Genomic DNA, 56,414 nt, shown 5'->3' with positions numbered 1-56,414 from the left:
CCGGCTCCAGCGTGACCGAGGCGCCATCCTTCGACAGTGCGATCACGCGACCCTTCTCTTCGATGGCTTCCCAGCCGAAGCGGGTCAGGCCTTTCAGCAATGCTTCGATGCCGCGGTCGCCATCGAAGGTCGGCGGCCGCAGGTCGTCCAGGCGGAAGCCGAACTTCTCGTGCTCGGTGCCGATGCGCCAGTCCTGCGCGGGCTTCTCGCCCGAGGCGATGTATTCCACCAACTGGGTGCGGTCGGTGATCAGCGTGTCGGCGACGTGGCTGGGACTGGACAAGGGCGGGACTCGCAAGGGGGACGCGACGCCGGCGTGCCAGCGTGGCAGGGCCGGCACTATAACGTGGCCGCCCGCACGCCAGCATCGCCACGACAACGCCGCAGCATCCCATCCATGGACGCGATGGGGCGGATCGACGCCCGACCTTGCCGGGCGTACGCTGCGCGCATGACGCACCCCGCCCGCGACACCGCACCGCGCCATCGCGAACGCCATCGCACCGACCGTGTCGGCTGGCTGCGCGCGGCCGTGCTGGGCGCCAATGACGGCATCGTCTCGGTCGCCGGCCTGGTGGTCGGTGTCGCCGCCAGCGGGGCCAGCGCGTCGACCATCCTCGTGACCGGCGTGGCCGGCCTGGTCGCGGGTGCCATGTCGATGGCGGCCGGCGAATATGTTTCGGTGCAGTCGCAGGCCGACGCAGAAGCCGCCGCGCTCGCCGTCGAAACCCGCGAGCTGCGCGAGATGCCGGACGGCGAACTGGCGGAGCTGGCGCAGATCTACGTCAAGCGGGGTCTGGATCCGGTGCTGGCGCGGCAGGTCGCCCAGCAGCTGACCGCGCATGACGCGCTGGCGTCGCACATGCGCGACGAACTCGGCATCACCGAGGCGCTGCGTGCACGTCCGGTGCAGGCAGCGCTGGCGTCGGCCGCTGCCTTCACGGTCGGTGCCCTGCTGCCGATCGCCACGACGCTGCTGGCGCCACCGGACAGGGTCGCGCTGGTCACTACCGTGGCGACCCTGGCGGGCTTGCTGGTGTCAGGCGGATTGGCCGCCAGGGTCGGCGGTGCCCCGGTTCTTCGCGGCGCGTGGCGGGTCGGCTTCTGGGGCGCGATGGCGATGGCGGCTGCCGCGGCCGTGGGCCGCCTCTTCCACGTCAGCGTCTGAGTCCCGGCTCAGGGCTCAGGACAGCTCCAGCCAGTTGCCCACGATCATGCGGGCCTCGTCCACGCCCTGCTTCGACTCGGCGGAAAACGTCTGCACGCTGACCGTATCGCCGAAGGCGGAGAACAGCTCCTTCTTCACCGCCTGCAGGGCATTGCCCTGCTGGCCGCGACCGAGCTTGTCCGCCTTGGTCAGCAACGCATGCGCCGGCAGGCCGCGCTGCACGGCGTAGCCCAGCATCTGCCGGTCGTACTCCTTCAGCGGATGGCGGATGTCCATCACCACCACCAGGCCTTTCAGCGCGTCGCGGGTGCGGAAGTAGCGATCGATGAAGGCCTGCCAGTGCGCCTGCAGGTCCTGCGGCACCTTCGCATACCCGTACCCGGGCAAGTCGACCAGATAGCGGTCCGGCTGGACCTGGAAGAACACCAGCTGCTGGGTGCGGCCGGGCGTCTTGGACACGCGGGCCAACCGGTTGTGGTTGACCAGTGCGTTGAGGGCGCTGGACTTGCCGGCATTGGAACGGCCGGCGAAGGCCACTTCGAAGCCGCCATCCTCCGGCAACTGGCGCGGGGTATGGGCGGAGAGCAGGTAAGTGGCGGAATTCAGGGGGTTCGACATGGCGATAGGATCGCACGGTGGCGGGCGGGATACCGTTTGAATTGACCGCGAGCAGCCGCCGCGACGATAATTCGGGGGTTTCGCGGCCTCTTCGGGCGCCGCCTCAGTCAAGGGTTTCGGAGCTTCAGCATGCGCCACGCTCGCGTTATGGGACTTGCCGGACTGGCCGTGTTGGCCGTGGGCGCAGTCGCTTTTGCACAGACCACGGTCGTTCCCGTGCCCGACAATGCGCCGGTCGAGACCGCCCCGCTGGAGGTCAATCTCGCCAAGACCACCTGGGGCGATGCCAAGGCCGGCCAGACCAAGGCCGCCGCCTGCGCCGCCTGCCACGGCGTCGACGGCAACCCCAGCGATCCGCAGTACCCGCGCATCGCGGGCCAGAGCGAGCGCTACGTCGCCCAGCAACTGGCGCTGTTCGCCTCGGGCGAGCGCAACACGGGCATGGCGGCGGTGATGGCCCCGTTCGCCCAGGCCCTGAGTGCGCAGGACATGCGCGACGTGGGCGCGTACTTCGCCACCCAGAAGTCGGGCGCCGGCCTGGCCGACGACAGCGTCGTCGCCGACGGCGCCTACAAGGGCATGAAGTTCTATGAGGTGGGCCAGCAGCTGTACCGCAGCGGTGACGCCAAGCGCGGCGTGCCGGCCTGCATGGCGTGCCATGGCCCGACCGGCGCCGGCAACCCGGGCCCGGCCTATCCGCACATCGGCGGCCAGATGCAGGACTACACCGTGCGTCGCCTGACCGAATACAAGGCCGGCACGACCACGCTGAAGGACGCCGCCCACTTCAACATCATGGCGCAGGTCGCCGGCCCGTTGACCGAGCAGGAAATCCAGGCGCTCGCCAGCTACCTGCAGGGCCTACATGCCCGCGCCGACGACATGGCGGCCGCGAAAGCCGGCGGCAAGTAACGACACGGCCGCACGCCGCTCCGCGCGGCTGCCGGTTCAAGCTCCTGTTCATCGCGCCGGCCCCACCATGGCCGGCGTTTCTTTTTTCGCGGACCCGTCGACCGGGCGCCGCCCCTAGAGGAAGAGTCCGATGGCGTCGCGCCTGCTGCCCGTGCTGATCACCCTGCTGGCCCTGTTGCCGGTCACCACGCGCGCCGCCCCCGCGGCCCCCGCGCCGCTGGTCGAAGGCCAGGACTACGAGGTGATCGCCGAGGGCCAGCCGTTCGCGCCGGTGAAGGGCAAGATCGAGGTGGCCGAAGTCTTCGGCTACACCTGCATCCATTGCGCCCATCTGGAACCCACGCTGGTGGCGTGGAAGAAGACCCTGCCGCGCGATGTGCAGCTGACCCCCGTTCCAGCCGCCTTCGGTGGCTACTGGATTCCCTACGCCCGCGCCTTCTTCGCCGCCCAGCAACTGGGCGTGCAGCCGCGGACCCATCAGGCGGTGTTCGACGCCCTGCACAAGACCGGCGCGCTGCCGATCCAGAATGCCTCCGTCGACGAGATCGCCAACTTCTATGCCAGCCAGGGCGTCGATCGCGCGAAGTTCGTCGCCGCCCTGCGAGGACCGGCCGTCGACGCGCAGTTGGCCAAGGCCCGCGACTGGGTGGCCGGCGCCGGCGTGGAGGGCACGCCGACGCTCATCGTCAACGGCAGGTACCGCGTGACCGGCGGGCGCACTTACAGCGACATGCTGAAGATCGCCGACCGCCTGGTGGCCCGCGAGCGCGCGCGCAAGTGATGATTCCGTCATGGCGACCGCTGCGGGCGCCATGCAGAATGCGATGTCCCCGGCCCGGCCGGCACCTTCTTTCCTGTGATCCCCTGGAGTTCGCGCGATGAAATCCCGCCACGCCCTGATGCTGTCCCTGCTGCTGCCCGTGCTGGCGGCTTGTGGTCCGAAGCCCTCCACTGATACGACACCGACGCCCGAGGCAACCGCCGCCGCGACCGATGCGACGGTGACGGCGCCCGCCGCCGAAGCACCGGCGACGCCGGCCGATGCGACCACCACCCCCGCCGACGGCACCGCTACCGCGACTGCCGCCAGTGCCAACCCGATCGTTCCGCCGCAGGGCCCGGCGCCGGTCGCAGGCAAGGATTACGTCGAGATCCCGAACGGCCAGCCCTACGCCCCGCTCAACGGCCAGGTCGAGGTGGTCGAGGTCTTCGGCTACGTCTGCCCGGCCTGCGCGCGCTTTGCGCCGGAAGTGTCGGCATGGAAGAAGAAGCAGCCGGCCGACGTGCGCGTGACCTACGTGCCGGTGGTGTTCGGCCCGGTCTGGGCTCCCTATGGCAAGGCGTTCTACGCAGCCCAGGCGAAGGGCCTGGTCGACAAGACCCACGATGCGGTGTTCAGCGCCATCCACCTGCAGCGCACGCTGCCGGGCGAAGGCAAGCCGCCGGCGGATCCGGCCCAGATCGCGCAGTGGTACGCCCAGTACGGCGTCGACGCGAAGGAGTTCGTGTCGCTGATGAACAGCTTCGGGACCAATGCCCAGATCGGCCGCGGCATGCAGTTCGCCAAGAACAGCGGCGTGGAAGGCACGCCGACCATCATCGTCAACGGCAAGTACCGCATCACCGGCGGCCAGACCTACGCCGACGTGCTGCGCATCGCCGATCACCTGGTCGCGATGGAGCGCGCGCGGCGCTGAGTGGCGCGGAAGCCCCCACTTCCATGACCGACTCCTCTTCCACGCGGCGGCTGCGCGTGCTGAGCGCCAACATCCAGGCAGGTTCCAGCACGCGCCGCTACAGCGACTACGTCACCCGCAGCTGGTCGCATGCGCTGCCGGCGGGCAACAAGCGCGGCAGCCTGGATGCCATCGCCCAGCTGGCCGGCGAACACGACATCGTCGGCCTGCAGGAAGCCGACCCGGGCAGCCTGCGCTCGGGCTTCACCAACCAGACGCATTACCTCGCCGAGCGCGCCGGTTTCGACTTCTGGACGCACCAGCCCAACCGCAACGTCGCGCGCGTGGCCGGCAGCGCGAACGGCCTGCTCAGCAAGCTGGAGCCGGTGGAAGTGACCGACCACAGCCTCCCCGGCCGCATCGGCGGCCGCGGCGTGCTGATGGCGCGTTTCGGCGACGGCGACGAAGGCCTGACCGTGGCGGTGGCGCACCTGTCGCTGGGCGCCAATTCGCGCAGGTCGCAGCTGGCCTTCATCGGCGAGCTGCTGTCGGACCACCCGCACGCCGTGCTGATGGGCGACTTCAACTGCGTTCCCGACACGCCGGAGATGGAGCTGCTCTACAAGCGCACGCGCCTGCGTCCGCCGGCGTTCTGCGTTCCCACGTTCCCCAGCTGGCGCCCGCTGCGCGCGATCGACCATATCCTGCTCAGCGAAGGCCTGCGCGGCGACAACGCACGCGCCATGCCTGCCGCCAACTCGGACCACCTGGCGCTGGCGATGGATATCCACGTGCCGGACAGCGCGTTGCGCTGAGCGCATCCCCTCCCCTCACGACGATGCGATGCGCTCGGTGAAGGCGGCCACGTCCATCGGCCGCCCGAACAGGTAGCCCTGGAACAGCACACAGCCCTGCCCGCCCAGCAGGGCGAACTGGTCGTCGTGCTCGATGCCTTCGGCGATCACGTCGATGCCCAGGTCGCGGCCCAGCTGCAGCAGGTTGCGGGTGATCGTGGCCGCGTGGGCGTCGCGCACGACGTCGCGGGTGAAGGCGCGGTCGATCTTCATTTCGGCGAACGGCAGGTCCCGCAGGTACGACAGGGAGGCGTATCCCGCGCCGAAGTCGTCGAGCGACAGGCGCACGCCCATCGCGTGCAGCGCGCGCATCTTTCCCACTGCGTCTTCCATGTCGTGCACCAGCACGCTCTCGGTCAGTTCCAGCGTCAGCGCATCCGCCTCGATGCCGCTGCGCGCCATCACGTCGTCCACATGCTGCACGAAGTCCGGCTGACGCAACTGCAACGCACTGATGTTCACGGACAATCGCACGTGGCGCAGGGCAGGGGTCGCCTGCCAGACCGCCAACTGCCGGCATGCCTCCTGCAGCACCCAGTGCCCGAGCGGCAGGATGAAGCCGCTGTCTTCGGCGGCCTGCATGAAGTCGGCCGGACGGATCAGGCCGCGACGCGGATCGTGCCAGCGCAGCAACGCCTCGGCGCCGACGATGCGCCCTGCCGCGTCCACCTGTGGCTGGTAGAGCAGCACGAAGCGACGCTGCGACAGTGCATCGCGCAGCGCGCGGTGGAGCGCGCGGTGCTCGGCGATGTCCGAATCGGCCAGGCGCACCACGATCAGCAGGCTGGCCACCGCAGTGGCGAGATTGATCCAGATGCCGACGCGCCGCACGTCCTCGGCGATCGCGAGCGACGAAGGCGTCGTCACGGGCGCAGCCGCGAAGACGACGAACAGCGCCAGCAGCGCCACCACCAGTCCGTAACGCAGCCAGGGCTTCTCGTCGCGGAACACATGGTGGCCGCACAACGCCAGTACCAGCAGGAACACGTGGCTGGTCCTGGGCGTCTGCGCGGTGGGCACGTCGAGGTACACGGAGAAGAAGCACAGCACGCCTGTGAGGCCAACGAACGCCACCCACGACGCCGCACGCGGGCGATGCCGGCGCGCCATGACGATCACGCCGGCGCCCAGTGCTGCCATCGCCAGCTCCATCGCCGCCACCGCCCATTCCCCGCGCCAGGCGAAGAACACCCCCCAACCCAGTCCCACCAGCACCATGATGGAGCCGGTCGCGAGCAGAAGATGGAAGGCGCGGCGACGCCGCCGGTGATCCATCCTCGCCGGCCACGCCACGGCACGTGCATTGTCGACCGGCGCATCCATTCGATCAGTACCCCCCGCCTGTCGCCATCCTACTCCTGCGGCGGCGGACAGCACGGCGAGCGGACGGGCGGAGTCTTCCGCCGTTGCTGGGGGTGCGCCCCGGCCTTATGCGTGGGGACGCCGCACCCAGGGCGCCAGCGCGCGCAGCCAGCGCGGCCGCCATGCGAGCGTCATCGCCACGCCCGCGGCGGCGACGGTGAGCCCCATCACCCACACCAGACTGGCCATGGTGGCATGGTCGACCGCCAGGCAGAGCCCCAGCGCCACGGCCACGGCGACCGCGCCGGCGATCTTCAGTGCGCGCCGCGTCGACCCGGCAGGCACCGCGCTCCAGACCTGCTGCGCATGCACCGGCATGGACAGGGCGAGCCATCCCATGCCGGCCGCGCTGGCCACCAGCGCCGCCAGCAGGAGCAGGGCTGCGGTCACGGGCTCAGGCATGCGTCGTCTCCATGCCCCGATGCGCTGCAGGCAGCGACGCACGCTGCTTCAGCAGGCGCGCGGTGAACGCCGCGATCGCGACGGTCGCCAGCAATGCCAGGTCGACGCCCGCTACCGGCCAGTAGCCCGCGAGAATCGTGCGCACCAGATGGTCGCCCGTGGTGGCCCAGTTCAACAGCATGGCCGCCAGCGCGAGCAGCGCGATCATGCCGCACTGCTCGCGCCACGCCGGGTTCGGCAGGCCACGGGCCACCGGCGCACTGCGCCAGGCCGCGTGCAGCATCGCCAGTGACCACGTGCCCCAGAAGGCGTAGCGCTCCCAGTCGCCGCGTGCGGGCAGCCCTTCGGGCAACAGGCGGTTGGCGACCAGGATGCCCAGCGCCGCCAGCACCATGCCGGTGACGGTGGTCACCGCCAGCGCATCCACCACGCGCGCGCCCTGCTGTCCCTGCCTCGCGTGCTGCCGCTTGCGTTTTTCGACGAAGAACAGGAAGCCGGTGGCGATGCATACCGCGCCGAGCAGGCCGCCCAGCACGTACATCCAGCGCAGCAGCCAGTGGCGGAAGTGCTGCAGGTGCAGGCCGGTGAGGAATTCGGCGACGCGGCCCGCCGCGCTCGGCGGCGGATCCTCGCGGATAAGTTCGCCGGTGGACGCCTTGTAGTGGATGCTATCGCCGACCAGCGCGATGCGGTCGGTGCCTGCGCGGTACACGCTGACGTAGCCGTTCGCATCGCCGACATGCTGCAGCACCAGGAAGCCGACATCGCCGGCCTTGTCCTGCGCCTGCCAGCGCCGCTGCGCGTCCGCCACCATCGCATCGACATCGGCGAGCCCGGCGGGTACGCCCGCACGCAGGTGCGGCAGGCCGGTCTCGCGCGCTTCCACCGCCGCATGCAGGTCGTGCAGGTCGTGCAGCTGCGTGTGACCGACCGGGAAGTAGTACGTTGCCGCGAAGATCAGCAGGCCCGTGAAGGCGAAGAAGAAGTGGAACGGCAACGCCACCACGCCGGTCAGATTGTGCAGGTCCAGCACGCTGCGCAGACCGCCCTTGCCGGGCCGGAAGGTGAAGAACTCGCGGAAGATCTTGCGGTGCATGACCACGCCGGTGACCAGCGCCACCAGCATCATCAGGGCGGAGAAGCCGACGATCCAGATGCCCAGGTTCTTCCAGTCCAGGGTCAGGCCGTAGTGCATCGGATAGAAGAACCCGCTGCCGACCTTCAGTCGGTCGTTCGGCAGCGGCGTGCCGTCGCGCGGGTCGATGGTGGCGTCGGCCCAGATGGCTTCCTCCGGATCCTTCGCGTTCGGCACCTCGTAGCCGGCGAACAGCTGCAGCACCGGATCGCGGTGGGTGGTGTACGCACTCCAGCTGACCACGGTGTCGAAGCGCTCGGGCATCGGGCCGTCCACGCGCGGGCGCATCGCATCCACGGCGGCCGGCAGCGGCTGCATGCTCTCGAACGCCGAGCGCAGGATCTTTTCGTACGACGGCATCGGCTGCGGCTCGAAGCGCGTGGACGGGATCGCCCAGCGGTCGATCTCGCGGTCGAACACCGACAGCGCGCCGAAGAAGAACGCGGCCATCAGCACGAAACCGAGGACCAGGCCGAACCAGGTATGCAGCCAAGCCATCGCCTGGCGGAAGCTCTGCATCATGATGACGTCCCCGGCCTCAGACCAGCCGCGATTGCACGAACGAACCGACGGCGGCCAGCAACGCGCCACCGCCCACGAGCACCGTCCACACCACCCACAACCGGCGCGCCGCGAAGGTCCACAGGAACACCGCCAGGAACGCCAGCACGCCGAACAGGCTGGCGAGGAACTCGGCATCGTGGAAGTCCATGCCGGCGGCGAACATCAGGCTGGCGCCGGCGGCGACGATGCCCCAGGCGAAGCCGTAGCCGCCGAAGATGGCTGCCACGATGCGCGCCGCCAGATGCAGGCGTGGCGAACGGGGAGCGGTGGAATGCGGGATCGTGGACATGGTGGCGGCGGCTACCAGGGATGGACGGGGCGGGACGTCATCAGAACCGGTATTCCAGGCTCAGCGACCAGTGCCGCGGCGCACCGTAGTAGCCGATCTGGTACAGCGTATTGATGTACTTCTCGTCGGTCAGGTTGCCGACGTTGGCACGCACGGTGGCGTTCTCCAGGAAGTCCCACGCCGCGAATGCATTGAGCACCGTATAGCTGCCCTGTCGCACGGTCTGGCCGCTGTAGCTTTCCACGTTGGAGATGGCGCTCTGCCAGCGACCGCCGATGCCGAACGACACCGCCTCGTACGCAGGCAGGCGCGTGCTGAGCATCAGGTTGGCAGTACGGCGCGGCACCCAGTTGTAGGTCAGCGTGCCCTCTTCACCGTCCATCTTCAGGTGGGTGTAGCCGAAGACCAGGTCGGTGCGATCGCCGAGCCTGCCCGTGGCCTCGAACTCCCAGCCCTTCGACTCCACGTCCTTGGGCACGTAGTAGTTCATCAGGGTCTCGCTGCTGTAACCGGCGAAGGTCGCCAGTCCTTCCTGCTCGGCAGAGAAGTATGCCAGCGTGGTCAGCAGGCGCTTGTCGAACCACTCGGCCTTGACGCCCACTTCGTAGTTCACGCCCTTGGACGGCGCCAGGTAGAAGCCGTCGAAGTCGCGCTGGTCCTGCGGCTGGTAGATGTCCGAATAGCTGACGTAGCCCAGCACGTCATCGCTGAAGTCGTAGGTCAGGCCGGCGTACGGGCTGGTGTTGCTCTCGGTTTCGTCGAACGGCTCGATACCGTTGGCGCCGTCGCGGTGGTATTCGGCGTAGTTGACGCCCAGCACCGCCTTGAAGTCCTCGGTCAGCGACAGGCGGGTCGCGCCGAATGCACGACGCAGGCGCTGGTTGAAGAAGCTCGACCGTTCGCGGGCACCCCAGAGGGGTTCCGGTACGGTGTCGCCCGCGTACGGGAACCCGGGAAGCGCGCCGAACGCCGGCGAATCCGATGGCGCCGGATTGATCCAGTATGCCTGCTCGCTCTCCGCCTGACTGAGGCCGAACATCGCCTCGTGCTCGCGACCGAACAGCTGGAAGCGGCCGTTGACGCTCAGGTCCGCCAGATCCGACGTCAGCTCGTCCTGGCCCTTGTAGGCCCAGCCCAGCAGACCCGTGCCGGTGACCGGATCGAGACCCGTAAGGGAGTACGCGAAGAACAGCTCGTCGTCGTTCTCGCCCTTGCGCCGGTTGTAGGTCGCCTTCAGTCGCCAGTCTTCGCCCAGCTGGTGCGTGTATTCGACGAAGGCGGTCTGGGTGTTGGTGTCCCAGTAGGCCCAGTCCACCGTGGTCGAGGCGCCCACGTCCCACGAGGGCTGCGTGCCATCGGTGTTCACGAACGGCAGCGCGCCCCACATGTTGCCGGTGGTATCGGCCTGCTGCCACGAATAGCCGAACGCCAGCGTGCCGTTTTCGCCCACCTGGCCATCGATCACCGCGTAACCGAAGGTGCGCTCGTTCTCCAGGTCGCGCAGGTAGGAGTCGCCTTCCTCCCGCGCGAACACCACGCGACCGGCCCAGGTACCGTTCTCGTTGAACGGCATCGAATAGTCGAACTCGACACGGCGCTCGCCCCACGAACCGACCTTCACGCCGACCTGGCCTTCAGCCTCGTTGGTCGGACGCTTGCGCACATAGTTGAGGGTGCCGGCCGAATTGCCGACGCCGGTGAGCAGGCCGTTCGCGCCACGGATGACTTCCAGCTTCTCGTAGCCGAATGCGTCCATCGCACCGGTGGCGATGCCCCAGTCGTTGGGCATGCCGACGCCGTCGATCTGCGTGCTCTTGATCTCGAAGCCACGCGCCAGATAGTTGGTGCGGTTGGTTTCCCATTCCTCGACCTGGATGCCGGTGGCCAGACGCAGCGCATCGTTGAGGCTGTCGGCGCCGAACTGCGCCATCTGTTCGCTGCTGACCACGCTGATCGACTGCGGGGTCTCCTTGATGGCCAGATCCAGGTTGGTCGCGCCGTTGCTGACGCGGTTGGCACGCTGGCCGACCACCAGCACCGCGTCCAGGTCGGTGGCGCTGCTGCTGGCGGTGGACGGCGTCGCCGCTTGCGGCGAACCCATGACAACGCCGGATGCGCTCAACAGCGCGGCCGCGAGTGCCGCCGGCAGGCGCGCGCTTCGGGGTGCGGGGCCGGAACGCCGTGCAGGGCGAACCAGGGGATGGGACGAAATCGGACGAAGCATGGAGGGGCCTGGGGGAGGGGGAGGGCAGCGCCGGGAAACAGCACGGGGCCAAACCTCACCGCCGTGGCTGCCCGAGCCCTTGCCGACGCATCGGGTCGCAAGGGCCCGAAGGCTCAGGCGGTCATTAAATGCGAATGAGTCTTATTTTTCAAGCCGCAGGCATCGGCTGAGGCCGCGACCCATCGTCGCAGCCGGTGCCGAGCCGCCCGCCCGGGTGTGGATCGAGGCCGTGGCCACGACACGGAAAGGCCGGCGTTGCGCCGGCCTCTTCCATTGCACCCCCGGTTGTTTGAGGAAGGGGCGGGACAGCCCTGGCGTGGATCCGCCGACTCACCCACTCGCGATGATCGCGATCCCCATCACCACCATGAAAACCGCGAACACCCGCTTCAAGGCTTTGCCGCCGATGCGATGCGCAAGGCGCGTGCCGTACGGCGCGGCGAGTACGGACGCGATGGCGACCCCGATGGCGGCGGGAAGGTAGATGTAGCCGACCGCGTGCGCCGGCAGTGCGCCTGCGGGCGCATGCGCCGCATACCCCACCGCGCTGGCGATGCCGATGGCGACGCCGCACGCGCTGGAGGTGCCCACGGCCCGCACGGGCTGCACGCCACGCCAGACCAGCAGCGGTACCGTCATGCTGCCGCCGCCGATCCCGACGACCGCCGATACCGCGCCGATCAGGGATCCGGCCGCGCTCATCACCGGGCCGCGCGGCGCGGCCACACCACGGCCTTCCGGATGCGCGCTGCCGCCGAACATCATCTGCGCGCCGGCGATGAAGCAGTAGCCGGCGACGATCCAGCGCAGCACGTCGTCGTCCAGGTGGACCGCCAGGCCACTGCCGACCCAACCACCCAGCAACAGGCCGGGCACCATCCACGCCACCGTCGGCCACAGCACGCTGCCACGACGATGATGCGAGTACGCCGACGACGATGCAGTCAACACGATGCTCGCCAGTGAGCTCGCGAGCGCGGCATGCATCGCCGCGTCTTTCGGAATCCCGTGCAGGGGCAGGATCCACGCGAGTGCGGCGACCAGGACCAGGCCGCCCCCGATGCCGAGCAGGCCCGCGAGAATGCCGGCCAGCACGCCGAGCAACGGAAAAATCCAGACACCTTCCAATCAGCACCTCGCTGTGACGCGTTGTCTACGTGGACGTTCAGCCGGCTTGGGTATAGTCCCGGCATGATCCGATCCACGCCTTTCATCGTACTCGTTGCCATCGCCGGGCTGTGCAACGCACCCTTCTCGCGTGCGCAGTCGCTCGACGCACAACGTCCCGCGATGCGCGACGCGCTCGCTGCGGCCGAGGCCGGTCGCTTCGATGCCGGCACCGCGTCGTCGCTTACCCGCCACCCCCTCTACGGATGGCTCGAATTCGCGGCCCTGCGCCGCGATCCCGATGCGATATCCACGTCGCAGGCACAGGCCTTCCTCGCGCGCTACGAAGGCCAGGCCGTCGCCTCGCAACTCCGCAGCCTGTGGCTTGCGGCCCTGGCGCGCCGCCAGGACTGGCCCACGTTCCTGGCCGCATGGAAACCGACCGACAGCGTCGCCCTGCAGTGCGCCCACCTGCAGGCGCGCCAGGCCACCGGACGCATCGATGCTGCGTGGACCGAACAGGCGCAGGCACTCTGGCGGAAAGGCGCGAAGTCGCTTCCGGATGGGTGCGACCCCGTCTTCAACGTGCTGGCGAGCCAGGGCGCGCTGGCGCCGACGCTGCGCTGGGAGCGCATCGATGCGGCCGCGGCCGAGCGCCAGACCGGCGTGATGCGCAGCGCGGCGCGTGGCCTGCCCGGCGACGAGGCCGCACTCGCCAACGACTATGCCGCCTTCATCGATGCCGTCCATCCTCGCGCGATGAACTGGCCGAAGACCGACCGCAGCCGCCGCATGGCGGCCCACGGCCTGTCGAGACTCGCACAGAACGATCCCGACACGGCCGAGCGCATGCTGCCGCAATACGCCGACGCGCTGGGCATGGGCCCCGACGAGCGCGGGCAGGTGCTATACCAGATCGCCTTGTGGACGGTCGCATCCTACGGACCGGATTCCGCGCGCCGCTTGGGCAACGTACCCGAGTCTTCCTACGACGAGCGCCTCCACGAATGGCGTGTACGCGAGGCACTGTCGCGCGGCGACTGGCCCTCGGCGCTTGCGGCGCTGAAGAAGATGCCACCGGCGCAGCGCAGCGATTCGCGCTGGCGGTATTTCGAAGCCCGCATGAGCGAGAAGACCGGCGACCGCGCCGCCGCACAGCGTCTTTACCGGGAGACCGCGGGCAGCCCGACCTTCCATGGCTTCCTCGCCGCCGATCGGTTGGAGCAACCCTACGCGTTGTGCGCCTGGATCCCGAACGACCCCGCCACCGCCGTGCAAGCCGTGGCGCGCGACCCCGCCGTCGTTCGGGCGATGGAACTCTGGCAGTTGGAGCGTCCGGGCTGGGCGACGGCCGAATGGAACGAGGCGCTGTCCCGCTTCGACGATACCCAGCGCCGCATCGCGGTGCAGGTGGCGCAGGACAATGGCTGGTTCGACCGTGCCGTGTTCTCACTGGGCAAACAGCCCGACGAGCAGCGCCTGTACCGGCTGCGCTTCCCGCTGCACCATGAAGACACCATCAAGCGCGAAGCCGCGAAGCACGGCATCGATCCGGCCTGGGTCGCCGCGGAGATCCGTGCCGAGAGCATCTTCAACCCGAAGGCACGATCGGGCGCCAACGCCATGGGCCTGATGCAGGTGTTGCCCTCCACGGGTGCGGGCGTCGCCAAGCGCCTGGGCATTCCCTACGCGGGCGCGGCCAGCCTGTACGACGCCGACACCAACATCGCCATCGGCACCGCCTACCTGCGCGAGATGGAAGACAAGTACGCCGTGCCCTATGTCGCCATCGCCGCCTACAACGCGGGGCCGGCGCCGACGGCACGCTGGCAGTCGCAGCGGCCGGGCTTCGATCCCGACGTCTGGATCGAGACGATCAGCTACAAGGAAACGCGCGAGTACGTCGCGCGCGTGCTGGCCTTCAGCGTGATCTACGACTGGCGCCTCAACGGCAGCGCCCTGCCGGTCAGCGACCGCCTGATGGGTCGCGTGCAGGCCAAGCGCAAGGCCTTCACCTGCCCGACAGCACAGATGCCGAAGAGCTGATGACGCTGCGCCCCTGTGGGAGCGACGTCAGTCGCGACCGCGGAAACAGGACGGCACACGTCCCGCATCGGGAAGTCGCGTTGTCAGCGGATCATCGCGCACGATCATCGGGCTGATCGCCTGCACAGGTCGCGGTCGCGACTCGCGTAGCTCCTGAAGCAACCCCGCATCGCGCTCCGGATCCGGCATCATGCCGGCATGAAGACCTATCTCGTCGGCGGCGCGGTGCGCGACCGGTTGCTCGGCCTGGCGCCCGGCGACCGGGACTGGGTGGTCGTGGGTGCGACGCAGGCGCAGATGGAAGACCTCGGCTTCAAGGCGGTGGGACGGGACTTCCCTGTATTCCTGCATCCGGACACGGGCGAAGAGCATGCGCTTGCGCGCACGGAGCGCAAGAGTGGCCGCGGCTATCGCGGGTTCGTCGTCGATGCCGACCCTTCGGTAACGCTGGAAGAAGACCTGTTGCGGCGCGACTTCACCGTCAACGCCATTGCCCAGGACGACGACGGCGCGCTCGTCGATCCCTACGGCGGCGCGCGCGATATCGCGGCGCGCGTGCTGCGGCATGTGGGCCCGGCCTTCGCCGAAGATCCGCTGCGCGTGCTGCGCGCGGCCCGCTTCATGGCGCGCTTTGCATCACTGGGTTTCACGATCGCGCCTGAGACGATGGCGCTGATGCGCGCGATGGTGGCCAGCGGCGAACTGGAGGCGCTGGTGCCCGAGCGCGTGTGGCAGGAACTGCGACGTGCGCTGGCGTCCACGACGCCCTCCGCCTTCCTGTCCACGTTGCGCGCCTGCGACGCATTGGCGGTGGTGCTGCCGGAAGTGGATGCGCTGTACGGGGTGCCGCAGCGCGCGGAATACCACCCGGAGGTGGATACCGGCGTGCACCAGGAAATGGTCAGCGACATGGCGGCGGAACTCGCGCCGGGCGATGCGCGCATCGGCTTCGCCGCGCTGGTGCACGATCTGGGCAAGGCGCTGACGCCGGCCGCGGTACTGCCGAAGCACATCGGCCATGAACATGCCGGGGTGAAGCCGGTGATGGCACTGTGCGAACGACTGAAGGTGCCGGTGGACTACCGCGAACTGGCCGTGATGGTATGCCGCGAGCACCTCAACGTGCACCGCCTCGCCGAGCTGCGCGATGCCACCGTGGTGGAACTGCTCACCCGCTGCGATGCATTCCGGCGACCCGAACGCATCCCGTGGCTGGCGACCGTCTGCGAAGCGGACAAGCGTGGCCGCGGGGGACAGCGGCAGGCCGACTATCCGCAGGGGCGTGCACTGGTGCGCCTGCACCAGGCCGCATTGCGGGTCGGCGCGCGCGATGTGGTGCGCGAGGGCATGTCGGGCGTGCAGATCGGCGAAGCCCTGCAGGCGGCGCGCGTGCTGGCCATCAGGCAGCAGCGGACGGCGGACGGCTGACGGACGGTCGGCCATTCCGTCTCTCGTCCGCAGGGGAGCACGGTATCGTGTCGCCGCGGCCGGGGGAGCCGCGCCCTCCCACCATCACACGAAGGACCCGTCATGGAACGCACGCGCCTCCTGCTGTCCGTCTGTCTCGCCGGTGCCGGCCTCTGGGGCGCCGATGCACGCGCCGACGACTACGTGACCTGCGAAAGCCGCAATGATCGCTACCAGAGCTGTTCGATCACCACCGCGGGCTACGTCACGCTCGACCGGCAGCTGTCCAGTACGTCCTGCACGCAAGGCCGCACCTGGGATTACAACCGTCGGGAGATCTGGGTGGACGATGGCTGCCGGGCGACCTTCCGCGTGCACACCAGCTCGTCCGGACACCACGGCGACGACCATGACGCCAAGGTGGCGGCGGGCGTGCTGATCGGTGCGGCGATCCTCGGCGCGATCGCACACAACGCCAACAAGAAGGACGACAAGTACGACGACGACCGCTACCAGGGTGCCCGGCACAGCTCGTACGTGCCGTCGTGGATGATCGGCACGTTCGAGGGTTACAACGCGGTGTACGACCGCGACGTCACCCTCACGATCACCGCGGATGGCCGCGCCACGGCCCGCACGCGCGACCAGACGGTCGACGGCTGGATCAACGACGGCCGGCTCAACGTGGGGAATACCGCGTTCGACATCGACCCGTCGCGAGATGGCCTGGTGACCACGCAGGTCGGCGATCGCCAGAACGAAGTCCGCTACCGCCGCGTGCGCTGACAGCGCCGACGCGGCACGGACGCGCCCGCCACGCCGGCGGGCGCGTCAGCGGTCGTCATTCCACCGGCTTGCAGGTCAGCTTGTTGCCGAAGAAATCGACCGACGCTTCGCCCTGGTGCTCCCAGTACTCGATGCCGACGCGGCCGTACTTCGCACCGCTGGCGGCCGGTTGCGGGAACACGATCGCCTGGTCGTTGCCCCAGGTCATCACCGCCGCCTGCGGATCGATGTCGTTGTAGTACACCATCGTGAAAGGCAGGCGGTTGTCGCTGCATCGGTATTCCACGGTCTTCGGCACCACGACGCCGGGCGCCGCGATGGCCAGCTCGACCAGCCGCGTCCGATAGGACTCCAGCACGCACAGGCGAAGGTCATCGGCCTTCCAGCAGTCGTCGCGCCCCTTGGCCCAGCCTCGCTGCGTGGCAGGGTCCGTGTCCCTGGCATCGGCGTAACGCCTGGCCAGTTGCCGATCCAGCGCGGCGAGTTCGGCGTCGCCGCAGACCAACCGCTCGGCGGCCGCCTGCGCCTTGGCGCAATCGAACGATGGCGGTGACAATGCGGGCGCTTCGGCCGCAGGCGTGGGTGCGGGGGGTGCCACGGGCGCCGCCGCGACCGGAGGCGTGGAGGCCGGCGTTGCGGGGGGCGCGGGCGGTGCCGAGGGCTGGCAGGCCGACAGCAGCACCAGGGACAGGCAGAACAACGGCCGCTTCATGACGGTGTCCTTCGGCAAAGGCGGGACGATGCTAGCGCGTGCCGGCGAAGCCCGGCGTCAACGCGCGATCCGCAGGCGGCTGATCGTGCCGCGACCCGGGGCGGACTGGATGGACAGTGTCCACCCGAAGTGTTCGCACAGGCGCGCCAGCAGGTCCAGGCCGATGCCGCCGCCCTCGCGGCTGCCGCCCCGCGCCAGATGCGCATAGATGCGGCTGATCTCTTCCGGCGTCATGCCATGGCCGGGATCCTGCACGGTGACGGTGGCGTCCGCGTCCAGCGCCACGTGGATCTGGCCCCTGTCGCTGTTCTCGATGGCGTTGCGCAGCAGATTGCCGATCGCGGCCTGCACGATGTGCAACGGCGCGGTCACGCTGCATGGCGCGAGCGCGTCGATGACGACCGACAGGTCCTTGCCTGCCATCAGGTGGCGGTGGTCGTCGATGATGTCGGGGAGCAGCTCGTGCAACGGCACGACTTCCGTGGCGCGCGAGAGGCGTGCCGGATCCTTCGCCAGGGCCAGCAGCAAGCCGATCAGCCGTTCCACGTCGCGCGCGGTGCGGTGGATGCGTTGCACCTGCTGGCGAGCGGGCGCGGGCAGTTCCGCCTGGTCCAGCGCAAGCTCGCTGGCGCCGGCGATGACGGCGATGGGCGTGCGCAGCTCGTGGCTGGCGGTGTCGATGAAGACGCGCTCGCGCTCGACGAACGCGTCCTGGCGGCGCAGATAGTCGTTGAGCGCGTTGGTGATGACATGCAGCTCCGCACTGGCGTCCCGCGCGACCGCGATGCGCTGGCCCGCGTGGTCGGGCGACAGTGCATCGATGTCGTCGGCCAGGTCGGACAGCGGCCGCAACGAATTGCCGACGCCGCGCGCCACCATCACGCCGATCACCACCAGCACGACCAGCGCCAGCCCCAGCGAGCCGATGATCAGCGCGTCCTCGATGGCTTCGATCCCGGTGATGTCGCGCACGACGAAGTACTGCACGCCGTCCACGCGCTCGACCAGCACCACGTTTTCGCGCCCGTCGAACCAGAAGTCGTCATGGACGCCCGCAGGCAGCATCGACAGGCCCGGCGGCGGCGGACGGCCGGGCACGCGGTAGAGCTGCACGGCGTCCGTATCCTGCCAGCGATGGCGCGGATCGGCCTGCCGGCGCGCGAGGTGTTCGGCGATCTCCCGGTGGAGCAGCGACTTCCAGACCCGGTCCTCGAGGAAGTCGTCCGCGAAGACCAGCAGGATCACCGCGGCCAGCAGCACGGCGTAGCCGCCCAGCAGCCGCCGGATCTGCCCGCTCAGGCTGCGGTGGCGCTTCATGCCTCCGTCGCCCCGTGGGGCACGGCGAGCCGGTAGCCGGTGCGGGGAAGCGTATGGATCAGCTTGACCGGAAACGGACCGTCCACGCTGCGCCGGAGTTCGTAGATGTGCGAACGGAGCATGTCGCCGTCGGGCGGATCGTCGCCCCACAGGGCATGTTCCAGTTGCTGGCGGGTGACGGCCGCCGGACTCGCCTGCATCAGCGTTTCCAGCAATTTGCGGCATGCGGGGTACAGGTGCAGCGCCTGTCCGGCGCGCATGACCTCCAGCGTGGCCAGGTCGAGGGTCAGATCGTGCACCTGCAGCAGCTTGCGCCGCTGCCGGCCCTGGACGCGCGCCAGCAACGCCTCCAGGCGGACCTCCAGTTCCGGCAACGCGAATGGCTTGGTCAGGTAGTCGTCGGCCCCCGCGCGGAAACCGGAGATCTTGTCCGGCAGTTCGTCGCGCGCCGTCAGCATGATGACCGGCACGTCGGAGGCATGGTCCTCGCGCAACCGGCGCAGGACCTCCGGACCCTCCAGCCGCGGCAGCATCCAGTCCAGCACGACGGCGTCGTACGCCTGCGTGGCGGCCAGGTGCAGGCCGGTCACGCCGTCGGGCGCCGCGTCCAGGGTGTGGCCGCGCGCCTCGAAGTAGTCGAACAGGTTCGCGACCAGGTTCCGGTTGTCTTCGATCACCAGCAGCCGCATCAGCAGGATCCGCGCGAAGGGAGGAGGACCGGCAGCATCGCAGGCCGGACGTCGAAACGCCGTCGGAACTCCGACGGTTCTCTTACGCCGCATGATCCACGATCATGCGCCCGACTGCCGACCGCCGACCCCGCCGATGCGACCGACGCCGCTCCGACACGCCCCCCGCTGGCAGACCCCGTTGTTGATCGCGCTAGTGGTGTGGGCGCTGTTGGCGGGCCTGGGCCTGCGCGAACCGATGCCGGCCGACGAGCCACGCTTCGTGCTGGCGGCGCGGACGATGGTCGAGAGCGGGCAATGGCTGTTCCCGCACCGGGGCATCGAGCTGTACGCGGAAAAACCCCCGACTTTCATGTGGCTGCAGGCGGCCAGTTATCTGCTGGTGCGCGACTGGCACGTGGCCTTCCTGCTGCCCTCGCTGCTGGCGGCCTTGCTGACGCTGTGGCTGTCCGGCGACCTGGCGCGCCGGCTGTGGGGCCGCCGCGCCGTGCCGTACGCGGTGTTCGGCCTGTTCGCGTGCCTGCAGTTCGCGCTGCAGGCCAAGCGGGCGCAGATCGACATGGTGCTGGTGGGCATGACCACGCTGTCGCTGTGGGCGCTGATGCGCTACCTGCTGGAAACGCCGCGCGCGTGGCTGCTGGCGCTGGGCACCTTCGCGGCGGGGCTGGGCACGGTGACCAAGGGCGTGGGCTTCCTGCCGCTGCTGGTCTTCGTGCCCTGGCTGTGGGTGCGGTGGAGGTCGCGCCGCGCGCTGCCGCCGCATCGTGGCGTGCACACGCTGGCGGGCGTGGCGGGCTTCGTCGCCGGCGCCGGGGTGTGGCTGGTGCCGATGCTGTCGGTCGCGCTGACCTCGTCCGATCCCGCGCTGCACGCGTACGCGCGCGAAATGCTCTTCAAGCAGACCGGCACGCGCTATGCCAATGCCTGGCACCACGTGAAGCCGGCCTGGTACTACCTGCAGACGATACTGACGCTGTGGCTGCCGGGCGTCCTGCTGGCACCCTGGCTGGTGCCGGCGTGGTGGCGACGCCTGCGCCGCGTGGACCCCCGGCATGCGCTGCTGCTGGGCTGGGCGGTACTGGTGCTGGTGTTCTTCAGTGCCAGCCCGGGCAAGCGCGAGGTCTATGTCTTCCCCATGCTGCCGGCATTGGCGGTGGCGGCGTCGCCGTTGCTGGCCGGGTTGCTGCGCCGACGCGGCGTGCGGACGGTGCTGTGGTCGTACCTGGCGGTGCTCGTGGCGGTCGCCGGTGGACTGGGGCTGTGGCTGCTCACCGCGTCGCCGGCGCGCGTGCATGCGCTGGTCGATGGCCGCGGCATGGACATGGACACGGTGGCGCAGCTGGGGCGATGGCTGGCCGGTTTCGCGGCCGTGGCGGTCGTGGTGATGGTCGCGGCACGACGACGGGTGGCCGTGGCGCTGGTCGCGGTCACCGCAGCGCTGTGGACGGCGTATGGCATGGGTTTCATGCCGGCGCTCAGTCCCGACAGTTCGGCGAAGGCCCTGATGCAGCGGGTCGGTGAACGGATCGGCCCCCAGGCCGAACTGGCCATGCTGGGCTGGCGCGAACAGCACCTGCTGCAGGCCGACCGCCCGGTCGCCGACTTCGGCTTCAAGCAACCCTGGGCCGCGCAATGGCAGCACGCGCATGCGTGGTTGCTGGAAGCACCTGCGCAGCGCTGGTTGTTCCTGCGCAAGGAAGCCATCGGACCCTGCCTGGACCCGGCGAAGGTGGTGGACATCGGTGCGTCCAACCGGCGCGCATGGATTCTGGCCCCGAGCGCGGCATGGATCCCGGGCTGCGAGGTCCCGACCGACTGGTCGGCGGACGTCAGCGAAGACTGAATCGGCGGCAACCCGGGACGCTCGCACGCCCGGTTTCGTGCGCCTCTTAACGCGGCTCCGACGCGCGTCCGACCGCGCTACGACGTAACCGCCACCAGCATGCGTGCACGTTCCGCTCGCCGCCTGCCGCATGTCGTCCTTCCCGGTCCGCTCCCTCTCGCGTTCCCTCGCCAGACCGTCGTGGCGGTTGCCGTGGTCGTTGCCGGTGCTGCTGCTCGCGTGGTGGCTCGCACGCCATGTGGACCTGGCGGTGGCCCACGGGCTGTTCCACTGGGAAGGCGACGTCTGGTCGCTCAAGCGCAGCGTGCTGCTGGAAGCGGCGCTGCATCGTGGCGGCCGGCTCCTGAGCCAGGCGGCCTGGGCCGGCGTGCTCGTCGCCACGCTGCTGCACTGGCGTTCGCCGGCCTCGCAGGCGTGGACGCGGCCGGCGGCGCGCTTGCTGCTGTCGGTCTTCGCATCGGTGGCCTGCGTGGCCGCGTTGAAGGCCCTGACCCACATGGACTGTCCCTGGGACCTGGCAGGCCTGGGAGGCGACCGGGCGTTCGTGGCGTTGTTCGAAGCACGGCCCGCGACGATGCCGCCCGCCGCGTGTTTTCCCGCCGCACATGCCGCGGGCGGCTATGCCTGGGTGGCGCTGTATTTCTTCCTGTCGCAGGTGGCACCGCGCTGGCGCCGGGCCGGGCTCGCCGTCGGCCTGGTGGCCGGTGCCGTGTTCGGTGCAGCACAGCAATTGCGCGGGGCGCATTTCCTCTCGCACGACATCGCCAGCTTGGCGGTGTGCTGGACGGTGGCCTGGGGCGTGGACGCCCTGTCCGCACCGTCCCCTCGGGAGACGCAGGCATGAGCGCGTCGGTCGTCGAGCACGCGCACGCCGGCTCGCGCGGGCAACGCCTGCTTGCCCTGCTCGCCGTGCGGCCGCGACTGCACACGGAAACGCTGATCCTGTTCGCGTGCCTGTACTTCAGCCTGTTCGCCAACGCGGAATTCTGGCGCGCCGCCGCACCCCAGCCGTGGACGCACGGTATGTGGACGCTGTCGCTGTTCCTCCTGGTCACCGCCGTGCATGGCGTGTGGCTGTCGCTGCTGGTCTGGCGACATACCGCGCGCTGGGTGCTGTCGGTGCTGGTGGTGGTGGCGGCCCTGGCCGGCCACTACATGGCCAGTTACGGCATCTACATCGATGCCGACATGGTCCGCAACGTGCTGCATACCGACTGGCGCGAGGCGAGCGACCTGGCCGGCGCCGATGCCGTGCTGCCGCTGCTGGCATCCGTTCCCGCGCTGCTCGTGGTGTGGCGCGTGCGCCTGCGTCCCCGCACGTGGTCGCGCACGTTGCTGGCACGTGTGCTGTTCCTCGGTGGCATGGTGGTGGTCGGCGCGCTCGGCGTGCTGCCCTCGATCCAGCCGCTCACCGCCTTCCTGCGCAACCAGCGCGAAGTACGCTACCTGGTCACGCCCGCCAACGTGCTGGTATCGCTGGCCAAGGTGGTCAGCGAGGAGGCGCCGGGCAAGGCGCGCGTGCAGCTGCCGATCGGCGAAGACGCCATGCAGTCGCCGGCCGCCACCATGCGCCGCCCCCGCCTGGTGGTGCTGGTCGTAGGCGAGACGGCCCGCGCCGCCAACTGGGGCCTCAATGGCTACGCGCGCCAGACCACGCCGGAGCTGGCGCGGCGCGGCGTACTCAATTTCCCCCATGTCGCCGCCTGCGGCAGCAGCACCGAGGTATCGCTGCCCTGCATGTTCTCGCCATACGGGCGCGAGCATTACGACGAGAAGGAGATCCGCGGGCACCAGTCGCTGCTGCACGTGCTGCAGCGTGCGGGCGTGGCCACGCTGTGGCGGGACAACCAGTCCGGCTGCAAGGGTGTATGCAACGGGCTGCCGGTGGAAGACCTGCACGCACGCAACGACCCCGCGCTGTGCGACGGCAAGCGCTGCGAAGACGGCATCCTGCTCACCGGCCTCGCAGACGCCGCGCGCCGCAACACGGGCGATCAGGTGATCGTGCTGCACATGCTGGGCAACCACGGACCCACGTATTTCGAACGCTATCCGCCCGTCTTCAAGGTGTACCAGCCCGTCTGCGAGACCTCGGACCTGGGCCGGTGCTCGCGGGCGCAGATCGTCAATGCGTACGACAATGCGCTGCGCTACACCGACCACGTACTGGCCGGGGCCATCGATGCGCTCGCCGGCATGGAGGATTACGACACAGCCCTGCTGTACGTCTCCGACCATGGCGAGTCACTGGGCGAGAACGGGCTGTACCTGCACGGCATGCCGTATTCGATCGCCCCCCGCGAGCAGTTGCAGGTGCCGATGGTCGCCTGGTTCTCCGAAGGCTGGCGCAAGGCGACCGGTCTGGACGACACTTGCCTGCGCCGCCAGGCGGCCGGCCAGCGCAGCCATGACGACCTGTTCCACACGATGCTGGGCCTGACCGACGTGAAGACGGCCCTCTACCGGCCGGACCACGACATTTTCCTGACCTGCCGGAGTGGACGATGACCCTCCCTTCCCCAGCAAGCAGCCCCATGACGAGTCTGTCCGTCGTCATTCCCGTCTTCAACGAGCGCGGCAACATCGGGCCGCTGGTCGAGGAAGTGGTACGCCACCTGCGCGGCCACGTCGCCTTCGACATCGTGTGCGTGGACGACCAGTCCGACGACGACACCCGCGACGTGCTGACGGCCCTGAAGGCCGAGGTCCCCGAGCTGCGGGTGCTGGTGCACCATCGCCGCAGCGGGCAGAGCACGGCGATCCGTACCGGCGTGAAGCAGGCCCTGTCGCCGTGGATCGCGACGCTGGACGGCGATGGCCAGAACGACCCCGGCGACATCCCGAAGCTGCTCGCCGCGCGCGACGCCGCCGATGCACAGACCAAGCTGTTCGCCGGCTGGCGCGTCGACCGCAAGGACACCGCCAGCAAGCGCTGGGCGTCGCGCTGGGCCAACCGCATCCGCCAGCGCCTGCTGCGCGACGACACGCCGGACACCGGCTGCGGCATCAAACTGTTCGAGCGCGCCGCCTTCCTGGACCTCCCCTATTTCGACCACATGCATCGCTACCTGCCCGCGCTGATGCAGCGCGCGGGCTGGAAGACCGTCAGCGTGCCGGTCTCGCACCGGCCGCGTGGGTCGGGGCAGTCGAAGTACACCAACCTCGGGCGCGCCCTCGTGGGCGTGCGCGATCTCATGGGCGTCTCGTGGCTGATCCAGCGCAGCCACGTCACCGCGATCAGCGAGATCAACGCGGGGCGCAAGCCATGAGCGTGATGGACCAGGAACTCGTCTGGCTGGGCTGGACCGGCCTGCACATGACTCCCTGGAAGCTGATCGGCCTGACCGGCGCCGCCATGTTCGGCGCGCGCTGGGTGGTGCAGTTCGTCGCCTCGCGGCGCGCGCGCCGGCCCGTCATCCCGCGCCTGTTCTGGTACATGAGCCTGGCCGGCAGCCTGATGGCGCTGAGCTACTTCCTGTTCTCGTCCAAGCAGGATGCGGTGGGCGTGCTGCAGAACCTGCTGCCGGCGTTCACCGCCGCCTACAGCCTGTACCTGGACATCCGCAACGGACGCGAGACGCGCACGGACGGCCGCCCGGCCTGATCAGCTGCGGTTGGGCGTGAGCTTCAGTAACCGCCCGCCGGCGCCGTCCTCCAGCAACCACAGCGCGCCGTCCGGCCCCTGTTCGACCTCGCGGATGCGCCGCCCCATCGGATAGCGCCGCGCTTCGCGCGCCTGCGTGCCGGTGAATTCGATCTCGACCAGCGCCTGCGAGGCCAGGCCGCCGATGAAGCCCTTGCCGCGGAACCAGGGAAACAGGTTGCCGGTGTAGATGACGAAGCCCGCCGGCGCTATCACCGGCGACCACCAGGCCTCGGGCGCGTTCAAGTCCGGTCGCGTCACGTGGTCCGGGATCGGAGTGCCGTCGTACTGGTCGCCGTTGGACACGACGGGCCAGCCATAGTTGGCGCCGCGTTCGATCAGGTTCAGTTCGTCGCCGCCCGACGGTCCCATTTCATGCGTCCACAGCTGTCCCGACGGATCGAAGGCGATGCCGAGCAGGTTGCGGTGGCCCAGGCTCCACACCTGCGCCGCAATGCCGCCCTGCGCCGCGAACGGATTGTCCGGCGGCAGGCTGCCATCGTCGTTGAGCCGGATCAGCTTGCCGAGTGAGGACTGCAGGTCCTGTGCGGGCGTCTGCTGATCGCGCTCGCTCGAGGTGATCCACAACTTGCCGTCCGCTCCGAAAGCGAGCCGGTGTCCGTAGTGGTTCGAACCCGACACCTTCGGCAACTGGCGCCAGATCACCTGCAGGTTGGACAGGCTTCCGCCATTGCCACTGGCATCGAGCTGCAGCGTGGCGCGCGCCACGGCAGCGCCGCGCGTGCCGCCGCTGCCGGCTTCCGCATAGCTGACATAGACCAGCCGGTTGTCGGCGAAGCGGGGATGCAGCAGCACGTCGCCGAAGCCCCCCTGCCCGCCGTAGGCGACCGTCGGCACCCCGATGATCTCGCCGACCTGGCCGCTCGCGACGTTGGCCAGGCGGAGCTTCCCGGATTTCTCGGTCACCAGCAGGCGACCGTCCGGCAGGAACGTCATCGCCCAGGGCTCGTTGAACGTGGCGACCGGCGTACTGGTGAACGGCGGGTCGGGGACCTGCCGCGCGCGCGACAGTCCTGCCATGGTGCGGCCCGTGCCGGTCATCGCCGCCGCGGTCCCGGCCGGTGCCGGCGTCGCTGCCGTGCCCGCGGCGGAGCCGGTCGTGGACATGACGCGGGAGGCCACCACCGCCTTCGCGCCCTCCTCGGTGATCGACGCCCGCTGGCAGGCGGATACGCACAGGCAACAGACAAGCAGCAACGGCATCTTCATGCAGGCGGCATCCGGCGGGGCTCGTTGCCCTTGTACGCCTGCGGAGCGAAGAAAAGCGTGACGACGGCGGAGCTTCAGACCTTCACGTACCAGCCGCGGCGATCCATCGCCCACACGACCAGCCACCACACGCCGACGAACGACAGCGCGAACGCCAGCGACGGCAGGTACGGTCCGAAGCGCGGCGTCATCCAGTCGGCGAATCCGACCCGATACAGCGGCTCCATCCAGCCGAGCGCGAGCAGTACGTACGTCATCACGGCGGCGCCGACATAGGCGGCGATGGCATTCGCACCGAAGCGCCGCCCCACCGCCGGCCACCCCTGCCGGTCCACCGCCGCATGGGCGAGCGCCAGCGCAAGCGATGCGCAGCCGGCGGAGAACAGCGCAAACGACGACGTCCACAGCGCCTTGTTCAATGGGGACACACTGCTCCATGCCAGTCCGAGGGCCACGGCCGCCATGCCGGCCAGCAACAGCGTGCGCAGCGCACCGCCCCGCAACCAAGCGCCGGCCCGCACGCCGAACAGCGTGGTGGCGATGGCGGGCAACGTGCTCAGCAACCCCTCTGGATCCTGCCCGCGCGCGAGCGTCGCATCCCACTGGTACAGCCACGGTGCGAACAACGCCGTATCCAAGCGTGCCGGCAGGTTCGTGTAGGCGGCATAGCCGGACGGCGCGAGCAGCGCCCAGTAGCCGAGCAGGAACGCGCCGATCAATGCCCACTGCAGGCGAGGCTTCACGTACAGCGCGATCAGGCCGGCCGCAGCGAAACACAGGCCGATCCGCTGCAGCACGCCCCAGGGGCGGAAGTGCGGACGGTCCAGCATCACGTACGCCAGCAGGTGCAGCGCCAGGCCGAGCGCGACGATCTTCGCCGCGCGCCACAGCAGCGCGCGCACCAGCACGCCATGCGCCACGCCTGTTTCGCTACGCGGCACGATGCCCAGCGAGATCGATACGCCGACGATGAAGAGGAAGAACGGGAACACCAGGTCGGTCGGTGTCACGCCATGCCATTCCGCGTGCAGCAGCGGTGCGTAGACATGCGACCAATCGCCCGGCGTGTTGACCAGCAGCATCGCGGCGACCGTCAGGCCACGCAGCGCATCTACGGACGCGAACCGGGCCGGTGCGACGCTCATGCGCGCGGGATCAGGCGCCGCCGATCCACGTGCCGACGATCTGCAGGTCGGCGTCCAGCGCCACCAGGTCGGCGCGGTAGCCGGGCGCGATGCGGCCGTGCGTCGCTCCCAGGCCGAGGACATCGGCGGGATAGGTGGACGCCATGCGCGCTGCCTCGTCCAGCGGCAGGCCGAGCAGCCGCACGCAGTTGCGCACGGCGGTGATCATGTCCAACGCCGAACCCGCCAACGCGCCGGCGGCATTGCGCACCACGCCGTCGACGGCGGTGATGGTTTCGCCATACAGATCGAACGACGGATCGTCCGAACCGACCATCGGCATCGCATCGGTGACCAGGACCACCTTGCCGCGCGGCTTGGCCGCCAACGCGACGCGCAGGCTGGCCGGATGCACGTGCACGCCATCGACGATCACGCCACACCAGCAGCCGTCGTCCTCCAGCGCAGCACCGACCGCGCCCGGTTCGCGGCCCTGCAACGGCGACATCGCGTTGTAGAGATGGGTGAAGCCCGACACGCCCGCGTCGATGCCGGCGCGGATCTGTTCGTAGCTGCCCGCCGTGTGGCCGGCGACGACGATCGCGCCGCGCGCCACCAAGGTGCGAATGGTGTCGGTCGGCACCTGTTCGGGCGCAAGCGTCAGCAGGGTCACGCCGTTGTCGAGCGACGTCGCCATCGCGATTTCGTCCGCGCCGGGCACGCGGAACTTCGCCGCATCGTGCGTGCCCTTGCGCGCGGGCGCGATGTACGGGCCCTCCAGGTGGATGCCGAGCACGCCCGGCACGCCCTGCGCGATGGCGTCGCGTATCGCCGCGATCGCGCGCGCCATCACGTCGGCATCGTCGCTGATCAAGGTCGGCAACAGGCCGGTCGTGCCGAAGCGCCGGTGCGCCTTCGCGATCGTGCGGATCGCCTCCACACTCGTATCGTTGTTGAACAGCGCGCCACCGCCACCGTTGACCTGCGCATCGATGAAGCCGGGCAGCAACGTCGCGCCGCGAAGATCGTGCCGCACCGCATCTGAAGGGATCGCATCGTCCGCGAGCAGGTCGGCGATGCGGCCGTCCTGCATCAGTACCGCCAGGCCTTCAACGAAGCCGTCCGGCGTCAGCACGCGGGCGTTGCAGAGGGCAATGGCGGCGCTCGTCGCGTTCATACCGTTTCCGTGACCTTGTTGAGGTGCGGCGGCACATCCGGATTGTGGCCGCGACGCAGCGCGAGCGCATTGATCGCCCGGTAGAAGCTCTGGATGGTCAGCAGCGGCGCGCACGCCGGATGCGGTGCCTCGACCAGTGGCAGATCGCCCTGGCGCGATGCCACCCACACCTGCGCACCGCGGTCGCGGAATTCCTGCGCCAGCGCCAGCGTGCCGGCTTCGGTTTCGTCCGGCTGGGCGAAGCAGAGCACCGGGAAGCCCGGACCGACCAGCGCCATCGGTCCGTGTTTCACTTCCGCCGAACTGTAGGCCTCGGCGTGCAGGCCGCAGGTTTCCTTGAATTTCAATGCGGCTTCCTGCGCGGCGGCGAGGCCCAAGCCTCGTCCCAGCACGAACAGGTTGTGCGCACCCACCAATCCATCGCTCAGCGGCGACCAGTCCGCCTGCCACGCGCGACGCAGCGCGTCGGGCAGGGCATCGGCGGCGGCATGCAGCGGCGCCTCGTCCTTCCAGTACGCGGCCAGCTGCAGGATCGCCGCGAGCGAACCCAGGTAGCTCTTGGTTGCCGCCACGCTGCGCTCGGGACCGGCGCGCAGCGGCAGCACGGTGTCGGCGAGTTGCGCCAGCGGCGAGTCTTCCACGTTCACCAGTGCGACCACGCGTGCGCCGGCCTCCTTGGCCGCGCTCGCGTTGCGCAGCAGGTCCGGGCTCTTGCCCGACTGCGAGATCACCACGTACAGCGCATCGACCAGTCGCTGCTTCGCTTCGTACACCGACCCCACCGACGGCGATGCCGACGCGGTGACCACGCCCAACTGCGTCTCGAACAGGTACTTCGCGTAGGTCGCGGCATGATCGGAACTGCCGCGCGCGCAGGTCACCACGAATGGTGGAGGACTACGGCGCAGGTCGTCCGCCAGCGCTTTCACCGTCGCGGCGTTGCGCGCGTACTGGTCGGAGACGATGTCGGCGGTCTGGGCCGCCTCCTGGTGCATCAGGGTGTCGGAAGGCGCAGGCAGTAGCGTGTCGGTCATGGCGAGAGCGGTTCGGGTCGGTCGGCGCGCGGACGGACCGGCGCCGTGGAGCCCCGCACCACCAACTGCGGCACGAAGCCCTGGTTGTGCACGGGGGTGGGGTTGTCGTCATAGGCATCGGTACGCAGGCCGGCGATCAGCAGGCGTGCGGCCTGTTTTGCGATGTCCTGCGTCGCCTGCTTGGCGGTGGTCAGCGGCGGCCACGACTGCTTGGAGAACGGACTGTCTTCGAAACCGGCGATGGACAGGTCATAAGGCACGTTCATGCCGGCCGACTTCGCCGCTGCCAGGACGCCGGCCGCGATTTCGTCGTTGGAACCGAAGATCGCCGTGGGCGGTTCGCGCAGCGCCAGCAGGCGGCGCGCGCCGCGGAAACCGTCGTCGAACGTGTAATCGCCCGGCACGACGAGATGCTTGTCGAGGGTGATGCCGTAGTCCTTCAACGCTTTCTCGTAACCGGCATAGCGTTCGGTACTCGACCGGTGCGCCAGTCCGCCCCACAGGAAGCCGATGCGCTGGTGTCCGAGCTGGATCAGGTGTTCGGTGATCTCGTAGGCGGCATCGCGATCATCGACATAGACGCACGGCAGGCCGTCTTCCGGATCTTCGGTCGCGGCGATGATGCGCACCAGCTTCACCCCGCGCGCAGCCAATGCCGTCACCAGGTCGGCGCGTTCGGACATCGGCGCGGTCAGCACCAGGCCGGCCAGGCGCGAGCGCTGGACGAATTCCACTAGCTCCTCGGCCAGCAATGGCGAGGTGGAATCGACCGGATGGATCTGCAGGCCGAAGCCGGTCTCCTTGCAGGCGGCCAGCACGCCGTTCTGCACGCCGATGATGTGGTACGGGTTGGGGTTGTCGTAGACCAGCCCGATCACGAACGGCGTGCCGCTGCGCAGGTTGCGCGCGGACTGGTCCGGTTCGTAGTCCAGTTCGGCGATGGCGTGCAGCACGCGCGCGCGCGTGCCCTGCAGCACCGACGGCTCGTTGTTGATGACCCGGGACACGGTCTTCAGCGAGACCTTCGCGCGTTCGGCGACGTCCTTGATGGTGGGTCGGCGCATGGGCGTTTCCGTCATGGAGGCGAGTCCACCATGATGCCGCGTTCCGGGACGCCCGTCGCCGCCCGTTTCGCGCTGCCCACGCGGTGCCCGGCCAGCGCGTAGTAGAGGATGTACAGGTAGCCGGGAATGGCCAGTCCGGCGAACACGACCTGGAAGTCGTAGTGCTGCTTCAGCACCGCGAACAACTGCGGCAGGATCGCTCCGCCGGCGATGCCCATGATCAGCAGGGCCGATCCGGTCTCGGTATGCCGGCCCAGTCCCTTGATCGCCAACGGGAAGATCGCCGGCCACATCATCGCGTTGGCGAAGCCCAGTGCAGCGACGAAGCCCACCGACACGTAGCCGTGCGTCAGCAGCGCGCCGAGGGCGAACAGCACGCCCAGCGTGGCGGAGATGGCCAGGTAGCGTGCCTGCGACACGAAGCGCGGGATCACGGCCAATCCGACCAGGTAACCGGCCAGCATCGCGAACAGGGTGTAGGTGGTGAACAGCTTGGTCTGGTCCAGCGGCAGGCCGAAGCCCCTTCCATAGGTGCCGATCGCGTCGCCCGCCAACACCTCCACCCCCACGTAGAGGAACAGGCAGAGCACGCCCAGCCACAGGTGCGGGAAGCGCGACAGGCCACGTGCGCCATCGGCGGCATCGGCCGCGGGCGCGGCATTGACCTCGGACGGCTTCACCTCGGGCAGCGGCGAGAACAGGATGCCGATGGCGACCACGACCAGGAGGCCGGCCATCACCAGGTACGGCAGGTGGATCTTCGCTGCGAACGCGTCCAGCAGCGCCACCTTGCCGGCCGCATCGGCTGTGGCGACCTGTGCGGCCAGGTCGCCCACGCCATGCAGGACCAGCGTCCCGAGCACGAGCGGCGCCAGCATGCCGGCGATCTTGTTGCAGATGCCCATCAGCGCGATGCGCTGCGCGGCACTCTCGATGGGGCCGAGGATGCTGACGTAGGGGTTCACCGCCGTCTGCAGCAGCGCCAGGCCGCCGCCGATCACGAACAGGCCGGCCAACGCACCGGGGTACCAGCGCTGGGTGGAGAACTCGCCGAACATCGCGGCGCCAACCGCCATCACGAACAAGCTGGCCGCCAGACCCTTCTTCATGCCGGTGCGCTTGAGCAACGCCGCAGCAGGCAACGCGAGGAAGAAGTACGACAGGTAGAACACCATCAGTACGAGGAAGGCATTCACCTCGTCCAGATCGAAGGCGAGCTGCACGAAGGTGATCAGCGGGCCGTTGATCCAGGTGAAGAACCCGATGATGAAGAACAGCACGCCGACGATGGCGAGCGAACGGAGCGGGGTGGTTCCAGCGGCGGTACTCATGCAATCCCCTCGATCTGGGAGGTCGCGCCTGCGCGCGACATCGGGAACAACGTTGTCAAAGCCATCAGGCAGCCCCACGGAACTTGGAGGTCTCCAAGCGACCTGGCCTTCCTTCTGTGAGTGCACCGGCATAGTGCGCCGCAGCATAAAGTCCTGTAGGACTTAGCGCTTTTCCGCCTTTGCATGCCGCAATTGGCAACACCAATGCGCTCAATTGAATAATGAATACGAGCATTGTTGTCGGTTCCATACATCGCCTTGGCCGCCAGACGGCTATTTCATGACAGAGTCTTGACAACGTTGTCAAACACTTTCCACACTCCGGCCATATCGGGATGACGGGGTCCCGGCCGCGAACATGTGGGGAGACGTGTGGTCGCCATTGCCAATCCATTGCCGACAGATGCCAGCCGCGGGGCGCACGACGCCTTCATCGCGGCGGACGTCGGTGGCACCCACGTCCGCATCGGCCTGGTGCGCGGCAGCGGCGACGCCGGGATGCCGGTCCACGTGCTGGAGTACCGCAAGTACGCCTGCGCCGACCACGCCGGCCTGGGCGACATCGTCGAGGATTTCCTGCACCACCTGGGCCTCGACCACGGGCGCGTGACCCGTGGCGTGATCGCCAGCGCCGGCTATGCGCTGGAAGACGGCACCGTCATCACCAACAACCTGCCCTGGCGCCTTTCGCTGGCGGAACTGCGCACGCAGCTCGGCTTCGACGACGTCCGCTTGGTCAACGATTTCGAAGCCGTGGCGCATGCCGCCGCGCAGGTGGACGCCAGCCAGGTGCTGCAGCTCACCGGCCCGGCGATCGCACCGACCCGCGGCCCCACGCTGATCCTCGGCCCGGGCACCGGCCTGGGCGCGGCGGTGTGGATCCCGGTCGGCCCGCGCGCCGTGGTGCTGGCGACGGAAGCCGGCCAAGCCGCGCTCACCGCCGGCAACGCGCTCGAGATGGCGCTGCTGGCCGAGATGCTGAAGACCCGCACGCACGTGCCGGTCGAACAGGCGCTGTCCGGCCCCGGCCTGTTGAACCTGCATGCCGCGCTGTGCGCCGTCCGCGGCGCCGCGCCTTCGGCCTACACGCACCCGGGCCAGGTCACGGCCGCCGCGCTGTCGGGCGACGACCCACTGGCGCGCGAAAGCCTCGACGTGTTCTGCGGCCTGCTCGGCAGCGTCGTCGGCGACATGGCGCTGCTGTACGGCGTGCAGGGCGGCGTGTACCTCGCCGGCGGCATCCTGCCGAAGATCCGCGGATTCCTGATCCAGAGCAGTTTCGTCGCGCGATTCCTCAACAAGGGATCGATGCGCGAGGCGCTCGAACGCATCCCCGTGAAGCTGGTGGAGCACGGGCAGCTGGGCGTCATCGGCGCGGCCCGGTGGTACCTGGATCGCGACGGAGACACATGAAGGAAAGCGCCGGCACAGGCGCGGAGCAGGAAGGGGCGGGGTGCAGGGGATACGTGCAACGCCAGGCGACATCGAAGTACCAAGCACGGCGGAACAGCGCGAGCGATGGCTGCCGGAACTCTAAAAACAATGATGGGAGAGACATCATGAAGTACCGCACCTCGATCCTTTCGGCCTCGATCGCCGCCGGGCTCGCGTTCTCGATGCAGGTCCACGCGCAGGAAGCCGCACCGGCCGACACGGCCGCGACCGACCTGGACACCGTCGTGGTCACCGGCATCCGCGGCAGCATCGAGAAGGCCCTCGATGCCAAGCGCGACGCCGCCACGCACGTCGAAGTCGTCACCGCCGAAGACATCGGCAAGCTGCCGGCCAAGAACGTGGCCGACACCCTGCGCCAGCTGCCCGGCGTCAACATCGCGTCGTCCAGCGCCAGCGAAGGCGGCTTCGACGAAGCCGACCGCGTCAGCCTGCGCGGCACCAATCCCAGCCTCACCCAGACCCTCGTCAACGGGCACGGCATCGGCACCGGCGACTGGTTCGTGCTGAGCCAGGTGGGCAATGTCGGCCGCAGCGTGAGCTACTCGCTGTATCCGTCCGAAATCGTCGACCGCGTGGTGGTGCACAAGACCTCCGAAGCGAAGCTGGTCGAAGGCGGCACCGCCGGCTCGGTGAACATCATCACCCGCCGTCCGCTGCAGTTCGCCGAACCGCTGACGATCCAGGGCTCCATCGGTGCGGTCCATTCCGACCTGCCGGGCGACACCAAGCCGCAGCTCGATGCGCTGCTGAACTGGCGCAACGATGAAGGCACGGCCGGCTTCCTGGTGCAGGTGTTCAACGAACAGCGCAGCCTGCGACGTGACGGCCAGGAGGTCGTGGGCGGCTACGGCACGATCGCGGAGTTCGAGGCGGACGGCGTCACCCGCACTCCCGTCGCAACCAGCAATCCGGATCTGGTGGGCGTGCTGTATCCCAACCTGATCGGCGCCGCGCTGTTCGAGCAGGTCCGAAAGCGCCAGGGCGGTGTGGCGAACATCGAAGCCAAGGTCACTGACGACCTGACGCTGAACGTCAACGCCTTCTACTCGCGCCTGAAGGCGGATAACTACAACCGCAACTACATGATGTGGGCCAGCCAGTTCGTCAACGCGCGCGCGCCCAGCAGCTACAGCATCCAGAACGGCGTGCTGACCAGCGCCACGTACGCGCCGGATACCACCAGCACAGCCGTTACACCCTACGGCGTGTACGACATGATTTCCCGCCCCGGCGCCGAGTCCACCTCCAAGTACATCGCCCTCGATGCCGAGTGGAATGCCAGCGACGCATTGAAGTTCGTCTTCCAGCTCGGCTCCACCAAGGGCCGGGGCAGCAGCCCCACGCAGGACGTGCTGGAGACGGGCATCGCTGGCAACGCCGGCGCGAGCTGGAGCATGAACGGCGTCGGCAATCCGATCGACTGGTCGCTGGGCGGCACCAACACCGCGTCGAACCACCTGCCGCAGAGCGGCTGGATCTTCGGTGCGCAGGGCATCGACGTGCTGGACAAGGAAGACTGGGCCTCGGCGGACGGCCAGTTCTTCTTCGACAACGACACCCTGTCCTCGCTGGACTTCGGCTACCGCTACGCCACGCACGAGCGCAGCAACGACTTCTCGCTCGCGCAGGGTCCCAACTGGGCAACCAACTGGACCGACATCGCGGCGTACCCGGCGGCCGGCGGCGCGTATCCCGGCGACTTCGGCGTGGGCGGCAACGTGCCGTCGGGCATCTGGTACTACACGCCCGCCCAGCTGGCGGAGATCAACGCCCGCTTCGCCAACCGCAACAACCCGGAGCGCTTCTACTTCTCCGACGTCTACGGCGTGAAGGAAGACATCAACGCGGTGTACGCGCAGTTGAACTTCCGCGGCGACCGCTGGAGCGGCAACGCCGGCCTGCGCTACGTGCGTACGCAGACCGACGTGAACTACAACCAGGCGCTGGCGGTCAACTCGGGCATTCCGGGCGCGATCACCGGGTCGGCGTTCGGCGACTACCTGCCGGTCGTGGTGAACAACGACTACAACGAGCTGCTGCCCAGCGTGAACTTCAAGTTCGAGCTGACCGACTCCCTGGTGGCGCGCGTGTCGGGCAGCAAGACCATGACCCGCCCGGACTTCTCCGCGCTGGCCGGTTCGCTGACGCTGAACGACCTCACGCACGAAGGCAGCGGCGGCAATCCGAACCTGGACCCGCTGGTGTCGACCAACTTCGACGCGTCGCTGGAGTGGTACTTCGCTCCGCGCGCACTGCTGGCCGCCAGCGTGTTCTCCATGGACCTGGACGGTTATGTCGACTTCGGCAACGTGATCGTGCAGTACAAGGACCAGCAGGCCAGCCAGGCGGCCGGCACGGATGTCTACAGCGACTACCTGGTGTCGATCCCGGTCAACTCGAACGGCAAGGCCCGCGGCGTCGAACTGACCTACGAGCAGCCGATCGGCGACAACTTCGGCATCAACGCCAACTACACCTACGTGGATGGCGAGGCCGATGGCGGCAAGCCGCTCAACGGTACCTCCGAGAACACGTACAACCTGTCGGGCTGGTACGAGAACGACCGCTTCAACGCACGCATCAACTACAGCTACCGCAGTTCGTTCTACGCCGGCGTCAGCCGCGCCGACAACTTCTACCAGGACGACTTCGCCACGGTCTCGGCGTCGCTGGGCTTCAAGGCCACCGAGTGGCTGACCATCAGCCTCGATGGCCTGAACCTCAACAACCCGAAGCTGAAGTACTACACCGAGAACGATGCGGTGCCGGGCTACCTGCCGCATGCGTTCTACAGCAACGGCCGCCAGTACTACCTGAATTTCCGCTTCAAGTTCTAAGCCTCACGATGTAAGGGAACACTCTCCCTCTGCGGGCCCGGATCCGTCCTGGCCCGCTTTTTTTTGGGCATGCTAGGCCCGCCGCTATCGAGGACTCCGATGAACCGACGCATCGCCCATCGCGCCCTGGCCGGATTGGCCTTCATGCTGCTCGCGCTCACTGCCTGCACGCCCAGAACGGGTGACGACGCCGGCACGACGACGTTGGCGGCCGCACCGATCACGCCTTCGCTGATTCCCGCGCCGGCGGTAATGGAAACCGGCACCGGCAGCTTCACTGTCGGCACGGGCACGCGCCTGTCCGCCAGGGGTGACGTGGCGACGCGCGTCGCGCGGCAGTTCGCCGCCTACCTGCAGTCGGCGGGCGGGCCGGCACTGGCCACTACCGGGGACACAGGCAAGGGCCTGATCCAGTTCGTGCTGGCGCCGGCCGGCGCTGGCTCGGCCAATCCCGAGGCCTATACGCTCGACGTGACGCGCGACGGCATCATCGTGCAGGCGCACGACGAACGCGGCCTGTTCTACGGCGCGGTGACGCTGTGGCAACTGGTCACGCAGGGCGACAAGGGCGGGGCCACGCTGCCCGTGCTGCACATCGAGGACGCACCGCGATTCGGCTGGCGCGGCTTCATGCTGGACCCGGCCCGCCACTTCCAGCAGGTCGACGACGTCAAGAAGATCATCGACGCGATGGCGCTGCACAAGCTCAACACCCTGCACTGGCACCTGACCGACGACCAGGGCTGGCGCATCGAGATCAAGCAGTACCCGAAACTCACCGGGATCGGCGGCTGCCGCATTCCCGCCGGCGACGGCGGCAAGGATCCGAAAACCGGCGAGCCGCGCCCGTACTGCGGCTTCTACACGCAGGACCAGATCCGCGACGTGGTGAAGTACGCCGCCGAGCGCCACATCACTGTGGTGCCGGAGATCAACGTGCCTGGCCATGCGACCGCGGCGATCGCCGCCTATCCCGAACTGGGTTCCATCGACACGCCGCTGGTTCCGTCGAACGAATGGGGCGTGTTCCCCAACCTCGTCAACGTGGAGGAGCCGACGATCGCCTTCTTCGAGAACGTGCTGGGCGAGGTCGTCGCCCTGTTCCCAGGCACCTACGTGCATATCGGCGGCGACGAGGCGGTGAAGGACCAGTGGGAAGCTTCCGCGCGCGAACAGGCGCGCATGCGCCAGGTGGGTGCGAAGACCGAGATGGACCTGCAGGGCTATCTGGTGGAACGCCTCGAGAAGTATCTCGCCGGACACGGCAAGCGCCTGATCGGCTGGGACGAGATCCTCGAAGCCAAGTTGCCGGCGGAAGCGACGGTGATGTCGTGGCGCGGCATCGAAGGCGGCCTGCAGGCGGCGCGCCAGGGGCACGACGTGGTGATGTCGCCGTCGAACAAGACGTACCTCGACTATCTGCAGACCGCCTCGCCGAACGAACCGCCCGGACGCCCCGCGCTGATCACGCTGCAGGATGTCTACGGCTTCGAGCCGGTGCCGCCGGATCTCGAGGAAAGCCAGCGCCACCACATCCTCGGACTGCAGGCCAACCTGTGGACCGAGCACACGCGCACGTTCGCGCGCCTGCAGCACAACGCATTCCCCCGCCTCGCCGCGGTCGCCGAAACCGGCTGGTCGCCCGCGGCCAAGAAGGATTTCGCCAGCTTCACCGCCCGGCTGCCCGCGCAACTGAAGCGCTACGACGCCATCGGCCTGGGCTACGCGAAGACACCGTTCGAGCCGCTGATCGCCACCGAGGACAACCGCAAGGCAGGCACTGCGAAGGTCACGCTGTCCAACCCGCTCGACTACCCGGTGCACTACACCACCGACGGCAGCGAACCCACGCAGGCGTCGCCGACCTTCGCGTCGCCGATCGAGGTGAAGCTGCCGGCCACGCTGCGCGCCGCGGCCTTCGCCGACGGTCGCCCCCTGGTGCCGGCGTCGACGTTCGAACTGAGCGCCGCTTCGATGCTGAGCCGCACCGATGAGGCGATGTCGGTCTGCCCCGACGCCGGCCGCCTGCTGCTGCGCCTGGAAGACGATGGCCCGGCCGATGGCGAGCGCGCGATCTTCAACGCGACGATCTTCTATCCGTGCTGGCAGTGGGACCAGGCCGACCTGGAAGGCATCGCCTCGATCAGGGTACGTGCGGGCCGCATTCCCTACTATTTCCAGCTCGCGCACGACGAGCCGCACCGCACCTTCGAACCGGCGAAGTCGCCGCTGGGCGAACTGGAAATCCTGGGTGGCGGCTGCAAGGGCCACACGCTGGCGACGGTCGCGCTGCCGGCCGCGCCGAACGCGGATGGCTTCCTCGACCTCGAAGCACCGCTGCCCGCAGGCACCACCGGCAAGCAGGACCTGTGCGTGCGCTTCACCGGCGACACGCGCCCGCAGATGTGGGTGCTGGACCGCATCACGCTGCAGCCTCGCTGACGGCCGTCATCGCAGCATGGAAGAGCCGGGCATGTCCCGGCTTTTCTTTTTCCTAGACGCGTGCGGGACGCAGGCGCGCGTCCAGTGTGAGCAGCAGGCGGTGCACGGGCGTCGGCAACGTCGCCAGTCCGGCCAGCACACCCAGCGTGTTCGCAAGCGCATCGCGCGGGTCGGCCATGCGGGTGGCGGTCAGCGTGCCCTGTGCGAACTCCAGGCAGACGCCCAGGGCGACCAGCAGCGCCGCCACGATCAGGCAGCCGCGCCGCGTGGCGAACAACTGCATCGCCGCCGCCGACAACACGCCGTAGGCGAGGAAATGCTCGACCTTGTCGCCGCCTTCCGGCACCGGCGGCAATCCGCTCAGGTTCACCAGCGACAACACGATCACGGCGGCGACGGCCAGCAGCCAAAACCCAAGCCACAGCCGCGGGCGATGGAACGGCTTCAGCGCGAAGACACGGCTCACAGGCGCCAGCTCAGGTCGTTGAACAGGAAGGCCGTGCCGAACTCGACGTCGCTGGAGAATCCCATCACCTGGAAACGCTCGCCCATCTCGCTGGGGAGCGTCAGCCGCTTGGCTTCGTTGCGCAGGCGCAGCAGCGTGGTTTCGTCCGCGCGTGCCTCGGCTTCGTTCAAGCGCTCCTGCAGCCCATTGCCGAGCAGGAAGTTCGCCTGCGTGGTGTAGCCGGCCAGGTCGAACCCGGCCTGCGTGCCCGCCTCGGCCAGCGCGGTGAAGTCGACCGAGGCGGTGATGTCCTGCAGCCCGGGCCACAGGTAGGGATCGTTGTGCACGCGGTGGCGGTAGTAGGCACGCAGCGTGCCGTCGTCGCGATCGGGCTGGTAGAACTCGCGCCGCGTATAGCCGTAGTCGGCGAACAGCATGGCGCCCCGATCCAGGCCGCCCATCACCGCCTGGATCCAGTAGGGCAACTGCGGCAGCAGCTCGGAGCGATAACCATCGGGAAACGGCCGCCCGATGTACCGCTCGGCATGGCGCACCGCCGCGGACAGCAGGGCATCGGCCGGGCGATCGGCACGCACGAAGCGGCCTTCGCCATCCATCGCCACGCCCTCTTCGAACACTTCGCCATCGCGCAGCGTGAAGCGCGGCGTCGGCAAGGCATCGATCACTTCATTGGCGAACAACACGCCGCTCCACGTCGCCGAAGGTGGGCCGTCCAGCCATTCCACCAGCTCGAACACCGGCGGAATCAGGCGCTGGCGCAGCCGTTCGCGCTGTCGCTCGCGCAGGTCCGCACTGGGCTCCAGGATCGCGTAGCGCGCCGGCAGCGCATCGAGTTCCAGCAAGCGCTTGAGCATGATGTCGGCGAAGGCGCCGCTGCCGCCGCCGATTTCAACGAACTCGGCTTCGGGACCCAACTGCTGCAGCACCGGGGCCACGGCCTGCGCGACGCAGCTCGCGAACAAAGGACCCAGCTCGGGCGATGTCGTGAAATCGCCCGCCTCGCCGAACTTGGTGCTGCCGGCGCTGTAGTAGCCGAGTCCGGGCGCATACAGGCTGCGCTCCATGAAGCGCGAAAACGGAATGCTGCCGCCCTCGGCGGCGATCTCGTTTCGGATGAAATCAGCAAGGCGTTTGCTGTGGGCGCGCGCCGCATCGTCGGGAAGGGGGAGATCGGCCTGCATGGCGCACCTGGAGCGGAAATCCCGGCCATTGTACGGGCCGTCTAACACTGCGACGGTGGCCCTAGCCAACCCCCGGGACGGCGCATAGAATCGTGATGCACAGCAGCAACGGACACGCCATGACCTATTGCGTCGGCATCGAAGTCAACGAAGGCCTGGTCTTCGCCGCGGATACCCGCACCAGCGCTTCCTTCGACGACGTGCGCGTGTACCGCAAGATGCACGTGTTCGAATGGCCCGGCGACCGCGTGCTCGTCATCATGTCGGCCGGCAACCTGGCGACCACGCAGCTCACGCTGTCCCGCCTGCAGCGCGACATCGACGATCCCACCGCCACACGCAGCCTGCGCACGTTCTCGCATCTCTACGAGGTGGCGGAATACGTCGGCGAGATGCTGGTGGCCAGCCAGGTGAAGATGAGCGGCGAACTGCAGCAGAGCGGCGTCAACGTGCAGTCCACGCTGATCCTGGGGGGGCAGATCGCCGGCGAGCGTCCCGGCCTGTACATGGTGTACCCGCTGGGCAACTGCATCGCCACGTCGCCGGAAACCCCTTACCTGCAGATCGGCGAGTCGAAGTACGGCAAACCCATTCTCGACCGCATCATCCGCCCCGAAACGCCGCTGGAAGATGCCGCGCGCTGCGCGATGGTGTCGCTGGATTCCACCATCCGCTCCAACCTCTCGGTCGGCATGCCGGTGGACATCGCCCTGGTGCGGAACGGCGACCTGAGGATCAGCCAGCAGATGCGGCTGGAAGCGGACACCCCGTTGTACGCCGAGATCCACGACACCTGGTCGCGCAAGCTGGAAGCCGCCGTGCACAGCCTGCCGCGCTTTCCGTGGGAGCCGCAGCAGGCACAGGAAGCGCCGCCGCCGGGCCTGCCCGCCATGCCGCCCCGGCGAGTACCGTCGCGACAGGATCCGGGCGACGCGCAAGGCCAGCAGCAGTAACCGTCCGCCGGCGCCGCGAGCCTGCGATGAAACCCTGGGCAGTCGCACTGCTGGCATTCCTGCTGGGCGCCGGCGTCACCGCGCTGATCCTCGTGATCTGGATGCCACCGGCCTGGCGGATCGTCGCCGGCGCGGCGGGACTGCTCGTCGCCAGCAAACTGGCGGCGGTGTCCGCGGCCGCCTGGCGCGAACGCGGCGACTGAGAGCCGCTCAGCCGTGGAAGTAGCCGGAGGCGACGGCGTCGTGCAACGCGCCGAGATGCCGCTGGATCTCGTCCATGAACGCAGCGGGGTTCCGCTCCGCCAGCACGGCGGGGTCGGCGTTGCGCGTCATGCCCAGCACGCGGTTGAGGTGGCGGTCCACGCCCGGACGTGGCGGCATGGTGGGCAGCACGCTCTGCACGCGCGCCAGGCAGAACTGGACGCTGCGCGGGAATTCGTTGTTCTGCAGCAGGAAGCGCAGCGCCAGTTCGGCGGTGACGCGCTGGCGCACGTGGCGACGGAACATCTGGTAGCCGGCCAGGGAGCGCAGCACGCTCATCCACTGCATGTTCTGGAAGGCTTCGCGGTCGTCTTCGTTGCGCGGAGTGACCAGGCCGGATGCGCCGGCATCGATGATGCGCGTGGTCATGTCGGCCTGTTCCAGCGCCGTGCCCAGCCGCAGGAACTGGTAGCCGATGTCGCGGCTGACATTCGCGCTGAGCAGGCCGGACACCTTCAGGCAGCCGTCGACGATGCGCTGCAGGAAATCGAGCCGGTAGCGGCGGCTCAGGCTGCGTTCCCCGTAGGCGGCGATGTAGAGGTGCAGGTCGTTGATGGCCTCCCACACGTCCTGCGGCAGCGTGTCGCGGATGCTGCGCAGGATCTCGCGCGCCGCGTCGACCGACACGCGCAGCGATGACGGATTGCGCTCGTCCAGCAACAGGAAGCGGATCACGTCGACATCGCCCGCGGCGTCGCCGGTCTCGGGAAAGCACTGCTCGAAGCGCTCGCCCGCGCCGACCGTGTCGATCATCGGCCGCCACGCGAACCGCACCGAGCGCGGCATGTCGAGCTGCAGCTGGCTGCCTACGCCGACCAGCCTCGCGGTGTTTTCCGCGCGCCGCACATAGCGGCTGAACCAGTAGAGATCGTCCGCGACGCGCGACAGCATCAGGCGGCCTCCTCGCCATGGTCGGACAGGTCGACGACCCAGGTGTCCTTGGCGCCGCCGCCCTGCGAGGAGTTCACCACCAGCGACCCCTTCACCATCGCCACGCGGGTGAGGCCACCCGTGGTGACATAGGTGTCCTGGCGCGAGAGCACGAACGGACGCAGGTCGATGTGGCGAGGCGATGGACCCTGCTTGGTGACGATCGGCGCGGTGGACAGCGCCAGCGTGGGCTGGGCCATGTAGTTGCGCGGGTTGGCCTCGATCAGCGCCTTGAATTTCTCCCGCTGGCGCTTGGTCGAGCGTGGGCCGATCAGCATGCCGTAGCCGCCGGATTCGTTGGCCGGCTTCACCACGAGCTTCTCGATGTTCTCCAGCACGTACTTCCGCTCCTTCGCGTTGTGGCAGAGGTAGCTGGGCACGTTGGGCAGGATGGGATCCTCGTCCAGGTAATACTTGATCATCTTTGGCACATAGGCGAAGACGACCTTGTCGTCGGCCACGCCCGCACCCGGTGCGTTCGCCAGCGCCACCTTGCCCGCGCGCCAGCTGCGGATCAGCCCGGGTACGCCGAGCACGGAGTCGGGGTGGAACACGTCGGGATCGATGAACAGGTCGTCCACGCGCCGGTAGATGACGTCCACGCGCTTGGGCCCGTAGACGGTCCGCATGTAGGTGCAGTCGTCGTCGGCGACGAACAGGTCGCTGCCTTCGACCAGCTCGATGCCCATCGCCTGGGCAAGGTACGCGTGCTCGAAGTAGGCGCTGTTGAACACGCCGGGCGTCAGCAACGCGATCACCGGGGTATCGCCCGGGCGCGGCGACAGCGCCGCGAGCGTGTCGTAGAGCTGGCTGGGGTACTCGTCCACCGGCAGGATCGAGCTGGTCTCGAACAGTTCCGGGAACACGCGCTTGGCCACCATGCGGTTCTCCAGCATGTAGCTCACGCCGGACGGAATGCGCAGGTTGTCCTCCAGCGCGTACAGCGTGCCGTCGCCGTCGCGCACCAGGTCCGAGCCGCAGATGTGCGCCCACACGCCCAGCGGCGGGGTGATGCCGACGCACTGCTCGCGGAAGTTCACCGAATCCTTCAGCAGCATCGCCGGGAACACCTTGTCCTTGACGATCTGCTGCTTGCCGTAGATGTCGCCGATGAACAGGTTCAGCGCGCGCATGCGCTGCTTCAGGCCGGCCTCGGTCCGCTGCCATTCGCTGAGCGGGATGATGCGCGGGATCAGGTCGAACGGCAGCGTGCGGTCGACGTTGCGGCCGTCGGAATACACGGTGAAGGTGATGCCCTGGACGCGCGCCACCACGTCGGCGGCGAGCTGGCGTTCGGCGAGCTCGCGGCCGGACAGGCCGGCCAGGTATTCCACCAGGCGACGCGCGGCCGGTCGCGGCCGTCCATCGGCCTGGATCAGTTCGTCAAAGGTCGTGGTGCGGTACTTCGCCCAGTCCATTCGCCTTCCTGCTGTCCCCGACGGCACATCCGGCGAGGAGTAATGCATCGCAACATGCATGGTCGATGCGCACGCCGTCAAGCATCCGGGCGATGCCGCGTTCTCCTCACATTGCTGGCGGTGCCATGCGCCATTCCGGTGCAACTCAGGGGACAATGCGGGCCTTGCTTCCGGAGCCTGCCATGTCCACAGCGCGTCGCGTCGTCCTGATCACCGGTGCCGCACGCCGCATCGGCGCGGCGATCGCACGTCGCCTCCACGCCGAGGGCCATGACCTGGCGCTGCACTATCGCGGGTCGTCTTCCGACATGCGCACGCTGGTCGGCGACCTGGAAGCGGCACGCGCGGGCAGCACGCTGATGCTGCAGGCCGACCTGGCAGTCTTCGACCGGCTGCCGGAACTGGTGGCCAAGACCGTCGGGCACTTCGGCCGCCTCGACGCGCTGGTCAACAATGCCTCCGCCTTCTATCCCACCCCCGCCGGCGCCACCACCCCCGCGCAGTGGGAGGAACTGTTCGCGGTCAACGCACGCGCGCCCTTCTTCCTGGCGCAGGCGGCCGCTCCGCACCTGCGCGCCGCACGCGGCGCCATCGTCAACATCGCCGATGTCTATGCCGAGAGGCCACGTGCGGACCTGGCGGTCTACGCGGCCTCGAAGGACGCGCTGCTGGCGGTGTCGCGCGGACTGGCGGTATCGCTGGCGCCGGAGGTACGGGTGAATGCCGTGTCGCCCGGCGCCATCCTGTGGCCCGATGGCGGGATCGATCCCGACGTGCAGTCGCGCCTGCTGGCGCAGACCCCGTTGGCGCGCGTCGGAGATCCGGACGACATCGCCGGTACCGTGGCGTGGCTGCTCGGCGACACCGCCGGCTACGTCACCGGCCAGGTAATCCACGTCGACGGCGGCCGGCACATCGCCTGACGCGCATGTGGCGTAGCGTGCGCCATGCGCGCGCTACGGGAACGGGACCGCCTGCGGAGGCGTGTCGTGGTCGGGATGCCCGCGCCACAGCGCCGCCAGCGTATGGCCGCTGCGCGGTTCGACCACGTCGGGTGCGATGTCGACCAGGGGCAGCAGCACGAAGGCATGCTTCAGCTCATCGCGCGGCAGGCGCAGGTTGCCCGGCCCCTGCATCACCCGGTCGTCGTAGAGCACGATGTCGATGTCGAGCGTGCGGTCGGAGAAGCGCGGACCGCTGCGGTCGCGACCATGCGCGTCTTCCAGCGCGTGCAGCCAGTCGTTCAGCGCCAGCGGATCCAGGTCGCTGTCGATGATGGCCGCCGCATTGAGGAAGTCGGTACCGTCGAAGCCGACCGCGCGCGTGCGGTAGACGGGCGACAGCACCACCTCGCCGAAGCGCTCGCGAAGCGCATCCACCGCCACCCGCAGGTGGCGCTCGGGTTCCACGTTGCTACCGAGGCTGAGATAGGCCTTTCCCATGGTTCAGTCCGGCCGCACGCCGCGCTCGATCAGCACGCCGACGTTGCGCGCGCCGGTGACCGCGCCGGGCTTGCTCAGCTTCAGCCGTACCCATGCCACCCCGAATTCCTCGCGGATGATCGCCGCGCATCGTTCGGCGAGCGTCTCGACCAAGCCGAAGTTCGCCCCTTCGACGAAGGCGATCAAGCGCTTCGACACCGCCTTGTAGTCCAGCGTGTGCACGATGTCGTCGCTCGCGGCGGGAACGCGGTTGTCGAATGCCATCTCCACGTCCAGCGCGACGGTCTGGCGGATGCCGCGCTCCCAGTCGTAGATGCCGATGACGGTCTCGATGCGCAGGTCTTCGATGAAAACGATGTCCATGGGGGGCTCTGGATCCGGGTGCGGGAATGGTACGCGCAATCGTCGCGTCCGCTCAGCCCGCGACTCCCATGGCGGCACGCGGCATGCCATCAAGCCGCCGCAGGTCGGCACCGCCCGGCTGCTGGAAGACCTGCAGCCCGAACTCCGGGAGGATCGCCAGCAGGTGGTCGAAGATGTCCGATTGGATGCCTTCGTATGCGCCCCACGCCACTGTCCGGGTGAAGCAGTAGATCTCCAGCGGCAGTCCGGTCGGGCCCGGCGGCAGCTGGCGGACGAGCAGCGTCATTCCATCGTGGATGCCATCGTGCGCGCGCAGATAGGCTTCGACGTACGCGCGGAACGTGCCGACGTTGGTGATCCGCCGGTGGTTGACGGTCTCGCTGCCCCGCGCGGCCAGCGAGGTGTTCCATGCCCGCAGTTCGCCGTCCTTGTGCCGCAGGTAGTCCTCCAGCAGGCGGAAGCGGCGCAGGCGCGCCTGTTCGGCATCCTCGAGGAACCGCACGCTGTTCTGGTCCAGGTGCAGCGCACGCTTGATGCGCCGGCCGCCGGACTCGCTCATGCCCCGCCAGTTCTTGAACGACTCGCCGATCAGCTTCTTGGTCGGGATGGTCGAGATGGTCTTGTCCCAGTTCTGCACCTTCACCGTGTGCAGGGCGATGTCGATGACGTCGCCGTCCGCGTTCTGGCTCGGCATTTCGATCCAGTCGCCCACCCGCACCATGTCGTTGGAGCTGATGGTGACGCTGGCCACCAGCGACAGCAGGGTGTCCTGGAACACCAGGATCAGCACCGCCATCATCGCGCCCAGGCCCGACAGCAGGATCACCGGCGACCGGTCGATCAGCGCGGCCACCATCAGGACGGCGGCGACCATGAACACGATGATCTTGAGCAGCTGCAGATAGCCCTTGATCGGTTTGTCGGCGGCATCGGGTCGACGCTGGTAGACCTCGTTGGCCAGGTCGAGCGCCGCCGCGACGGCCAGCGCGACCGTGAGGATGATGAAGGCGAAGCACACGTTGCGGACCACCGCCACCAGCAAGGGCGGCAGGTCGGGAACGAAGGCGACGCCGGCCGCGAGCACGACGGCGGGGACGACGTTGGCCAGCCTCGGGATGACGCGCAGGCGTACCTGCTGGTCGCCCTGTCCCACCGGCAGCGTGGCAAGCAGTCGGCGCAGGCCGCGCAGCAGCACGCGCTTGGTCAGCCAGTTCGCCAGTCAGGCCAGCGAGACGAGTGCGCCGGCGGCGATGAGGGCGTAGGCCCCGGGATACGGCGCGAGGTGCGCGCGCAGGGCGTCCAGGTGTTCGATCATTCCGTTACCCCTTGAGGCGGTTCATGCGCACCCCGGGGACTGCATTGCGCAGGAGGGTGCGTCGGTTGGCGGAACGGTCACCCTACCCGGACCGCCTTGAACCTGAACGGAACCCGGCTGCTCAGGGCGCCGCGACCGCCACCACCTGCGGCAGCGTCGCCATGTCCCAGCGTGGCGTGACCTTCACCTCTGCCGTCTCTTGCTGGCCTGCTTCCAGTCGCAACGCGCCGGCGAAGGCGATCATCGCGCCGTTGTCGGTGCACAGCGACGGGCGGGGGAAGCAGGCACGGCCGCCGCGCTTGGCCGCCATCTCCTGCAGCCTGGCGCGCAGCCGCTTGTTGGCGCCGACACCGCCGGCGATGACGATGACGTCGCTGCCGGCTTCGTCCAGTGCGCGTTCGCACTTGATGGCCAGCGTGTCGACCACGGCATCCTCGAACCCGCGCGCGATGTCGGCCCGGGTCTGTTCCGCCTGGTCGCTGTCGCGCCAGGCCAGCAGCACCTGCGTCTTCAGGCCGGAGAAGCTGAAGTCCAGCCCCGGCCGGTCGGTCATCGGACGCGCGAACCTGAAGCGGCCCGGCGTGCCCTTTTCCGCAAGGGCGGCCAGTTGCGGACCGCCCGGGTACGGCAGGCCCATCATCTTGGCGGTCTTGTCGAAGGCCTCGCCGGCCGCGTCGTCGAGGGTTTCGCCCAGCAGGCGGTAGCGGCCGATGGCGTCCACCGCCACCAGCTGGGTGTGACCGCCGGACACCAGCAGGGCCACGAAGGGCGCATCGGGCGGGTCGTCTTCCATCAGCGGCGCCAGCAAGTGGCCCTCCATGTGGTGGACGGCCACGGCGGGCACGTCCAGCGCCCACGCCAGGGAACGGGCCACGCCGGCCCCGACCAGCAGGGCGCCGACCAGCCCCGGGCCGGCCGTGTAGGCCACGCCGTCCAGATCGCCGGTGGCCAGGCCGGCCTCGGCCAAGGTCTGGCGGATCAACGGCAGCAGCTTGCGCACGTGGTCGCGACTGGCCAGTTCCGGCACCACGCCGCCGTATTCGGCGTGCAGGGCGATCTGGCTGTAGACCGCATGCGCGCGCAGCCCGGCCGCGCCGGACAGGCCGGTGTCGTAGACGGCCACGCCGGTTTCATCGCAGCTGGTTTCGATGCCGAGGACTTTCATGAGGGGGATCTGGGGTTGCTGGAGGGCGGGGACAAGCCGGCGACACGCCGGGTGGGTTGCAGCGCCGGAGTCAGCCGCTATAATACGCGGCTCACCGGGCGTGCCCGGACCGTTTACACCACCGAGATTACGTATGCCCAGCGTCAAAGTCCGCGAAAACGAGCCGTTTGAGTTTGCGCTGCGTCGCTTCAAGCGCACCTGCGAGAAGGCCGGCGTCCTGGCTGAAACCCGCAAGCGCGAGTTCTACGAGAAGCCGACCCAGGAGCGCAAGCGCAAGGCCGCTGCTGCGGTGAAGCGTCAGCTGCGTCGCAGCTCGCGCGACGTCACCAAGCGCCAGCGCCTGTACTGAGCCGCGTCGCTTCGCAAGAAGCCGGCACGCGCGAGCGTCGCCGGCTTTTTGTGTTTTTGGCGTCTCACGACAGCGTGCCACGCCCCTCCCCCGTTCCCCCGGAGCACACCATGTCCCTGAAACAGCAGCTCACCGATGACATGAAGGCCGCCATGAAGGCCGGCGAGAAGGACCGCCTGGCGGTCATCCGCCTGATCAACGCCGCCATCAAGCAGCGCGAAGTGGACGAGCGGATCGAGCTGGACGACGCCGCCGTGCTGGCCGTGCTGGAAAAGATGGTCAAGCAGCGCAAGGACTCGGTCAGCCAGTTCGAGGCCGCCAACCGCGAGGACCTGGCCGCGATCGAGCGCGCCGAGCTGGCCGTGATCGATACCTACCTGCCGGCCAAGCTGGGTGAAGCCGAGATCCTGGCCGCCATTGATGCCGCCGTCGCCGAGACGGGCGCCACCGGCCCGGCCGACATGGGCAAGCTGATGGGCGTGCTGAAGCCGCGCCTCGCCGGCCAGGCCGACATGGGCCAGGTGTCTGCCCTGATCAAGAAGAAGCTCGCGGGCTGAATGCAGTTCGCGTTCGCGCGCGTGACGCACGCTATGCACCAGATCGTGGCGTTCTCGTAGAGCCGAGCTTGCTCGGCTCGACTCGGCTCCGCACGTCACCGACGACGTCATGGCCGGTCGAAAGCAGCGGAGCAAGTTCCGCTCTACGCACCACGCCGTACAATCGCGGCATGAGCAGTCCTGAGATCAACCTGCGACCCGCGACCCGGGCGGACATCCCGCAGATCCTGGACTTCATCCACGGCCTCGCCGAGTACGAAAAGCTCGCCCACGAAGCCGTCGCCACGCCGGCCCTGCTGGAAGCGCACCTGTTCGGCGAACGCCCTGCCGCGGAAGTCGTGATCGCCGAGGTCGATGGCATGCCTGCGGGCTTCGCCCTCTTCTTCCACTCGTTCTCGACCTTCCTGGGCCGGCCCGGGTTGTACCTCGAGGATCTGTTCGTGCTGCCGCCCTACCGCGGGATGGGCCTGGGCAGGCGGTTGATGGTGCATCTGGCGCAGCTGGCGGTGGCGCGTGGTTGCGGGCGTTTCGAATGGTCGGTGCTGGACTGGAACGAGCCCGCCATCCGCCTGTATCGCAGCCTCGGCGCGGTGGGCCTGGACGAATGGACCGTGCAGCGGGTGACCGGCGATGCCTTGTCGGCACTCGCACGCCGCGACGCGTGAACATCAGGGCCACGCCGCCGTAACGAACTGCTGACACGCCGCGCGCCACGCTCGGCACATGGAACATCCAGCCTCCTTCCGCACGCTGCGCGCACGAGCACGCACCGTCGGTGAACGTGCCAACCGCAGTCTGCCCGCCGCGCTGGTGCGGCGCTTCATCGAAGCCGACCTGATGACGCAGGCCGCGTCGCTTTCGTTCTACGCGCTGCTGTCGCTGGCGCCGCTGCTTATCCTGCTGCTTTGGCTGACCGCTTCGCTGTATCCACCGGCGCAGCAATCGCTGCTCGACCAGATCCAGCAGCTCGCTGGCCCCAGCGCCGGTACCGTGGCCGAAACGGTGATACGCAACGCCAGCGACCGGCCGGATGTCGGTTCGCTGGCGGGATGGTGGAGTACGGCCCTGCTCTTCATCGGCGCCACCGTGGTGTTCGCGCAGTTGCAGGGCGCGCTCAACCTGATCTTCCACACCAATGCGCAACGGCTCAACGGCGCGCTAGCCTGGCTCAAGAAACGCGTTTTCTCGCTCGGCGTGGTGCTGGCCATCGGCTTCCTGCTGGTCGTCTCGATGGTCGCCACGACGGCGCTGCAGGTGGTGTTCGCGCGACTTCCGTCGCTGCTGCCTGCACTGGGCTATACGACCACGCTGCTTCTGTACACGCTCGCGTTCGCATTCTTCTATCACTACCTGCCGGACCGGCGCGTGGCATGGCGGCAGGCCTTCCTCGGTGGCGCCATCACCGCGCTGTTGTTCGCCGCCGGCCGCTACCTGATCGGGCTGTACCTTGCCGAAGCGGCGCCGGGCAGCGCCTACGGTTCGATGGGAGCGCTCGTGCTGTTGCTGGTGTGGATCTACTACGCCAGCGTGGTGTTCTTCGTCGGCGCGTTGATCACGGCGGTGATCGATGAGCGGAAGCGTGCAGAAGCCAGCGGAAAGGAGTGAGAAGTGAGTGCAAGGCGGCGTTCGCTCCCTTTTCACTCCTCTCCACTCACTCCTTCCAGTCCGCCTGCCTGCTGGTCTGGCCGATGCCGGGATTGAAGGTATTCGTGGGATCCAGCATGCGGTAGAAGTCGGCCAGCGCCGGCTTGGCACGGTACAGGTGGCCGACGTTGTGTTCGGCGGGGTACTCGGCGCCGCGCGCATCGAGCAGGTCCCACAGGCGGTGTTCCACCGCCAGCGGATCGACGCCCTTCCGCACGATGTAGTCCTGGTGGAACACGTGGCAGAAGAAGTGCCCGTAGTAGAGCCGCGCGACCATCGTCGTGGCCAGCGCCGCGGGCAGTGTCTCCACCCAGGCGCGGTCGTCGCGGCGCAGGGCGATGTCCAGTGCGACGATGTCCTCGACCTCGGCCGCATGCACCGCGCGATAGCGCACCGCCGCGCCCGCCACCGCGAAGCGCAGCAGGAACGCCTTGCGGCCCTCCTCCGCATCGCAGGCGAGGAAATCCCCCTCGCGGCCACCGAAGAACCCGTGCAGGAACGCGCGTGTCGCTTCTGCATCCCGCGTCGACACCTTCAGCAGCAGGTGGTGCTCGTAGCGGTCGCGGTACGCGCGCAGCCGCGGTGGCAGGTGGTCAGGCAGCTTCGCGGTGAACCATTGCAGCGCGCGATCCGCCAGCCCGTGCATGCCGAACCGTTCGCACACTCCGTCCACGCGGCTCTTCAGTGCGAACGCTGCGGGTACTTTGTCGGTCCCGAACCGGTCGATCAGCAGGAAGGTGTCCTTGCCATAGCGGTCGCCGATGTCGAAGGCGTCGCGGTGCAGGTATTCGCCGGCGATCGGCAGGCGCTCGAAGGCGGTCAGCAGATGACGGCGCACCTCGGTGAGGTCGTCCGGGTCGTTGCTGCCGATGTAGAACACCGACGCATCGTCCCGTTCGAACGTATCCAGCCGCACCGCAAACACCGCCAGCCGCCCCGCACAGCCCGAGGCCTCGTGCAGGCGCGAAGGGTCCGCGTTGTAGCGGGCGGGCGTGGGTGCGTCGACCTCGCGGACGTGGTCGGCATAGCAGGGGTCCGATGCGGCCTGCGCCGGATCGTGGACGATGGCATCGGCGCCGTAGTCCCCGGCCTGCAGCCGCGACAGGATCTCTTCCGGTGTCTCGCCCAGCGCGATGCCGAGATGGTTCACCAGCCGCAGCACTCCGTCGTCGCCCCGCTGCGCGTACAGCGCCAGCTCGGTGTACGCAGGTCCGCGCCGCACCAGTGCGCCACCGGAGTTGTTGCAGACGCCACCGAGCACGGAGGCACCGATGCACGAGGAGCCGATCACCGAATGCGGCTCCCGCCCGAGCGGCGCCAGCGTCTTCTCCAGCACATCCAGCGTAGCGCCCGGCAGGCAGACGACCTGGCGTCCTCCCTCCAGCAGTTGCACGCCGGTGAGGCGCCGCGTGCTGATCAGCACGATGCTCCGGTCGTAACCTTCGCCATCGGGCGTCGAACCGCCGGTCAGGCCGGTGTTCGCCGCCTGCATCAGCACGATGCGTCCCGCATCCACGGTCGCCTGCAGTACCCGCCACAGCTCCAGCAGCGTGCCCGGGCACGCCACCGCCAGCACGGGGCCGTCGCCGAACCGGTAGCCCTTGCGGTAGCGGCGTGTCGCGCGGGCACCCGTCAGCACGTGCCTGCGGCCGACAACCTCGCGCAATCGCGCCAGCAGGGCGTCGTCTGGAATCGTCTCGAGCGGCATGGGCGCATGGTAGCGCGGCGGCTCGCCGGCCCGGCGTGGCATCCTATGCCCCGCATGGCCCGCATCCCCGACGCCTTCATCGACGAACTGCTCGCCCGGACGGATATCGTCGAGGTGGTGGGCGCGCGCGTCCCGCTGAAGCGCCAGGGCAAGGAATATTCGGCCTGCTGCCCATTCCACGATGAGCGCTCGCCGTCGTTCACGGTCTCGCCGACGAAGCAGTTCTACCACTGCTTCGGCTGCGGCGCGCACGGAACGGCGCTGTCGTTCCTGATGAACTACGACCGCCTCGAGTTCCTCGACGCGGTGGAGGAGCTGGCGCGCCGCAACGGCATGGAAGTGCCTCGCGAGACCCAGCAGCGCAACGAGAACAACGACACCCGCGACCTGTTCAATGCGCTGGAAGCGGCCGCGCGCTTCTTCCAGCGCAATCTGGAGGGCAGCGACAAGGCGAGGTCCTATCTCGACGGCCGCGGCGTGGATGCGGCGATCCGCACGCAGTTCATGATCGGCTATGCGCCGGACGGCTATTCGGCGCTGAAGGACGCGCTGGGCACCGACGAGCGCCGGATGAAGCTGCTCGATCGCGCCGGCCTGTTCTCGAAGAACGACCGCGGCCACGTCTACGACAAGTTCCGCGACCGGGTGATGTTCCCGATCCACGACCGGCGCGGGCGCGTGATCGCCTTTGGCGGTCGCGTGCTGCAGAAGGACGACGGCCCCAAGTACCTCAACTCACCCGAGACCGCGCTGTTCCACAAGGGCCGCGAGCTATACGGCCTGTGGCAGGTGAAGCAGGCCAACCAGAAGATCGCGCGCCTTGTGGTGGTCGAGGGCTACATGGACGTGGTCTCGCTGTTCCAGTTCGGGGTGAAGGAAGCCGTCGCCACCCTGGGCACCGCGACCACGCCGGAACATGCCGAGCTGCTGTTCCGCAATGCGCCCGACGTGTACTTCTGTTTCGACGGCGATGCCGCGGGCCAGCGTGCCGCGTGGCGCGCGCTGGAATCGGTACTGCCGCGCATGAAGGACGGGCGCCAGGCGTTCTTCCTGTTCCTGCCCGATGGCGAGGACCCCGACACCATCGTGCGGCAGGAAGGCGCGGCCGGTTTCGATGCGCGCCTGCAGCAGGCGACGCCGCTGTCGCAGTTCTTCTTCGACGAACTGGCCAAGGACATCAAACTGTCCACGCTCGACGGCAAGGCACGCCTGGCCGAGCGCGCGCGCCCGTTGCTGGCGCAGATTCCCGACGGCGCGTTCGGCGACCTGATGCGCCAGCGCCTGACCGAGATCACCGGTGTCGGTGTCGGTCCCGGCAGCGCAGGCACGCCGGTCGCCGCACCTCCGCCAACGTCACGTCGCGCGGTACCCACGCAGGCGGGGCACACCAAACCGAGCCTCGTCCGCAGCATCATCGTGCGCCTGCTGCACAAGCCCGCGCTGGCCTTGTCCATCGAGTCGACGCACGGTTTTTCCGCATTGCGCCTGGCGGGCATGGACCTGTTGCTGGAACTGATCGACCTGGTGCATGCACGCCCCGACATCACCACCGGTGTGCTGCTGGAGCACTTCGCGGAACGCGACGAGGCCGCCGCCCTGCAGAAGCTCGCGATGCAGGACCTGCCCGGCGACGAGGACAGCTGGCGCCAGGAACTCCTCGACGCCGCCGTGCAACTGGAAAAACAGATGCTGCAGCAACGACTCGAGGAACTGCAGGCCAAGCAGCGCAGCCAGGGCCTGGACGAAACCGACAAGTACGAACTGCGCACGCTGCTGCAGGCCCGTATCGGCCGCCACTGAGGAGCCCACGATGATCCGCTTCGCTTCTTTGCTGTTCCTCCTCCTGGCGGGCTGCTTGTCGCTCGCCGCCCATGCCCGCGACTTCACCCAGCCGCAGCCCGGCCTACACACGGGTGGCCAGCCATCGCAGGACGATCTCGTCCGCCTGAAATCGCAGGGCGTGCGCACGGTGATCGACCTGCGCGGCGCGCAGGAAGATCGCGGCTACGACGAGGCCGCTGGAGCGCAGCGGCTGGGCCTGAACTACATCGCTTTGCCGATCGCCGGCAAGGACGACGTCACCCCGGCGAACGCGAAAGCGCTGGGCGAACTGCTGAGGGCACAGGATGGAGACGTGCTGCTGCATTGCGCCTCGGGCAACCGCGTTGGCGCGCTGCTGGCACTGGATGCGGCGACGCGGGGTGTGCCACGCGAGGAAGCGCTGGAGCTCGGTCGCAAGGCGGGATTGACGTCGCTGGAGCCGGTGGTGGTGGAGCAGTTGGGCAAACCCTGACGCATCACGTTGAGCATGCTTCCCGTGGGAGCGACGTCAGTCGCGATGACGCATTCATGGCGCTAATTTCGCGACTGACGTCGCTCCCACAACAGCTCAACTTTATCCCGCCGGCACGAACTCGATGCCGGACGCCGCCGCCGCGGGCCGCAGCATCGGCATCGCCCAATGATCGACCAGCAGGAACGCGAACAGCGCCATCAGGTAGACGATGGAGTAGTTGAAGACACGCATCGGAAAGAAGTCGTCCGGCGGATCCAGCAATCGCCACGCGTACCAGAGGAACACCGCGCCCAGCACCAGCGCGCCCCCCAGGTAGAAGAAGCCGCTCATGCCGAACACCACCGGCAGCACCGTCACTTCGACCAGCAGTACCGTGTAGAACAGGATCTGCCAGCGCGTGTACGTCACGCCATGCGTCACCGGCAGCATCGGCACCAGTGCGCGGGCGTAGTCCTCGCGGCGGAAGATCGCCAGCGCCCAGAAATGCGGCGGCGTCCAGACGAAGATGATCAGCACCAGCAGCAGCGCGTGCGGCCAGTCCCACTCGCCCTGCATGCCGGTCATGGTGGCCCAGCCGAGCAGCGGAGGCGCAGCACCGGCGATGCCGCCGATGACGATGTTCTGCGGCGTGGCGCGCTTCAGGAACACCGTGTAGACCACGGCATAGCCGATCAGCGACGCGAACGTCAGGATCGCCGTGATGGTGTTCACCCACAGCACCAGGAGGGTCATCGACAACGCCGCCAGGACCAGCGCGAACACCAGCGCTTGCCACGGCTTCACCTGGCCCTGCACCAGCGGGCGCCACGAGGTGCGCGCCATCTTCGCGTCGATGCGCGCGTCGAGCAGCTGGTTGATCGCGGCGGCGCTGGAGGCGGCCAGCCAGATACCGAGGAAGCCCAGCGCGCCACGCAGCAGCTCCGCGCCGTCGGGCAGGCCGTCGATGGCGAGAAACATGCCGACGATCGCGGTGAACACGATCAGCGCCACCACGCGCGGCTTGGTCAGGTCCCAGTACTGGCGGAACGTCGATGCCATCAGTCCGGCCTGCGCAGGCGCGCGGTCAGCGAGACCAGGGTGAACAGCAGCAGCACGGCACCGGCGTTGTGCGCAACGGCCACCGGCAGCGGCAGGTTGAGCTTCACGTTGAGGATGCCCAGCGTGACCTGCGCGGCGATCAGCACCCCCAGCGTCAGCGACCAGCTGCGCATGCCGGGGGTGCGGAACAGGCGAAGCGCCAGCGCCAGCACGTACAGCGCCACCACCACCGCCATCGCGCGATGGGCGAGCTGGATCGCGATGCGGGCCGCACCATCGAGCACGCCCCCTTCGTAGTCCACGCCGATGCCACGCCACAGCACGAAGCCTTCGCGGAAATCCGCCGGTGGCACCCACTGGCCCACGCATTTCGGAAAATCCAGGCCGCAGGCCAGGGCCGCGTAATTCGCGCTGACCCAGCCGCCCAGCGCAATCTGGATGCCGAGCAATGCCAGCCCGCCGATCAGCCAGCGGCGCAGCACGGTCGCATCGGCCAGCGTGATCGGCCGGCCGGTGGCCCGCCACGCCATCCAGACGAGCAGCGAGAACGTGGTCAGGCCGCCGAGCAGGTGCCCCATCACTACGATGGGTTTCAGCAGCCAGGTGACCGTCCACATGCCAAGCAGCGCCTGGAAGATGATCACCGCCAGCGTCAGTGCACCGGCGCGCGCCAGGTCGATGTTCGTCCAACGCAATGCCGCGAACAGCAGGATCGCTTCGCCGATGACCGCAAGTACGGACGCTTCCACGTGCTCGCCGTGCATGTACAGCGGGATCGCCGCGCCGACCAGCCCGGCGGCGATCAGGATCTGCGCGATGCCCCAGCGCCGGCGGCGCGCGGCGAGCAGCGCCAGCACCAGCACCAGCACGCCCAGCGACG

The 56,414-nt window shown here is 68.6% G+C and carries 52 protein-coding genes and 1 pseudogene (2 of these 53 running past the window's edge); 25 read left to right on the top strand and 28 right to left on the bottom strand.

The window, feature by feature from the left end:
* A protein-coding gene (locus tag CYU89_RS12425; RefSeq protein WP_343125258.1) for a glutamate--cysteine ligase crosses the window boundary here: on the bottom strand, positions 1-298 show its start. It extends 1,082 nt beyond the left edge of the window; only the first 298 of its 1,380 coding nucleotides appear in the window; it begins with the start codon at positions 296-298; its stop codon lies beyond the left edge, outside the window.
* Positions 299-451: 153 nt separating this feature from the next.
* Between CYU89_RS12425 and CYU89_RS12420 the strand changes: the two genes are divergently transcribed.
* Positions 452-1,168, top strand: a complete 717-nt coding sequence (locus CYU89_RS12420; RefSeq protein WP_296281388.1) for a VIT family protein — start codon at positions 452-454, stop codon at positions 1,166-1,168.
* A 15-nt stretch (positions 1,169-1,183) separates the two neighbouring features.
* On the opposite strand, the gene yihA is transcribed toward CYU89_RS12420, so the two are convergent.
* Positions 1,184-1,786, bottom strand: a complete 603-nt coding sequence (gene yihA, locus CYU89_RS12415; protein ID WP_296281387.1) for a ribosome biogenesis GTP-binding protein YihA/YsxC — start codon at positions 1,784-1,786, stop codon at positions 1,184-1,186.
* 129 nt (positions 1,787-1,915) lie between these two features.
* Here yihA and CYU89_RS12410 point away from each other — a divergent pair, with 129 nt between their 5' ends.
* The 4 genes from CYU89_RS12410 to CYU89_RS12395 all read left to right on the top strand — a co-directional run bounded on the left by CYU89_RS12410 (position 1,916) and on the right by CYU89_RS12395 (position 5,189).
* Positions 1,916-2,698: a c-type cytochrome gene (locus CYU89_RS12410; RefSeq protein ID WP_296281386.1), complete on the top strand. Its 783-nt coding sequence runs from the start codon at positions 1,916-1,918 to the stop codon at positions 2,696-2,698.
* A gap of 130 nt (positions 2,699-2,828) precedes the next feature.
* The gene (locus tag CYU89_RS12405; protein WP_296281385.1) at positions 2,829-3,479 is read left to right on the top strand and encodes a thiol:disulfide interchange protein DsbA/DsbL; all 651 of its coding nucleotides are present in this window, start codon (positions 2,829-2,831) and stop codon (positions 3,477-3,479) included.
* A gap of 97 nt (positions 3,480-3,576) precedes the next feature.
* Positions 3,577-4,395: a thiol:disulfide interchange protein DsbA/DsbL gene (locus tag CYU89_RS12400; protein WP_296281384.1), complete on the top strand. Its 819-nt coding sequence runs from the start codon at positions 3,577-3,579 to the stop codon at positions 4,393-4,395.
* A 23-nt stretch (positions 4,396-4,418) separates the two neighbouring features.
* Positions 4,419-5,189, top strand: coding sequence for an endonuclease/exonuclease/phosphatase family protein (locus CYU89_RS12395; protein ID WP_296281383.1), 771 nt, complete (start codon positions 4,419-4,421; stop codon positions 5,187-5,189).
* Positions 5,190-5,204: 15 nt separating this feature from the next.
* On the opposite strand, the gene CYU89_RS12390 is transcribed toward CYU89_RS12395, so the two are convergent.
* The 6 genes from CYU89_RS12390 to CYU89_RS12365 all read right to left on the bottom strand — a co-directional run bounded on the left by CYU89_RS12390 (position 5,205) and on the right by CYU89_RS12365 (position 12,332).
* Positions 5,205-6,551 (bottom strand): EAL domain-containing protein, encoded by a 1,347-nt coding sequence (locus CYU89_RS12390; protein WP_296281382.1) that lies wholly within the window; start codon positions 6,549-6,551, stop codon positions 5,205-5,207.
* Between the two features lie 105 nt (positions 6,552-6,656).
* The gene (locus CYU89_RS12385) at positions 6,657-6,992 is read right to left on the bottom strand and encodes a DUF3325 domain-containing protein (RefSeq protein WP_296281381.1); all 336 of its coding nucleotides are present in this window, start codon (positions 6,990-6,992) and stop codon (positions 6,657-6,659) included.
* A complete protein-coding gene (locus CYU89_RS12380; protein ID WP_296281380.1) occupies positions 6,985-8,649 on the bottom strand; it encodes a PepSY-associated TM helix domain-containing protein in 1,665 nt (554 codons plus the stop codon). Before CYU89_RS12380 ends, CYU89_RS12385 begins: the two co-directional genes overlap by 8 nt.
* A gap of 16 nt (positions 8,650-8,665) precedes the next feature.
* Positions 8,666-8,980, bottom strand: coding sequence for an iron uptake protein (locus CYU89_RS12375; protein WP_296281379.1), 315 nt, complete (start codon positions 8,978-8,980; stop codon positions 8,666-8,668).
* Positions 8,981-9,020: 40 nt separating this feature from the next.
* On the bottom strand, positions 9,021-11,081 hold the full coding sequence (locus CYU89_RS12370; protein ID WP_296281378.1) for a TonB-dependent siderophore receptor: 2,061 nt from the start codon (positions 11,079-11,081) through the stop codon (positions 9,021-9,023).
* 453 nt (positions 11,082-11,534) lie between these two features.
* The gene (locus tag CYU89_RS12365) at positions 11,535-12,332 is read right to left on the bottom strand and encodes a sulfite exporter TauE/SafE family protein (RefSeq protein WP_296281377.1); all 798 of its coding nucleotides are present in this window, start codon (positions 12,330-12,332) and stop codon (positions 11,535-11,537) included.
* 63 nt (positions 12,333-12,395) lie between these two features.
* Here CYU89_RS12365 and CYU89_RS12360 point away from each other — a divergent pair, with 63 nt between their 5' ends.
* From CYU89_RS12360 to CYU89_RS12350, 3 genes are all read left to right on the top strand, one after another.
* Positions 12,396-14,357, top strand: coding sequence for a transglycosylase SLT domain-containing protein (locus CYU89_RS12360; RefSeq protein ID WP_296281376.1), 1,962 nt, complete (start codon positions 12,396-12,398; stop codon positions 14,355-14,357).
* A 198-nt stretch (positions 14,358-14,555) separates the two neighbouring features.
* Positions 14,556-15,785: a multifunctional CCA addition/repair protein gene (locus CYU89_RS12355; RefSeq protein WP_296281375.1), complete on the top strand. Its 1,230-nt coding sequence runs from the start codon at positions 14,556-14,558 to the stop codon at positions 15,783-15,785.
* A gap of 102 nt (positions 15,786-15,887) precedes the next feature.
* Entirely contained in the window at positions 15,888-16,550 is a 663-nt protein-coding gene (locus CYU89_RS12350; RefSeq protein ID WP_296281374.1) for a DUF3011 domain-containing protein, read from the top strand.
* 55 nt (positions 16,551-16,605) lie between these two features.
* Here CYU89_RS12350 and CYU89_RS12345 read toward each other — a convergent pair whose 3' ends face one another.
* The 3 genes from CYU89_RS12345 to CYU89_RS12335 are packed head-to-tail and all read right to left on the bottom strand — an operon-like array spanning position 16,606 to position 19,268.
* A complete protein-coding gene (locus tag CYU89_RS12345) occupies positions 16,606-17,262 on the bottom strand; it encodes an MliC family protein (protein WP_296281373.1) in 657 nt (218 codons plus the stop codon).
* 57 nt (positions 17,263-17,319) lie between these two features.
* Positions 17,320-18,579, bottom strand: coding sequence for a HAMP domain-containing sensor histidine kinase (locus CYU89_RS12340; protein WP_296281372.1), 1,260 nt, complete (start codon positions 18,577-18,579; stop codon positions 17,320-17,322).
* On the bottom strand, positions 18,576-19,268 hold the full coding sequence (locus CYU89_RS12335; protein WP_296281371.1) for a response regulator transcription factor: 693 nt from the start codon (positions 19,266-19,268) through the stop codon (positions 18,576-18,578). Before CYU89_RS12335 ends, CYU89_RS12340 begins: the two co-directional genes overlap by 4 nt.
* 136 nt (positions 19,269-19,404) lie before the next feature.
* Here CYU89_RS12335 and CYU89_RS12330 point away from each other — a divergent pair, with 136 nt between their 5' ends.
* The 5 genes from CYU89_RS12330 to CYU89_RS12310 all read left to right on the top strand — a co-directional run bounded on the left by CYU89_RS12330 (position 19,405) and on the right by CYU89_RS12310 (position 24,715).
* Complete coding sequence (locus tag CYU89_RS12330) at positions 19,405-21,111, top strand: glycosyltransferase family 39 protein (RefSeq protein WP_343125257.1); 1,707 nt, start codon at positions 19,405-19,407, stop codon at positions 21,109-21,111.
* Between the two features lie 130 nt (positions 21,112-21,241).
* Positions 21,242-21,955: a phosphatase PAP2 family protein gene (locus CYU89_RS12325; RefSeq protein WP_296281370.1), complete on the top strand. Its 714-nt coding sequence runs from the start codon at positions 21,242-21,244 to the stop codon at positions 21,953-21,955.
* On the top strand, positions 21,952-23,619 hold the full coding sequence (locus CYU89_RS12320; RefSeq protein ID WP_296281369.1) for a phosphoethanolamine--lipid A transferase: 1,668 nt from the start codon (positions 21,952-21,954) through the stop codon (positions 23,617-23,619). Before CYU89_RS12325 ends, CYU89_RS12320 begins: the two co-directional genes overlap by 4 nt.
* 26 nt (positions 23,620-23,645) lie before the next feature.
* Positions 23,646-24,380: a glycosyltransferase family 2 protein gene (locus tag CYU89_RS12315; protein WP_296281368.1), complete on the top strand. Its 735-nt coding sequence runs from the start codon at positions 23,646-23,648 to the stop codon at positions 24,378-24,380.
* Positions 24,377-24,715, top strand: coding sequence for a lipid-A-disaccharide synthase N-terminal domain-containing protein (locus tag CYU89_RS12310; protein ID WP_296281367.1), 339 nt, complete (start codon positions 24,377-24,379; stop codon positions 24,713-24,715). The genes CYU89_RS12315 and CYU89_RS12310 overlap by 4 nt, the downstream gene beginning before the upstream one ends.
* On the opposite strand, the gene CYU89_RS12305 is transcribed toward CYU89_RS12310, so the two are convergent.
* The 6 genes from CYU89_RS12305 to CYU89_RS12280 all read right to left on the bottom strand — a co-directional run bounded on the left by CYU89_RS12305 (position 24,716) and on the right by CYU89_RS12280 (position 31,714).
* Complete coding sequence (locus tag CYU89_RS12305) at positions 24,716-25,816, bottom strand: PQQ-dependent sugar dehydrogenase (protein WP_296281418.1); 1,101 nt, start codon at positions 25,814-25,816, stop codon at positions 24,716-24,718.
* Positions 25,817-26,058: 242 nt separating this feature from the next.
* Complete coding sequence (locus CYU89_RS12300; protein WP_296281366.1) at positions 26,059-27,129, bottom strand: heparan-alpha-glucosaminide N-acetyltransferase domain-containing protein; 1,071 nt, start codon at positions 27,127-27,129, stop codon at positions 26,059-26,061.
* 10 nt (positions 27,130-27,139) lie between these two features.
* A complete protein-coding gene (nagA, locus tag CYU89_RS12295) occupies positions 27,140-28,285 on the bottom strand; it encodes an N-acetylglucosamine-6-phosphate deacetylase (RefSeq protein WP_296281365.1) in 1,146 nt (381 codons plus the stop codon).
* Positions 28,282-29,319 (bottom strand): SIS domain-containing protein, encoded by a 1,038-nt coding sequence (locus CYU89_RS12290; protein WP_296281364.1) that lies wholly within the window; start codon positions 29,317-29,319, stop codon positions 28,282-28,284. Before CYU89_RS12290 ends, nagA begins: the two co-directional genes overlap by 4 nt.
* Entirely contained in the window at positions 29,316-30,383 is a 1,068-nt protein-coding gene (locus CYU89_RS12285; RefSeq protein ID WP_296281363.1) for a LacI family DNA-binding transcriptional regulator, read from the bottom strand. The genes CYU89_RS12290 and CYU89_RS12285 overlap by 4 nt, the downstream gene beginning before the upstream one ends.
* A gap of 11 nt (positions 30,384-30,394) precedes the next feature.
* A complete protein-coding gene (locus CYU89_RS12280) occupies positions 30,395-31,714 on the bottom strand; it encodes a sugar MFS transporter (RefSeq protein ID WP_296281362.1) in 1,320 nt (439 codons plus the stop codon).
* A gap of 381 nt (positions 31,715-32,095) precedes the next feature.
* Between CYU89_RS12280 and CYU89_RS12275 the strand changes: the two genes are divergently transcribed.
* The 3 genes from CYU89_RS12275 to CYU89_RS12265 all read left to right on the top strand — a co-directional run bounded on the left by CYU89_RS12275 (position 32,096) and on the right by CYU89_RS12265 (position 38,448).
* Entirely contained in the window at positions 32,096-33,127 is a 1,032-nt protein-coding gene (locus tag CYU89_RS12275) for a glucokinase family protein (RefSeq protein WP_296281417.1), read from the top strand.
* Between the two features lie 146 nt (positions 33,128-33,273).
* Positions 33,274-36,006, top strand: coding sequence for a TonB-dependent receptor (locus tag CYU89_RS12270; RefSeq protein WP_296281361.1), 2,733 nt, complete (start codon positions 33,274-33,276; stop codon positions 36,004-36,006).
* A 99-nt stretch (positions 36,007-36,105) separates the two neighbouring features.
* Positions 36,106-38,448, top strand: coding sequence for a family 20 glycosylhydrolase (locus CYU89_RS12265; RefSeq protein ID WP_296281360.1), 2,343 nt, complete (start codon positions 36,106-36,108; stop codon positions 38,446-38,448).
* Between the two features lie 52 nt (positions 38,449-38,500).
* Here the strand turns inward: CYU89_RS12265 and CYU89_RS12260 are convergent, their stop codons facing one another.
* The gene (locus CYU89_RS12260; RefSeq protein ID WP_296281416.1) at positions 38,501-38,923 is read right to left on the bottom strand and encodes a VanZ family protein; all 423 of its coding nucleotides are present in this window, start codon (positions 38,921-38,923) and stop codon (positions 38,501-38,503) included.
* The gene (locus CYU89_RS12255) at positions 38,911-40,095 is read right to left on the bottom strand and encodes an SAM-dependent methyltransferase (protein WP_296281359.1); all 1,185 of its coding nucleotides are present in this window, start codon (positions 40,093-40,095) and stop codon (positions 38,911-38,913) included. The genes CYU89_RS12260 and CYU89_RS12255 overlap by 13 nt, the downstream gene beginning before the upstream one ends.
* A gap of 119 nt (positions 40,096-40,214) precedes the next feature.
* Between CYU89_RS12255 and CYU89_RS12250 the strand changes: the two genes are divergently transcribed.
* Both CYU89_RS12250 and CYU89_RS12245 read left to right on the top strand, forming a co-directional pair.
* Positions 40,215-41,048 (top strand): 20S proteasome subunit A/B, encoded by an 834-nt coding sequence (locus CYU89_RS12250; RefSeq protein WP_296281415.1) that lies wholly within the window; start codon positions 40,215-40,217, stop codon positions 41,046-41,048.
* Positions 41,049-41,074: 26 nt separating this feature from the next.
* Complete coding sequence (locus CYU89_RS12245; RefSeq protein ID WP_296281358.1) at positions 41,075-41,251, top strand: hypothetical protein; 177 nt, start codon at positions 41,075-41,077, stop codon at positions 41,249-41,251.
* Between the two features lie 7 nt (positions 41,252-41,258).
* Here CYU89_RS12245 and CYU89_RS12240 read toward each other — a convergent pair whose 3' ends face one another.
* Positions 41,259-42,200 carry an alpha-E domain-containing protein gene (locus tag CYU89_RS12240; protein ID WP_296281357.1) on the bottom strand — a complete coding sequence of 314 codons (942 nt, stop codon included), beginning with the start codon at positions 42,198-42,200 and terminating at the stop codon, positions 41,259-41,261.
* Positions 42,200-43,657, bottom strand: a complete 1,458-nt coding sequence (locus CYU89_RS12235) for a circularly permuted type 2 ATP-grasp protein (protein WP_296281356.1) — start codon at positions 43,655-43,657, stop codon at positions 42,200-42,202. The genes CYU89_RS12240 and CYU89_RS12235 overlap by 1 nt, the downstream gene beginning before the upstream one ends.
* A gap of 182 nt (positions 43,658-43,839) precedes the next feature.
* On the opposite strand from CYU89_RS12235, the gene CYU89_RS12230 reads away from it, so the two are divergent.
* The gene (locus CYU89_RS12230) at positions 43,840-44,580 is read left to right on the top strand and encodes a pteridine reductase (RefSeq protein ID WP_296281355.1); all 741 of its coding nucleotides are present in this window, start codon (positions 43,840-43,842) and stop codon (positions 44,578-44,580) included.
* Between the two features lie 33 nt (positions 44,581-44,613).
* On the opposite strand, the gene folK is transcribed toward CYU89_RS12230, so the two are convergent.
* The 4 genes and pseudogenes from folK to tsaD form a co-directional block, all read right to left on the bottom strand.
* A complete protein-coding gene (folK, locus tag CYU89_RS12225; RefSeq protein WP_296281354.1) occupies positions 44,614-45,099 on the bottom strand; it encodes a 2-amino-4-hydroxy-6-hydroxymethyldihydropteridine diphosphokinase in 486 nt (161 codons plus the stop codon).
* A gap of 3 nt (positions 45,100-45,102) precedes the next feature.
* A complete protein-coding gene (gene folB, locus CYU89_RS12220) occupies positions 45,103-45,462 on the bottom strand; it encodes a dihydroneopterin aldolase (RefSeq protein WP_296281353.1) in 360 nt (119 codons plus the stop codon).
* A gap of 52 nt (positions 45,463-45,514) precedes the next feature.
* A pseudogene (locus CYU89_RS12215) lies at positions 45,515-46,777 on the bottom strand (mechanosensitive ion channel family protein).
* 121 nt (positions 46,778-46,898) lie between these two features.
* On the bottom strand, positions 46,899-47,942 hold the full coding sequence (tsaD, locus tag CYU89_RS12210; protein WP_296281352.1) for a tRNA (adenosine(37)-N6)-threonylcarbamoyltransferase complex transferase subunit TsaD: 1,044 nt from the start codon (positions 47,940-47,942) through the stop codon (positions 46,899-46,901).
* 133 nt (positions 47,943-48,075) lie between these two features.
* Between tsaD and rpsU the strand changes: the two genes are divergently transcribed.
* The 4 genes from rpsU (at position 48,076) to CYU89_RS12190 (ending at position 50,453) form a co-directional block, all read left to right on the top strand.
* Positions 48,076-48,291 (top strand): 30S ribosomal protein S21, encoded by a 216-nt coding sequence (gene rpsU, locus CYU89_RS12205; RefSeq protein ID WP_002808376.1) that lies wholly within the window; start codon positions 48,076-48,078, stop codon positions 48,289-48,291.
* Between the two features lie 110 nt (positions 48,292-48,401).
* Complete coding sequence (locus tag CYU89_RS12200; protein ID WP_192274276.1) at positions 48,402-48,848, top strand: GatB/YqeY domain-containing protein; 447 nt, start codon at positions 48,402-48,404, stop codon at positions 48,846-48,848.
* A gap of 170 nt (positions 48,849-49,018) precedes the next feature.
* Positions 49,019-49,513, top strand: a complete 495-nt coding sequence (locus CYU89_RS12195; RefSeq protein WP_296281351.1) for a GNAT family N-acetyltransferase — start codon at positions 49,019-49,021, stop codon at positions 49,511-49,513.
* 58 nt (positions 49,514-49,571) lie between these two features.
* Entirely contained in the window at positions 49,572-50,453 is an 882-nt protein-coding gene (locus CYU89_RS12190) for a YihY/virulence factor BrkB family protein (protein ID WP_296281350.1), read from the top strand.
* A gap of 46 nt (positions 50,454-50,499) precedes the next feature.
* On the opposite strand, the gene dld is transcribed toward CYU89_RS12190, so the two are convergent.
* Entirely contained in the window at positions 50,500-52,200 is a 1,701-nt protein-coding gene (gene dld / locus CYU89_RS12185; protein WP_296281349.1) for a D-lactate dehydrogenase, read from the bottom strand.
* Positions 52,201-52,254: 54 nt separating this feature from the next.
* Here dld and dnaG point away from each other — a divergent pair, with 54 nt between their 5' ends.
* Together dnaG and CYU89_RS12175 are read left to right on the top strand one after the other, a co-directional pair.
* Entirely contained in the window at positions 52,255-54,000 is a 1,746-nt protein-coding gene (gene dnaG / locus CYU89_RS12180) for a DNA primase (RefSeq protein ID WP_296281348.1), read from the top strand.
* Positions 54,001-54,010: 10 nt separating this feature from the next.
* Entirely contained in the window at positions 54,011-54,493 is a 483-nt protein-coding gene (locus CYU89_RS12175; RefSeq protein WP_296281347.1) for a sulfur transferase domain-containing protein, read from the top strand.
* Positions 54,494-54,595: 102 nt separating this feature from the next.
* Here the strand turns inward: CYU89_RS12175 and CYU89_RS12170 are convergent, their stop codons facing one another.
* Both CYU89_RS12170 and CYU89_RS12165 read right to left on the bottom strand, forming a co-directional pair.
* Complete coding sequence (locus CYU89_RS12170; RefSeq protein ID WP_296281346.1) at positions 54,596-55,534, bottom strand: heme o synthase; 939 nt, start codon at positions 55,532-55,534, stop codon at positions 54,596-54,598.
* Positions 55,534-56,414, bottom strand: the 3' portion of a protein-coding gene (locus CYU89_RS12165) for a COX15/CtaA family protein (RefSeq protein WP_296281414.1). 280 nt of this gene lie beyond the right edge of the window; the window shows 881 of its 1,161 coding nt (coding positions 281-1,161); its start codon lies off the right edge, out of view; it ends in the stop codon at positions 55,534-55,536. The genes CYU89_RS12170 and CYU89_RS12165 overlap by 1 nt, the downstream gene beginning before the upstream one ends.

The organism is Pseudoxanthomonas sp. (genome assembly GCF_002863005.1).
GTDB lineage: Bacteria > Pseudomonadota > Gammaproteobacteria > Xanthomonadales > Xanthomonadaceae > Pseudoxanthomonas_A.
The sequence above is the reverse complement of the archived record's forward strand: the minus strand, read 5'-3'. Positions and strand labels throughout refer to the sequence as shown.

Coding starts and splice junctions, on each gene's coding strand:
- CYU89_RS12290 (WP_296281364.1), bottom strand. CDS start 29,319: ATGACCGACACGCTACTGCCTGCGCCTTCCGACACCCTGATGCACCAG.
- CYU89_RS12420 (WP_296281388.1), top strand. CDS start 452: ATGACGCACCCCGCCCGCGACACCGCACCGCGCCATCGCGAACGCCAT.
- folB (WP_296281353.1), bottom strand. CDS start 45,462: ATGGACATCGTTTTCATCGAAGACCTGCGCATCGAGACCGTCATCGGC.
- CYU89_RS12340 (WP_296281372.1), bottom strand. CDS start 18,579: ATGAAGCGCCACCGCAGCCTGAGCGGGCAGATCCGGCGGCTGCTGGGC.
- CYU89_RS12355 (WP_296281375.1), top strand. CDS start 14,556: ATGAAGACCTATCTCGTCGGCGGCGCGGTGCGCGACCGGTTGCTCGGC.
- CYU89_RS12370 (WP_296281378.1), bottom strand. CDS start 11,081: ATGGGTTCGCCGCAAGCGGCGACGCCGTCCACCGCCAGCAGCAGCGCC.
- yihA (WP_296281387.1), bottom strand. CDS start 1,786: ATGTCGAACCCCCTGAATTCCGCCACTTACCTGCTCTCCGCCCATACC.
- CYU89_RS12345 (WP_296281373.1), bottom strand. CDS start 17,262: ATGAAGCGGCCGTTGTTCTGCCTGTCCCTGGTGCTGCTGTCGGCCTGC.
- CYU89_RS12335 (WP_296281371.1), bottom strand. CDS start 19,268: ATGCGGCTGCTGGTGATCGAAGACAACCGGAACCTGGTCGCGAACCTG.
- CYU89_RS12195 (WP_296281351.1), top strand. CDS start 49,019: ATGAGCAGTCCTGAGATCAACCTGCGACCCGCGACCCGGGCGGACATC.
- CYU89_RS12405 (WP_296281385.1), top strand. CDS start 2,829: ATGGCGTCGCGCCTGCTGCCCGTGCTGATCACCCTGCTGGCCCTGTTG.
- rpsU (WP_002808376.1), top strand. CDS start 48,076: ATGCCCAGCGTCAAAGTCCGCGAAAACGAGCCGTTTGAGTTTGCGCTG.
- CYU89_RS12170 (WP_296281346.1), bottom strand. CDS start 55,534: ATGGCATCGACGTTCCGCCAGTACTGGGACCTGACCAAGCCGCGCGTG.
- dld (WP_296281349.1), bottom strand. CDS start 52,200: ATGCCGCTCGAGACGATTCCAGACGACGCCCTGCTGGCGCGATTGCGC.
- CYU89_RS12265 (WP_296281360.1), top strand. CDS start 36,106: ATGAACCGACGCATCGCCCATCGCGCCCTGGCCGGATTGGCCTTCATG.
- CYU89_RS12200 (WP_192274276.1), top strand. CDS start 48,402: ATGTCCCTGAAACAGCAGCTCACCGATGACATGAAGGCCGCCATGAAG.
- CYU89_RS12230 (WP_296281355.1), top strand. CDS start 43,840: ATGTCCACAGCGCGTCGCGTCGTCCTGATCACCGGTGCCGCACGCCGC.
- tsaD (WP_296281352.1), bottom strand. CDS start 47,942: ATGAAAGTCCTCGGCATCGAAACCAGCTGCGATGAAACCGGCGTGGCC.
- CYU89_RS12390 (WP_296281382.1), bottom strand. CDS start 6,551: ATGGATGCGCCGGTCGACAATGCACGTGCCGTGGCGTGGCCGGCGAGG.
- folK (WP_296281354.1), bottom strand. CDS start 45,099: ATGGGAAAGGCCTATCTCAGCCTCGGTAGCAACGTGGAACCCGAGCGC.
- CYU89_RS12385 (WP_296281381.1), bottom strand. CDS start 6,992: ATGCCTGAGCCCGTGACCGCAGCCCTGCTCCTGCTGGCGGCGCTGGTG.
- CYU89_RS12360 (WP_296281376.1), top strand. CDS start 12,396: ATGATCCGATCCACGCCTTTCATCGTACTCGTTGCCATCGCCGGGCTG.
- nagA (WP_296281365.1), bottom strand. CDS start 28,285: ATGAACGCGACGAGCGCCGCCATTGCCCTCTGCAACGCCCGCGTGCTG.
- CYU89_RS12245 (WP_296281358.1), top strand. CDS start 41,075: ATGAAACCCTGGGCAGTCGCACTGCTGGCATTCCTGCTGGGCGCCGGC.
- CYU89_RS12320 (WP_296281369.1), top strand. CDS start 21,952: ATGAGCGCGTCGGTCGTCGAGCACGCGCACGCCGGCTCGCGCGGGCAA.
- CYU89_RS12190 (WP_296281350.1), top strand. CDS start 49,572: ATGGAACATCCAGCCTCCTTCCGCACGCTGCGCGCACGAGCACGCACC.
- CYU89_RS12175 (WP_296281347.1), top strand. CDS start 54,011: ATGATCCGCTTCGCTTCTTTGCTGTTCCTCCTCCTGGCGGGCTGCTTG.
- CYU89_RS12285 (WP_296281363.1), bottom strand. CDS start 30,383: ATGCGCCGACCCACCATCAAGGACGTCGCCGAACGCGCGAAGGTCTCG.
- CYU89_RS12410 (WP_296281386.1), top strand. CDS start 1,916: ATGCGCCACGCTCGCGTTATGGGACTTGCCGGACTGGCCGTGTTGGCC.
- CYU89_RS12325 (WP_296281370.1), top strand. CDS start 21,242: ATGTCGTCCTTCCCGGTCCGCTCCCTCTCGCGTTCCCTCGCCAGACCG.
- CYU89_RS12380 (WP_296281380.1), bottom strand. CDS start 8,649: ATGATGCAGAGCTTCCGCCAGGCGATGGCTTGGCTGCATACCTGGTTC.
- CYU89_RS12300 (WP_296281366.1), bottom strand. CDS start 27,129: ATGAGCGTCGCACCGGCCCGGTTCGCGTCCGTAGATGCGCTGCGTGGC.
- CYU89_RS12395 (WP_296281383.1), top strand. CDS start 4,419: ATGACCGACTCCTCTTCCACGCGGCGGCTGCGCGTGCTGAGCGCCAAC.
- CYU89_RS12255 (WP_296281359.1), bottom strand. CDS start 40,095: ATGCAGGCCGATCTCCCCCTTCCCGACGATGCGGCGCGCGCCCACAGC.
- CYU89_RS12350 (WP_296281374.1), top strand. CDS start 15,888: ATGGAACGCACGCGCCTCCTGCTGTCCGTCTGTCTCGCCGGTGCCGGC.
- CYU89_RS12270 (WP_296281361.1), top strand. CDS start 33,274: ATGAAGTACCGCACCTCGATCCTTTCGGCCTCGATCGCCGCCGGGCTC.
- CYU89_RS12280 (WP_296281362.1), bottom strand. CDS start 31,714: ATGAGTACCGCCGCTGGAACCACCCCGCTCCGTTCGCTCGCCATCGTC.
- CYU89_RS12330 (WP_343125257.1), top strand. CDS start 19,405: ATGCGACCGACGCCGCTCCGACACGCCCCCCGCTGGCAGACCCCGTTG.
- CYU89_RS12305 (WP_296281418.1), bottom strand. CDS start 25,816: ATGACCGGCACGGGCCGCACCATGGCAGGACTGTCGCGCGCGCGGCAG.
- CYU89_RS12250 (WP_296281415.1), top strand. CDS start 40,215: ATGACCTATTGCGTCGGCATCGAAGTCAACGAAGGCCTGGTCTTCGCC.
- dnaG (WP_296281348.1), top strand. CDS start 52,255: ATGGCCCGCATCCCCGACGCCTTCATCGACGAACTGCTCGCCCGGACG.
- CYU89_RS12310 (WP_296281367.1), top strand. CDS start 24,377: ATGAGCGTGATGGACCAGGAACTCGTCTGGCTGGGCTGGACCGGCCTG.
- CYU89_RS12315 (WP_296281368.1), top strand. CDS start 23,646: ATGACGAGTCTGTCCGTCGTCATTCCCGTCTTCAACGAGCGCGGCAAC.
- CYU89_RS12400 (WP_296281384.1), top strand. CDS start 3,577: ATGAAATCCCGCCACGCCCTGATGCTGTCCCTGCTGCTGCCCGTGCTG.
- CYU89_RS12375 (WP_296281379.1), bottom strand. CDS start 8,980: ATGTCCACGATCCCGCATTCCACCGCTCCCCGTTCGCCACGCCTGCAT.
- CYU89_RS12240 (WP_296281357.1), bottom strand. CDS start 42,200: ATGCTGTCGCGCGTCGCGGACGATCTCTACTGGTTCAGCCGCTATGTG.
- CYU89_RS12235 (WP_296281356.1), bottom strand. CDS start 43,657: ATGGACTGGGCGAAGTACCGCACCACGACCTTTGACGAACTGATCCAG.